General features: G+C 52.1%; 53 protein-coding genes, 17 tRNA genes and 1 other RNA gene (2 of these 71 cut by a window edge). 18 read left to right on the top strand and 53 right to left on the bottom strand.

Annotation, left to right across the window (positions count from 1 at the left end):
* A protein-coding gene (can, locus tag ACXAGQ_RS05290; RefSeq protein ID WP_475252325.1) for a carbonate dehydratase crosses the window boundary here: on the bottom strand, window positions 1-357 show its 5' portion. 297 nt of this gene lie to the left of the window's left edge; 357 of the gene's 654 nt are visible here — the first part of the coding sequence; its start codon is at window positions 355-357; its stop codon lies off the left edge, out of view.
* Between the two features lie 199 nt (window positions 358-556).
* Here can and ACXAGQ_RS05285 point away from each other — a divergent pair, with 199 nt between their 5' ends.
* Complete coding sequence (locus ACXAGQ_RS05285) at window positions 557-1,489, top strand: ABC transporter ATP-binding protein (protein ID WP_475238302.1); 933 nt, start codon at window positions 557-559, stop codon at window positions 1,487-1,489.
* Window positions 1,486-2,256, top strand: coding sequence for an ABC transporter permease (locus ACXAGQ_RS05280; RefSeq protein ID WP_107301160.1), 771 nt, complete (start codon window positions 1,486-1,488; stop codon window positions 2,254-2,256). Before ACXAGQ_RS05285 ends, ACXAGQ_RS05280 begins: the two co-directional genes overlap by 4 nt.
* An 83-nt stretch (window positions 2,257-2,339) precedes the next feature.
* Here ACXAGQ_RS05280 and panC read toward each other — a convergent pair whose 3' ends face one another.
* The 8 genes from panC to thpR all read right to left on the bottom strand — a co-directional run bounded on the left by panC (window position 2,340) and on the right by thpR (window position 8,959).
* Window positions 2,340-3,218, bottom strand: a complete 879-nt coding sequence (gene panC, locus ACXAGQ_RS05275) for a pantoate--beta-alanine ligase (protein WP_475252323.1) — start codon at window positions 3,216-3,218, stop codon at window positions 2,340-2,342.
* A gap of 9 nt (window positions 3,219-3,227) precedes the next feature.
* Window positions 3,228-4,022 carry a 3-methyl-2-oxobutanoate hydroxymethyltransferase gene (gene panB / locus ACXAGQ_RS05270; protein WP_475252321.1) on the bottom strand — a complete coding sequence of 265 codons (795 nt, stop codon included), beginning with the start codon at window positions 4,020-4,022 and terminating at the stop codon, window positions 3,228-3,230.
* Window positions 4,023-4,050: 28 nt separating this feature from the next.
* Window positions 4,051-4,536 (bottom strand): 2-amino-4-hydroxy-6-hydroxymethyldihydropteridine diphosphokinase, encoded by a 486-nt coding sequence (gene folK / locus ACXAGQ_RS05265; RefSeq protein WP_475252319.1) that lies wholly within the window; start codon window positions 4,534-4,536, stop codon window positions 4,051-4,053.
* A complete protein-coding gene (gene pcnB, locus ACXAGQ_RS05260; RefSeq protein ID WP_475254672.1) occupies window positions 4,533-5,906 on the bottom strand; it encodes a polynucleotide adenylyltransferase PcnB in 1,374 nt (457 codons plus the stop codon). The genes folK and pcnB overlap by 4 nt, the downstream gene beginning before the upstream one ends.
* A 213-nt stretch (window positions 5,907-6,119) precedes the next feature.
* A complete protein-coding gene (gene gluQRS / locus ACXAGQ_RS05255; RefSeq protein WP_475252317.1) occupies window positions 6,120-7,013 on the bottom strand; it encodes a tRNA glutamyl-Q(34) synthetase GluQRS in 894 nt (297 codons plus the stop codon).
* 71 nt (window positions 7,014-7,084) lie between these two features.
* A complete protein-coding gene (dksA, locus tag ACXAGQ_RS05250) occupies window positions 7,085-7,534 on the bottom strand; it encodes an RNA polymerase-binding protein DksA (RefSeq protein WP_107301166.1) in 450 nt (149 codons plus the stop codon).
* Between the two features lie 100 nt (window positions 7,535-7,634).
* A complete protein-coding gene (sfsA, locus tag ACXAGQ_RS05245) occupies window positions 7,635-8,384 on the bottom strand; it encodes a DNA/RNA nuclease SfsA (RefSeq protein ID WP_475252315.1) in 750 nt (249 codons plus the stop codon).
* A gap of 23 nt (window positions 8,385-8,407) precedes the next feature.
* A complete protein-coding gene (gene thpR, locus ACXAGQ_RS05240) occupies window positions 8,408-8,959 on the bottom strand; it encodes an RNA 2',3'-cyclic phosphodiesterase (protein WP_475252313.1) in 552 nt (183 codons plus the stop codon).
* Between the two features lie 96 nt (window positions 8,960-9,055).
* Here thpR and hrpB point away from each other — a divergent pair, with 96 nt between their 5' ends.
* Both hrpB and mrcB read left to right on the top strand, forming a co-directional pair.
* Window positions 9,056-11,536, top strand: coding sequence for an ATP-dependent helicase HrpB (gene hrpB, locus ACXAGQ_RS05235; protein ID WP_475252311.1), 2,481 nt, complete (start codon window positions 9,056-9,058; stop codon window positions 11,534-11,536).
* Window positions 11,537-11,551: 15 nt separating this feature from the next.
* On the top strand, window positions 11,552-14,017 hold the full coding sequence (gene mrcB / locus ACXAGQ_RS05230) for a penicillin-binding protein 1B (protein ID WP_475254671.1): 2,466 nt from the start codon (window positions 11,552-11,554) through the stop codon (window positions 14,015-14,017).
* Window positions 14,018-14,083: 66 nt separating this feature from the next.
* On the opposite strand, the gene ACXAGQ_RS05225 is transcribed toward mrcB, so the two are convergent.
* The 22 genes from ACXAGQ_RS05225 to mutY all read right to left on the bottom strand — a co-directional run bounded on the left by ACXAGQ_RS05225 (window position 14,084) and on the right by mutY (window position 21,549).
* Window positions 14,084-15,340 (bottom strand): HD-GYP domain-containing protein, encoded by a 1,257-nt coding sequence (locus ACXAGQ_RS05225; protein ID WP_475252309.1) that lies wholly within the window; start codon window positions 15,338-15,340, stop codon window positions 14,084-14,086.
* 147 nt (window positions 15,341-15,487) lie between these two features.
* Window positions 15,488-15,563 (bottom strand) — tRNA-Thr (locus tag ACXAGQ_RS05220).
* Between the two features lie 43 nt (window positions 15,564-15,606).
* Window positions 15,607-15,682 (bottom strand) — tRNA-Asn (locus tag ACXAGQ_RS05215).
* A 49-nt stretch (window positions 15,683-15,731) separates the two neighbouring features.
* Window positions 15,732-15,807 (bottom strand) — tRNA-Phe (locus tag ACXAGQ_RS05210).
* A 52-nt stretch (window positions 15,808-15,859) separates the two neighbouring features.
* A tRNA-Thr gene (locus ACXAGQ_RS05205) sits at window positions 15,860-15,935 on the bottom strand.
* Window positions 15,936-15,945: 10 nt separating this feature from the next.
* Window positions 15,946-16,021 (bottom strand) — tRNA-Asn (locus tag ACXAGQ_RS05200).
* Between the two features lie 151 nt (window positions 16,022-16,172).
* A tRNA-Phe gene (locus ACXAGQ_RS05195) sits at window positions 16,173-16,248 on the bottom strand.
* 53 nt (window positions 16,249-16,301) lie between these two features.
* Window positions 16,302-16,377: transfer RNA gene (locus tag ACXAGQ_RS05190), tRNA-Thr, on the bottom strand.
* A 10-nt stretch (window positions 16,378-16,387) separates the two neighbouring features.
* Window positions 16,388-16,463 (bottom strand) — tRNA-Asn (locus ACXAGQ_RS05185).
* Between the two features lie 45 nt (window positions 16,464-16,508).
* A tRNA-Phe gene (locus tag ACXAGQ_RS05180) sits at window positions 16,509-16,584 on the bottom strand.
* A 133-nt stretch (window positions 16,585-16,717) separates the two neighbouring features.
* The gene (locus ACXAGQ_RS05175) at window positions 16,718-17,347 is read right to left on the bottom strand and encodes a glutathione S-transferase family protein (RefSeq protein ID WP_475252307.1); all 630 of its coding nucleotides are present in this window, start codon (window positions 17,345-17,347) and stop codon (window positions 16,718-16,720) included.
* 360 nt (window positions 17,348-17,707) lie between these two features.
* Window positions 17,708-17,783: transfer RNA gene (locus tag ACXAGQ_RS05170), tRNA-Asn, on the bottom strand.
* A gap of 47 nt (window positions 17,784-17,830) precedes the next feature.
* Window positions 17,831-17,906 (bottom strand) — tRNA-Phe (locus tag ACXAGQ_RS05165).
* A 56-nt stretch (window positions 17,907-17,962) separates the two neighbouring features.
* Window positions 17,963-18,038 (bottom strand) — tRNA-Thr (locus tag ACXAGQ_RS05160).
* 9 nt (window positions 18,039-18,047) lie between these two features.
* Window positions 18,048-18,123 (bottom strand) — tRNA-Asn (locus tag ACXAGQ_RS05155).
* Window positions 18,124-18,273: 150 nt separating this feature from the next.
* A tRNA-Phe gene (locus ACXAGQ_RS05150) sits at window positions 18,274-18,349 on the bottom strand.
* Window positions 18,350-18,404: 55 nt separating this feature from the next.
* Window positions 18,405-18,480: transfer RNA gene (locus ACXAGQ_RS05145), tRNA-Thr, on the bottom strand.
* Between the two features lie 10 nt (window positions 18,481-18,490).
* Window positions 18,491-18,566 (bottom strand) — tRNA-Asn (locus tag ACXAGQ_RS05140).
* A gap of 45 nt (window positions 18,567-18,611) precedes the next feature.
* A tRNA-Phe gene (locus ACXAGQ_RS05135) sits at window positions 18,612-18,687 on the bottom strand.
* 121 nt (window positions 18,688-18,808) lie between these two features.
* Window positions 18,809-19,954, bottom strand: coding sequence for a membrane-bound lytic murein transglycosylase MltC (gene mltC / locus ACXAGQ_RS05130; RefSeq protein WP_475252305.1), 1,146 nt, complete (start codon window positions 19,952-19,954; stop codon window positions 18,809-18,811).
* Window positions 19,955-20,081: 127 nt separating this feature from the next.
* A complete protein-coding gene (locus ACXAGQ_RS05125) occupies window positions 20,082-20,354 on the bottom strand; it encodes an oxidative damage protection protein (protein ID WP_107300870.1) in 273 nt (90 codons plus the stop codon).
* Between the two features lie 136 nt (window positions 20,355-20,490).
* Entirely contained in the window at window positions 20,491-21,549 is a 1,059-nt protein-coding gene (gene mutY, locus ACXAGQ_RS05120) for an A/G-specific adenine glycosylase (protein WP_475252303.1), read from the bottom strand.
* Between the two features lie 155 nt (window positions 21,550-21,704).
* Here mutY and trmB point away from each other — a divergent pair, with 155 nt between their 5' ends.
* The 3 genes from trmB (at window position 21,705) to ACXAGQ_RS05105 (ending at window position 23,923) form a co-directional block, all read left to right on the top strand.
* Entirely contained in the window at window positions 21,705-22,442 is a 738-nt protein-coding gene (trmB, locus tag ACXAGQ_RS05115) for a tRNA (guanosine(46)-N7)-methyltransferase TrmB (RefSeq protein ID WP_475252301.1), read from the top strand.
* Between the two features lie 104 nt (window positions 22,443-22,546).
* Complete coding sequence (gene glsB, locus ACXAGQ_RS05110) at window positions 22,547-23,467, top strand: glutaminase B (protein WP_475252299.1); 921 nt, start codon at window positions 22,547-22,549, stop codon at window positions 23,465-23,467.
* 54 nt (window positions 23,468-23,521) lie between these two features.
* A complete protein-coding gene (locus ACXAGQ_RS05105; RefSeq protein WP_475252297.1) occupies window positions 23,522-23,923 on the top strand; it encodes a hypothetical protein in 402 nt (133 codons plus the stop codon).
* Between the two features lie 171 nt (window positions 23,924-24,094).
* On the opposite strand, the gene hemW is transcribed toward ACXAGQ_RS05105, so the two are convergent.
* The 7 genes from hemW to ACXAGQ_RS05070 form a co-directional block, all read right to left on the bottom strand.
* Complete coding sequence (gene hemW, locus ACXAGQ_RS05100) at window positions 24,095-25,258, bottom strand: radical SAM family heme chaperone HemW (RefSeq protein ID WP_475252295.1); 1,164 nt, start codon at window positions 25,256-25,258, stop codon at window positions 24,095-24,097.
* 3 nt (window positions 25,259-25,261) lie between these two features.
* Entirely contained in the window at window positions 25,262-25,855 is a 594-nt protein-coding gene (locus ACXAGQ_RS05095) for an XTP/dITP diphosphatase (protein WP_475252293.1), read from the bottom strand.
* A 112-nt stretch (window positions 25,856-25,967) separates the two neighbouring features.
* Window positions 25,968-26,399: a DUF4426 domain-containing protein gene (locus ACXAGQ_RS05090; RefSeq protein WP_475252291.1), complete on the bottom strand. Its 432-nt coding sequence runs from the start codon at window positions 26,397-26,399 to the stop codon at window positions 25,968-25,970.
* Window positions 26,400-26,573: 174 nt separating this feature from the next.
* A complete protein-coding gene (gene yggU, locus ACXAGQ_RS05085; protein WP_475252289.1) occupies window positions 26,574-26,867 on the bottom strand; it encodes a DUF167 family protein YggU in 294 nt (97 codons plus the stop codon).
* Window positions 26,864-27,418 carry a YggT family protein gene (locus ACXAGQ_RS05080; RefSeq protein ID WP_475252287.1) on the bottom strand — a complete coding sequence of 185 codons (555 nt, stop codon included), beginning with the start codon at window positions 27,416-27,418 and terminating at the stop codon, window positions 26,864-26,866. Before ACXAGQ_RS05080 ends, yggU begins: the two co-directional genes overlap by 4 nt.
* Before the next feature lie 9 nt (window positions 27,419-27,427).
* Entirely contained in the window at window positions 27,428-28,246 is an 819-nt protein-coding gene (gene proC, locus ACXAGQ_RS05075) for a pyrroline-5-carboxylate reductase (RefSeq protein WP_475252285.1), read from the bottom strand.
* Between the two features lie 90 nt (window positions 28,247-28,336).
* Complete coding sequence (locus tag ACXAGQ_RS05070) at window positions 28,337-29,047, bottom strand: YggS family pyridoxal phosphate-dependent enzyme (protein WP_475252283.1); 711 nt, start codon at window positions 29,045-29,047, stop codon at window positions 28,337-28,339.
* A gap of 23 nt (window positions 29,048-29,070) precedes the next feature.
* Between ACXAGQ_RS05070 and ACXAGQ_RS05065 the strand changes: the two genes are divergently transcribed.
* Both ACXAGQ_RS05065 and ACXAGQ_RS05060 read left to right on the top strand, forming a co-directional pair.
* Entirely contained in the window at window positions 29,071-30,108 is a 1,038-nt protein-coding gene (locus tag ACXAGQ_RS05065; protein ID WP_475252281.1) for a type IV pilus twitching motility protein PilT, read from the top strand.
* A gap of 14 nt (window positions 30,109-30,122) precedes the next feature.
* Window positions 30,123-31,229 (top strand): PilT/PilU family type 4a pilus ATPase, encoded by a 1,107-nt coding sequence (locus ACXAGQ_RS05060; RefSeq protein ID WP_475252279.1) that lies wholly within the window; start codon window positions 30,123-30,125, stop codon window positions 31,227-31,229.
* 355 nt (window positions 31,230-31,584) lie between these two features.
* On the opposite strand, the gene ruvX is transcribed toward ACXAGQ_RS05060, so the two are convergent.
* The 4 genes from ruvX to rsmE form a co-directional block, all read right to left on the bottom strand.
* A complete protein-coding gene (gene ruvX, locus ACXAGQ_RS05055) occupies window positions 31,585-32,013 on the bottom strand; it encodes a Holliday junction resolvase RuvX (RefSeq protein WP_475252277.1) in 429 nt (142 codons plus the stop codon).
* Window positions 32,010-32,573, bottom strand: a complete 564-nt coding sequence (locus ACXAGQ_RS05050) for a YqgE/AlgH family protein (RefSeq protein WP_475238358.1) — start codon at window positions 32,571-32,573, stop codon at window positions 32,010-32,012. The genes ruvX and ACXAGQ_RS05050 overlap by 4 nt, the downstream gene beginning before the upstream one ends.
* Before the next feature lie 148 nt (window positions 32,574-32,721).
* Entirely contained in the window at window positions 32,722-33,669 is a 948-nt protein-coding gene (gene gshB / locus ACXAGQ_RS05045) for a glutathione synthase (RefSeq protein WP_475252275.1), read from the bottom strand.
* A 36-nt stretch (window positions 33,670-33,705) separates the two neighbouring features.
* Complete coding sequence (gene rsmE, locus ACXAGQ_RS05040) at window positions 33,706-34,437, bottom strand: 16S rRNA (uracil(1498)-N(3))-methyltransferase (protein WP_475252273.1); 732 nt, start codon at window positions 34,435-34,437, stop codon at window positions 33,706-33,708.
* Window positions 34,438-34,695: 258 nt separating this feature from the next.
* Between rsmE and ACXAGQ_RS05035 the strand changes: the two genes are divergently transcribed.
* On the top strand, window positions 34,696-35,994 hold the full coding sequence (locus ACXAGQ_RS05035; RefSeq protein ID WP_475252271.1) for a hypothetical protein: 1,299 nt from the start codon (window positions 34,696-34,698) through the stop codon (window positions 35,992-35,994).
* 6 nt (window positions 35,995-36,000) lie between these two features.
* Here the strand turns inward: ACXAGQ_RS05035 and ACXAGQ_RS05030 are convergent, their stop codons facing one another.
* From ACXAGQ_RS05030 to metK, 3 genes are all read right to left on the bottom strand, one after another.
* Window positions 36,001-36,495: a SprT family zinc-dependent metalloprotease gene (locus tag ACXAGQ_RS05030; protein WP_475252270.1), complete on the bottom strand. Its 495-nt coding sequence runs from the start codon at window positions 36,493-36,495 to the stop codon at window positions 36,001-36,003.
* A 160-nt stretch (window positions 36,496-36,655) separates the two neighbouring features.
* On the bottom strand, window positions 36,656-38,035 hold the full coding sequence (locus ACXAGQ_RS05025; protein WP_475251517.1) for an IS4 family transposase: 1,380 nt from the start codon (window positions 38,033-38,035) through the stop codon (window positions 36,656-36,658).
* A gap of 140 nt (window positions 38,036-38,175) precedes the next feature.
* Window positions 38,176-39,330, bottom strand: a complete 1,155-nt coding sequence (gene metK, locus ACXAGQ_RS05020) for a methionine adenosyltransferase (protein ID WP_475252268.1) — start codon at window positions 39,328-39,330, stop codon at window positions 38,176-38,178.
* 408 nt (window positions 39,331-39,738) lie between these two features.
* On the opposite strand from metK, the gene tkt reads away from it, so the two are divergent.
* The 5 genes from tkt to mscS all read left to right on the top strand — a co-directional run bounded on the left by tkt (window position 39,739) and on the right by mscS (window position 46,988).
* A complete protein-coding gene (tkt, locus tag ACXAGQ_RS05015) occupies window positions 39,739-41,733 on the top strand; it encodes a transketolase (RefSeq protein WP_475238367.1) in 1,995 nt (664 codons plus the stop codon).
* 274 nt (window positions 41,734-42,007) lie between these two features.
* Window positions 42,008-43,048 carry an erythrose-4-phosphate dehydrogenase gene (epd, locus tag ACXAGQ_RS05010; protein ID WP_475252266.1) on the top strand — a complete coding sequence of 347 codons (1,041 nt, stop codon included), beginning with the start codon at window positions 42,008-42,010 and terminating at the stop codon, window positions 43,046-43,048.
* An 86-nt stretch (window positions 43,049-43,134) separates the two neighbouring features.
* A complete protein-coding gene (locus ACXAGQ_RS05005; protein WP_475238370.1) occupies window positions 43,135-44,298 on the top strand; it encodes a phosphoglycerate kinase in 1,164 nt (387 codons plus the stop codon).
* Window positions 44,299-44,449: 151 nt separating this feature from the next.
* Window positions 44,450-45,526: a class II fructose-bisphosphate aldolase gene (fbaA, locus tag ACXAGQ_RS05000; RefSeq protein ID WP_475252264.1), complete on the top strand. Its 1,077-nt coding sequence runs from the start codon at window positions 44,450-44,452 to the stop codon at window positions 45,524-45,526.
* Between the two features lie 538 nt (window positions 45,527-46,064).
* On the top strand, window positions 46,065-46,988 hold the full coding sequence (gene mscS, locus ACXAGQ_RS04995; protein ID WP_475252262.1) for a small-conductance mechanosensitive channel MscS: 924 nt from the start codon (window positions 46,065-46,067) through the stop codon (window positions 46,986-46,988).
* A gap of 60 nt (window positions 46,989-47,048) precedes the next feature.
* Here mscS and ACXAGQ_RS04990 read toward each other — a convergent pair whose 3' ends face one another.
* Complete coding sequence (locus ACXAGQ_RS04990; RefSeq protein ID WP_317524293.1) at window positions 47,049-47,555, bottom strand: YbaK/EbsC family protein; 507 nt, start codon at window positions 47,553-47,555, stop codon at window positions 47,049-47,051.
* Window positions 47,545-48,177: a LysE/ArgO family amino acid transporter gene (locus ACXAGQ_RS04985; protein ID WP_475252260.1), complete on the bottom strand. Its 633-nt coding sequence runs from the start codon at window positions 48,175-48,177 to the stop codon at window positions 47,545-47,547. The genes ACXAGQ_RS04990 and ACXAGQ_RS04985 overlap by 11 nt, the downstream gene beginning before the upstream one ends.
* 177 nt (window positions 48,178-48,354) lie before the next feature.
* On the opposite strand from ACXAGQ_RS04985, the gene ACXAGQ_RS04980 reads away from it, so the two are divergent.
* Both ACXAGQ_RS04980 and ACXAGQ_RS04975 read left to right on the top strand, forming a co-directional pair.
* Window positions 48,355-49,251 (top strand): LysR family transcriptional regulator ArgP, encoded by an 897-nt coding sequence (locus ACXAGQ_RS04980; RefSeq protein WP_475252258.1) that lies wholly within the window; start codon window positions 48,355-48,357, stop codon window positions 49,249-49,251.
* 104 nt (window positions 49,252-49,355) lie between these two features.
* Window positions 49,356-50,054, top strand: coding sequence for an oxidative stress defense protein (locus ACXAGQ_RS04975; RefSeq protein ID WP_475252256.1), 699 nt, complete (start codon window positions 49,356-49,358; stop codon window positions 50,052-50,054).
* Between the two features lie 243 nt (window positions 50,055-50,297).
* Here ACXAGQ_RS04975 and ACXAGQ_RS04970 read toward each other — a convergent pair whose 3' ends face one another.
* The 6 genes from ACXAGQ_RS04970 to zapA form a co-directional block, all read right to left on the bottom strand.
* Complete coding sequence (locus tag ACXAGQ_RS04970; RefSeq protein ID WP_475251581.1) at window positions 50,298-51,332, bottom strand: IS110 family RNA-guided transposase; 1,035 nt, start codon at window positions 51,330-51,332, stop codon at window positions 50,298-50,300.
* Window positions 51,333-51,479: 147 nt separating this feature from the next.
* A complete protein-coding gene (serA, locus tag ACXAGQ_RS04965) occupies window positions 51,480-52,709 on the bottom strand; it encodes a phosphoglycerate dehydrogenase (RefSeq protein ID WP_475252254.1) in 1,230 nt (409 codons plus the stop codon).
* A 276-nt stretch (window positions 52,710-52,985) separates the two neighbouring features.
* Complete coding sequence (rpiA, locus tag ACXAGQ_RS04960; protein WP_475252252.1) at window positions 52,986-53,645, bottom strand: ribose-5-phosphate isomerase RpiA; 660 nt, start codon at window positions 53,643-53,645, stop codon at window positions 52,986-52,988.
* 232 nt (window positions 53,646-53,877) lie between these two features.
* Complete coding sequence (locus ACXAGQ_RS04955) at window positions 53,878-54,480, bottom strand: 5-formyltetrahydrofolate cyclo-ligase (protein ID WP_475252250.1); 603 nt, start codon at window positions 54,478-54,480, stop codon at window positions 53,878-53,880.
* Window positions 54,481-54,564: 84 nt separating this feature from the next.
* Window positions 54,565-54,747: non-coding RNA, 6S RNA (gene ssrS / locus ACXAGQ_RS04950), on the bottom strand.
* A 7-nt stretch (window positions 54,748-54,754) separates the two neighbouring features.
* Window positions 54,755-55,057, bottom strand: a complete 303-nt coding sequence (gene zapA / locus ACXAGQ_RS04945; RefSeq protein WP_317524301.1) for a cell division protein ZapA — start codon at window positions 55,055-55,057, stop codon at window positions 54,755-54,757.
* Window positions 55,058-55,322: 265 nt separating this feature from the next.
* Here zapA and ACXAGQ_RS04940 point away from each other — a divergent pair, with 265 nt between their 5' ends.
* Window positions 55,323-55,587: the 5' end (the start) of a UPF0149 family protein gene (locus tag ACXAGQ_RS04940; RefSeq protein ID WP_475252248.1), read on the top strand. Its footprint extends 362 nt past the window's final position; the window shows 265 of its 627 coding nt (coding positions 1-265); the start codon lies at window positions 55,323-55,325; its stop codon lies beyond the right edge, outside the window.

The raw sequence follows: 55,587 nt of genomic DNA, 5'->3' as shown, positions 1-55,587 counted from the left end.
CCAGTTGTTAATAAGGCCAAGTTGTGGGTTTTCGATAGCGGCAGTCACACCGCCACAACCGTAGTGGCCGCAGACAATAATATGGCGAACTTTCAGCACGTCGACGGCGTACTGGACTACCGATAGGCAGTTTAGGTCGGTGTGGATGACCTGGTTGGCCACGTTACGGTGAACAAAGAGCTCGCCGGAGTCCAGTCCGGTCAGGCGTTCAGCGGGAACCCGGCTGTCGGCACAACCGATCCATAGGTATTCAGGGTGCTGGGCTTTCGCAAGGTGGCTGAAGAACTCCGGGTTTTCTTCCTTGATGTTCTCTGACCAAGCAACGTTATTTGCGAATAGCTGTTTAATATCTGCCATGATGATGCCTTTCTCTGATATTTTATACCCGCAGTTCAGGGAAGCTCCCTGAGGCTGGGGATAAACAAATTTACATAGGTATCAGTCCTACTTTCAGTTCTGAGACCTATGTAAACCGGATGTAACTATACACAAGCTGTCCCGATATCAAATCGGAGTAGTTGTCCGAAGAAAGTTTCTAACATTAAGATCGCATTTTATGAACGCTTTGGAAATACAAAACTTAAACAAAACCTATAAAGGTGGCGTTAATGCACTGAAAAACATGAGTCTATGTGTTAAGGAAGGTGACTTTTTTGCGCTTTTAGGCCCAAACGGTGCTGGTAAATCAACCACAATAGGCATTATTAGCTCGCTGGTTAACAAAAGCTCGGGCGGGGTGAAGGTGTTCGGCTATGACCTCGATACCCAGTTGGTCGAGGCCAAAAAACAGCTGGGGCTGGTGCCGCAGGAGTTCAACTTCAACCAGTTCGAGACCGTCGAGCAGATCGTGATCAACCAGGCCGGTTACTACGGGGTTGAGAAGGAGCTGGCCAAGGAAAGGGCGAAAAAATACCTGTCCCAGCTGGACTTGTGGGGCAAGCGTAAAGAGCGTGCCCGTAACCTATCAGGGGGGATGAAACGCCGCCTGATGATTGCCCGTGCCCTGATGCACGAGCCGCGCCTGCTGATCCTCGATGAGCCAACGGCAGGGGTGGATATCGAGCTGCGCCGTTCGATGTGGGATTTCCTGCGTGAAATCAACCGCCAAGGGGTGACGATTATCCTGACCACCCATTACCTGGAAGAAGCCGAGATGCTGTGCCGAAACATCGGTATTATCAACCACGGTGAGCTTATCGAGAACACCTCAATGAAAGCGCTTCTGGGCAAGCTAGAGGTTGAAACCTTCATCCTGGATGTCAAATTGAACGGCAACAAACCTGTGCTGGAAGGTATCAACTGGAAGCTGCCGGATAACCATACCCTTGAGGTTGATATCAATAAAGGGGATAGCCTCAACCATGTGTTTAGCTTGCTGACTGAGCAGGGAATTGATGTTATCTCGATGCGCAACAAGGCTAACCGCCTGGAAGAATTGTTTGTCACCTTGGTGGCGAACAGCAAGAGCAAGCAAGGAGCCCAATCATGAACCGGCAGTACTGGATTGCTTTCAAAAGCCTTATCACCAAAGAAGTAAACCGCTTTGCCCGGATCTGGGTGCAGACCATGGTGCCGCCAGCGATCACCATGACCTTGTACTTCGTGATCTTCGGTAGCCTGATCGGCAGCAGGATCGGCGAGATGGGCGGTTTCAGCTACATGGAATACATTGTACCCGGCCTGATTATGATGTCGGTGATCACCAACTCTTACTCCAATGTGGCATCTTCTTTCTTCAGTGCCAAGTTTCAGCACAACATTGAGGAGCTATTGGTGGCCCCGGTGCCTAACTACATCATCATTGCCGGCTTTGTCGGTGGCGGGGTACTGCGTGGCCTCGGTGTTGGTGTGATTGTCTCGGTGGTGTCCCTGCTGTTTGTCGATCTTCAGATCGCCCACTTCGGCGTTATTGTCGCTACTGTATTGATGACCTCGGTGGTGTTTTCGTTAGGCGGTTTGATCAATGCTGTCTTTGCCAAGACGTTTGATGATATCAGCATTATCCCGACCTTCGTGTTGACGCCGCTGACCTACCTTGGCGGGGTGTTCTACTCGCTGAGCTTGCTGCCGGAGTTCTGGCAGGGTGTGTCGAAACTGAACCCGATAGTTTACATGGTCAATGCGTTCCGCTACGGCTTCCTCGGTGTATCAGATGTCGGCATCGGTACGTCGTTTGCGGTATTGGGTGTGTTCACCGTTATCCTGTATAGCATCTGTTACTACTTGATTTCCCGTGGTATTGGCTTGCGATCTTAACGCTTATCCGGTAGAAGAAGCCAAGATATAGATATAAAAAATCCCGGCCAAGGCCGGGATTTTTTTTGTCTCTAAAGAGCTGCTTATTCTTCTGTCGCCGAGGCTGTTGCCGTGCTCAGCTCAACCACCTGGTTGTCGATTAGACGGGCTTTGCCGAGGAAGGCGGACATCAGGATCACTGCCTGCTGGGTTTCTTCGCTGACAGGTTGCAGGCTGACGGCATCGCGGATGTAGATTTCATCCGGCTGTAGGCCGGCGGCACGTAGCTGGTCGTTGGCATCGACCACGATCTCGGCGTAGTCAGCACGGCCGCCGCGCATCTGGCTGCTGATCCAGCGCATAGTGCGGGCCAGTACCGGTGCACGCTGGCGCTCGTCGACCGTGAGGTAACCATTGCGCGAGCTCATCGCCAGACCGTCCATCTCGCGGACAGTCGTCACACCGACAACTTCGATATCCATCGCCAGGTCGATCACCATCTGGCGGATCAGGGCTAGCTGCTGGTAGTCTTTTTCGCCAAAGCAGGCGATATCCGGCTGAACAATGTTGAACAGCTTGGTTACAATCGTCGAAACGCCACGGAAATGACTTGGACGCAGGGCACCTTCAAGCATGGTCGATAGACCCGGGACTTCAACGAAAGTCTGGCGATCCAGACCTTCCGGGTACATGATATCCGGGGTCGGGGTGAAGACCAGCTCTACGCCTTCATTGTTCAGCTTGGCCAGGTCTTCTTCCAGGGTGCGCGGGTAATTGTCGAGATCGTCTGCTTTGTCGAACTGCATCGGATTGACAAAAATGCTAACCACAACCACATCTGCCAATTCACGGGCCTTGCGGACCAGCGTCAGGTGGCCTTCATGCAGGTTTCCCATGGTCGGAACGAAAGCAATCCGACGGCCTTCACGGCGCCAGCTTCGGATCTGCTCGCGGATCTGGGCAATTTCGGCGAATGTTTGCATTTTTATTCCTTATTCAAAGGTATGTTCTGGGCCCGGGAACGTTCCGGCCTCGACATCTTCTAGGTATTTGGTGACGGCTGCGCGCATCTCGCCGGTTTCTGCCAGGTAGTTCTTGGAGAAACGAGGCATATAGTTGGCTGAGATCCCGAACATATCGTGCATGACCAGGATCTGGCCATCGGTGACATTACCGGCACCGATACCGATCACCGGTACTTCAACGGCTTTGGTGATGCGATCTGCCAGGCTGGCTGGTACGCACTCCAGCAAGATGATTTGTGCACCCGCGTTTTTCAGCAGGATAGCATCTTTTACCATCTGCTCAGCGTGGTCGGAGTCACGTCCTTGCACTTTATAGCCGCCAAAAATATTGACAGATTGAGGGGTTAGCCCCAAATGCGCACAGACAGGTACAGCACGTTCGGTCAATTTGGTTACGGTTTCTGCCAACCAGGCACCGCCCTCGAGCTTCACCATGTTGGCACCGGCACGCATTAGCGTCGCGGCATTCTCACAAGCCTGCTCAGGGGTGGCATAGCTCATAAACGGCATATCGGCCATCAGTAGCGAGTTCGGGCTACCGGCACGTACCGCGCGGGTATGGTACGCGATATCTTCCACCGTTACTGGTAGGGTATCAGGTTTGCCTTGCAGTACCATGCCCAGCGAATCACCAACCAGCATGACGGGTACGCCTTGCTGCTCGAACAGTTGTGAAAAGCTGGCATCGTATGCGGTAACCGAGGCAAACTTACGACCTTCCTGCTTCCATTTCATCAGGTCGTTGATAGTGATCTTTTTCATGTGTTCTCCCTTTAATCCTGAGAAACGGTTACTGAGACCAAATGCTCAGCCCGTTGCGGTCTACCTGCTCCAGCAGTGACTTAAGCGGAGTGTGGTCGGGCAGTACCAGCTCAGGGGCAATTTCCGCGAGTGGGTAAAGTACAAACTCACGGACTTTCATTCCGTAATGCGGCACGGTTAGGCGCTCGCAGTGGTGTTCAAAATCGCCGTACAGCACGATATCGAGATCCAGGGTACGTGGCCCCCAGCGCTCGGCTTTGCGGACCCGACCATGCTCTTGTTCGATGGACTGGGTGCAATCTAGCAAAGCCAGCGGACTAAGCTCAGTCTCAACAGCGACAACGGCATTGATGTAGTCAGGCTGATCCTGCGGCCCCATCGGGGTGCTGCTGTAGAGCGAGGACACGGCAACGACATTGAGATCGGGGTGCTGCTTGAGCACCTCGATTGCGCTTTTTGCCTGGGTGACAGGATCGGCAAGGTTACTGCCGACAGCAATATAGGCTAGCGTCATGACGATTTAGCCTGTGGCTTCTTGCGGCGTTGCTGTGGGCGACGGCGGCGACGGCGAGGAGAGCCTGACCCCCCTTCGTTGATCTGCTGTACCATCTTGCCGCGCTGGTTGCGGTCACCGTGCTGGAAGTTATCCCACCATTGGGCCAATTCAGCAATATCCTCGCTTTCGAAATTGCCACGCATCTCCAAGAAATCGAAGGCAGCACGGAATTTCGGGTGCTCCATCATCTTGAAGGCACGTTTGCCGCTGCGGCGGTTGAAGCGGGTCTGCTGTTGCCAGATATCACGGATAGTGGTGGTAAAGCGACGCGGAATGGCAATCGTCTTGACCTGCTCATCGAGGATATCATTGGCCGCGACCATGAAGGCATCGTAATAGGCCAGGCCGCTGGCGAAGGCCACTTCTTCAGCTCGGGTTACCAATGGGTACCACAGCATAGCGGCGAACATAAAGGCCGGGTTTACACGCTTGCCGTCGGCGATACGCTTGTCGGTGGCCGACAGGATATGCTCGATCATCAGTTCAGTCTGGCTGCTGTGATCTTCGGTGAAGTGCTCGGCCAGCAGCGGGAACAGCTGCTGGAACAAATTGTACTCACGCAGCAATTTGTAAGTCGCTACACCATCGCCTGATTGCAGTAGCTTGAGGCTTTCCTCAAACAGGCGGGCAGCAGGGATATCCTGCAGCAAGGTCGACAGCGGGTTGATCGGGTCAGCAGTGGCTGGCTCAATCGTCATGTCCAGCTTGGCGGCAAAACGGACTGCCCGCAGCATGCGCACCGGATCTTCGCGGTAGCGGGTTTCCGGGTCGCCGATCAGGCGGACAATGCGGTTGTCGAGATCTTCTACCCCGTTGACATAATCGGCAACGGTGAAATCCTTGATGCTGTAGTACAGCGCATTGATGGTAAAGTCACGGCGCTCGGCATCTTCTTCGATGGTGCCATAGACATTGTCACGCAACAGCATGCCTTCCTGGCTCTGGGCCGAGACATTCTTCTTGTCTTTGAGGCTCGGCTTGGCGTCCGAGTGGTGGCCGCGGAAGGTGGCTACCTCAATAACGTCCCTGCCGAACAGGATGTGGGCAAGGCGGAAACGACGACCGATCAGGCGGCAGTTGCGGAACAGCTGCTTGATTTCTTCCGGCGTGGCGTTTGTGGCAATGTCGAAGTCTTTGGGCTGTTTGTCCAACAGGAGATCGCGAACACCACCACCGACCAGATAAGCGTCATATCCGGCTTTGTTTAGGCGGTAAAGGACCTTCAGCGCATTCTCGCTGATATCTTTACGTGAAATACCGTGCTCTTGGCGCTGATAAATTTGCAAGGCGAGTTCCTCATGGTCGAGATCACTTGCGTCTCGATTCAGTACCTTACGGCAAAAGCTGGCGACTCGATTAAAGATAATACACCTCATTTATGTGGTTCGGATTCAACAAACAGCCGCATATCATATATCACGGCAGGCCATTTTAGAATCCTAGCGCTTGTTTCCCCCGCATTTTGGCGGCAAATTGCGGGCTTTTCGGGGGCAACAAGGCAGTTAACGTTTAGCTGGCGACAATGTTGCAGGCGCTTGGTTTCAACCGTGTGAAGGGTCGAAAGTAATGGCTGTGGCTGCCGGCAGGTTTGCTACCTGCCAGTGGGCAATACCCCAATGCAAAATGTCGCGGGTTGCCGAGCTTGCTAGATCTGCCGGTGGCTGCAGGCCCAAGAACCGCATCGCTTCGACCAGTGCTGGCCTTGGATTAGCCTTGTCGATGGCTGGAGCATGGTTCTGCTTGGAAAGCTTGTTGCCGTTTTCGGTCACCGCTAGCGGCAAGTGCAGGTAGCTGACTTCCGGCTGGCCGAGCAGGCGGTAGAGCCCAATTTGGCGGCCGGTCGGCTCAATCAAATCGGCGCCGCGGACAACCTCGGTGATCCCTTGCTCGATATCATCCAGCACTACAGCCAGATTATAGGCGAACAGGCCATCGCGGCGGCGGATAATGAAATCCTCTTCAGCCAGCGGGGCCGGGATACTGATACGGCCATGCAGCAGGTCATCGAAGGCCAGTACTGGGCTGTCCACCTTGAGGCGGATGGCATTGCCGGCTGCCTCTAGTTGTTTGTCGCGGCAGTGGCCAGGGTAGAAGCCCCCGGCTTGCTTGATTTGCTTACGGGTACATTGGCAGTAATAAGCCTGCTGGCTCTCCAGCCAGGCATCTATCTGGGCTTGGTAAGCACCGTGGCGCTGGCTTTGGTACATGATCCCGCCGTCCCACTCCAGGCCATAGGCTTCGAGGGTGCGCAGGATATCATCCGCAGCGCCGGGCATTTCCCGTGGCGGGTCTAAGTCTTCCATCCTGACGAGCCAAGTGCCTTGCTCGGCTTTGGCTTGCAGGTAACTGCCTAGGGCGGCGACCAGGGAGCCGAAGTGGAGCGGGCCTGACGGGGACGGGGCAAAACGGCCGATATAGTGCTTGTTTGTACTCATAAGAAAATCAATTAAAACGAAAAAGGGAGCTGGCGCTCCCTCTTGACTAACATGGTGCTGTACGGATCGTACTAGCCTGCCATCTGCTTTTCTTTGATTTCAGCCAGCGTCTTACAGTCGATACAAAGGTCGGCTGTTGGACGGGCTTCCAGACGGCGGATACCAATCTCGATACCGCAAGATTCACAGAAACCGAAGTCATCATCTTCAATACGCTGAAGGGTCTTCTCGATTTTCTTGATCAGTTTACGCTCGCGGTCGCGGTTGCGAAGCTCTAGGCTGAACTCTTCTTCCTGAGCGGCGCGGTCAACGGGATCTGGGAAGTTGGCTGCTTCGTCCTGCATGTGGTTTACAGTACGATCAACTTCTTCGCGTAGCTGGTTGCGCCAAGCACCAAGAATCTTACGGAAGTGCTCTAGCTGAGCTTCACCCATGTATTCTTCGCCAGCCTTTTCCTGATAAGGTTCAACCCCAGCAATAGCCAGGATGCCTAGCGATTTTTTAACGTTGCTCTCTGGCATATAGCATCTCCTAATATACCTAATAACCGTCACTGGTTAAATTTGGGCGGTATCTATAGCAGAAAGGGAGTGGTGTGGCAATTGCTGCATATATTCAATTTTATACCAATGTGAAGAAACCATCACTTTGCGGTACTTGCTGGTTGAATTTTATGCGATGCGCGAGATAGAGTTCCGTTGGGTTCAATACCGCCTTGTAACACAGGATCTCTACGCCAGCCCGCTCTGCTTGTTGTATTAATGAAAAGTAGTCCGGGTCTATATGGTGTGCCGCAGATACTTTTTCAATCCCAGAATGTAAAATTGCGAAAAAAAGTATGGCACGTTCACCGTTTTGTGCCACTTCGATTAATTCTCGCAGGTGCTTTTGCCCCCGGGTTGTCACCGCGTCTGGGAAAAAACCTTGCCCTTCGCTTCCTTGGCCCAGCAGGGTGACACTCTTTACTTCAATATAGCAATCAGGTTTTGATTCGTCTTGTAATAAAACATCTATCCTGCTGTTTTCACTACCATACTTAACTTCGGTGCGAAGTGATGAATAGCCTGCCAATTCTGTGATGGCATTCTTGTTAATGGCCTCTACCACCAGCCGGTTTGCCTGCGCCGTGTTAACGCAGATGGCGTGCCCTTCGTTGGTTTGCGAAAGCTCCCAGCTGTGTGGGTATTTTCGCTTCGGGTTATCAGAGGTGGAATACCACACCGTATTTCCCGGCTCGGCGCACCCTGTCATGGCGCCGGTATTGGCACAGTGTATGGTGCTGGTTGAGCCGTCGGGCAAAGTGATGTCAGCAAGGAAGCGCTTGTAGCGTTTGATGAGGGTGGCTGATTGCAGCGGCGGGTTGAACTTCATGCCTTGTCCTTTGATTGTTCTAACTATGTATTGCCGAGGGACCACTTGCCAAGCTGGTGGTATTGCACGCCCTGGCGGCCGTTATGGCTGACTGGCTTGGAAATATACAGGCCAAAGTGGCTGAAGTGAAAATCTATTTTGCCATGCAGCGGCAGTTGCCCGGGGCGTCTTGCGACTGACTTGGCCAGGGTGACATGGGGTTTGTAGGGGCGTGACTCTTGCTCCAGGCCGCATTCGGTAGCCAGTGTTTTGAGTTGCTGGGCGAGTGTCAGCAAAGCCTGCGGAGACTGCTCTGGCGCCAGCCAGATGACCTTGCTGCGCTTCCAGTACCCCAGGGTATCGAACCTCACTGAGAAAGCAGGAGGTGGCGTCAGTTGCCCGGTGGCTGCCACGATGTTTGCTGCCTGACCATCAGTGGCCATGCCGAGGAACGCCAGGGTGATATGGAGGTTGTCAGTAGCAACCGGGCGGCCGAACTGGCCGCATTGTGATGAAAGGCTGGCAAGGCGGTGGAAGCCTTCGCTGCTGCGGTCGGGCGATAACGCAAAGAACAGGCGCTGCTTTTTCTCTTTCATGGGTTAATACCAAAATGAGTAAGATTCTGACCTATAAGCATGAATGACAAGGTACAATGGCCAAGCCTAAATTGAATATGACACAAGGTGTTCCCATTGTCACAACTGCCAATTGATGACGTGCTTTCCGCACTGCTGACCCAACTTGATGCCCGCGCGCAACTGATCCTGAAAGCCCCTCCCGGGGCTGGTAAATCAACTCGCTTGCCTTTGGTACTGCTAGAGAAGGGGGCAATTGCCGGCAAAATAGTGATGCTGGAGCCGCGTCGCCTGGCGGCAAGGAATATTGCTCGGTACCTCGCTTCCCAGTTCGGCGAGCAAGTGGGGGATACCGTGGGCCTTCGGGTGCGGGGGGAAACTCGCGTCAGCAGCAAGACCAAGCTGGAAATTGTCACTGAGGGGGTGATGACCCGGATGCTACAGCAGGATCCGGAGCTGGCTGGTATCGACCTGCTGATCTTCGATGAATTCCATGAGCGCAGTATCCATGCCGATACCTCGCTGGCCCTGGCGCTGGAGGTACAGGAAGCGCTGCGTGACGATCTCAAGCTGCTGGTGATGTCGGCGACACTGGATGAAGATGCCCTGACGGGGCTATTGCCAGAGGCTGGCTATATCGAGTCGGAAGGCCGTAGTTTCCCAGTTGAGTTACGCTACAAGAAGCTGGCGGAAAATACCCACCTTATTGATGCCACAGCCAGGGAGGTATCAACCTTGCTGTCTGTGGAGCCCGGCTCGATGCTGGTCTTCTTGCCGGGAGCCGGTGAGATCCGTCGTCTGGCAGAGCAGCTTGAAGGCCATCTCGGTGATGATGTGCTGGTGTGCCCGCTCTATGGCCAGCTTACCGGCAGCCAGCAACAGCAAGCCATTACGCCAGCGCCCAAAGGCAAGCGCAAGGTGGTGCTGGCGACCAATATTGCCGAGACCAGTTTGACTATCGAGGGGATCCGGATGGTGGTGGACTGCGGCCTGGAGCGCATCGCCCAGTGGGATCCTAAAACCGGGATCAGCCGGCTGGAATCGGTGCGCATTGCCCGCTCTTCTGCCGAGCAGCGAGCCGGCCGTGCCGGCCGTTTGGAGCCAGGGATCTGCCTGCGCCTATACAGCGAGGAGATGCTGGCCCGCCAGCCCGCCACGCCTCAGCCGGAGATTTTGCGGGCAGACCTCACTTCGCTGGCGATGGAGCTAGCCCAGTGGGGCTGCCAGTCTGCCGCTGAGCTGCACTGGCTGGATTTACCGCCCGTCCCCGCCTTGAAACAAGCTCATGCATTATTGGTCAGTCTGGGAGCAATGGATGAGGGCGGCAGGATGACCGAAATGGGCAGCGCGATACAAAAACTCGGTGTCGAGCCCCGTCATGCCGCGATGCTGCTGCTGGCCAAGCAGCAAGGTGATAAGGCGATGGGTACCGCTGCACTGTTGGTTGCCTTGCTTGAAGAGCCGCCTCGAGGCAATAACAACCCTGACTTGCACTTCCAGCTCAATATGGTGGAAAGCGGCAGGCAGCCGCGCAGCAAGGCTTACCTGCAGCGGGCGTCGCAGCATTTGGCCAAATGGGGAAATAACAAGTCAGGTGCAAACAAGACCGCTATCAAAGTGGCGGGTGAGTGGGTTGCTCCTTTGCTGGCGGCAGGCTTTCCGGACCGTATCGCCTTGTCTCGTGGTATAGATAGCCGCTATCAGCTCGCTAATGGTCAGGGGGCAATGATGATGCCTGATGAGCCGTTGGCAGATGAAGAATTACTGGTGGTGGCCGATATCGTCAAGACCCGACAGGGGGATAGCCGGATCTTCTCCGCTGTAGCAGCCAGCCTAGCCGAACTTCAGCAAACCCTACCGCACCTGTTTACCTGGCGTGAATGGCTCGATTGGGATGACAAGAAAGGTCGCCTGACCGCAGAGAAGCATTTGTGCTGTGGTAAATTGATCATCGAACGTCAGTTGATGGGCGAGCCGGATCCGGCCAAGGCCAGCGAGGCCTTGCTCAATGCTGTCCAGCGTAAGGGACTGGGTGTTTTGCCATGGAGCAAGGCCGCTGAGGGGCTGCTGAACCGTGCCCGCTGTGCTGCCGAGTGGTTGCCTGAGCTGGATTTACCGACGATGGATGACGAGGCACTGCTGGCGGCTGCGGATGAATGGCTGCTGCCTTATATGAACGGGATGAAAACCCTCAAGGCCCTAGAACGGCTTGATCTGCTGGCGGCTCTGGAAGCACGCTTGGGGTGGGATAAAAAACAGCAGCTCGACAAGGCGCTGCCTACCCATTACAGCGTGCCGACTGGCTCGCGCTACGCTATTCGCTACCAGCCAGGGCAACATCCGGTGCTGGCTGTTAAGCTGCAGGAAATGTTTGGTGAGAAGGCGTCACCAATGATAGCCAACGGCAAGGTGGCAGTGGTGCTGGAGTTGTTGTCACCGGCGCAGCGGCCGTTGCAGATCACCCGTGATCTGGCTGCATTTTGGCAAGGATCGTATCGCGAGGTGCAAAAAGAGATGAAAGGGCGTTACCCTAAACATCCTTGGCCGGATGATCCTGCGAGCCACGAGCCGACCAAAAAAACAAAAAAATACATGTAGAAAAAGAAGATCATGATGATAGAGCAATCAAGGCGCTTGGTGGAACAGGCTTCCAAAAAGCTGGCACCTAAAAAGCCCGCCGCGGACAAGGACGGTACCAAGAAGCCGGTGCGCAAGCGCAAGCTTGCAGCTAGCAAAGCCAAGCCAGCCGCCAAGAAGCGCCCGGCCAAAACAACCCGGAGCAGAAAGAAAAGCACGAAAGGAAAACGTCAGGGACTGCCGGGGTGGTTTAAATGGCTGGTTGGTTTCGGGCTCAAGCTTTCCGTCGCTGTTCTTGCCGTACTGCTGGTGGTTGGGATCTATCTCGATAACATTGTTCGCGACCGTTTTGACGGTCAATTGTGGAACTTGCCCGCGGTGGTCTACGGCAGGGTGCTAGACTTGCAGCCCAGCCAGGCTATCACGCTGGATGAAGTGCGCCGCGAGCTGGATATCTTGCAATACCATAAGGTGCGGACGCCGCAGCGAAATGGTGAATACTCGTCCTCATCGACCCGTATTGAGCTGATCCGCCGCCCGTTTGAATTTGCTGATGGCCCAGAAGGGGCGCGGCATATCATGCTGACTTTCGATGGCAGTGAACTAAAGAGTATCCAGGAGGCTGGTTCTAAGCGCCAGTTGGGCTACCTACGCATCGAACCTAAGATGCTGGGAATGCTGGAAACCGGTGAGAGCGAGCAGCGTCTGTTCCTGCCCCGGGAGCAGTTCCCCGAGGTGCTGGTTGATGCCTTGCTGGTGACCGAAGACCGCGATTTCTATCATCACGATGGTGTATCTCCATTGGCTATTGCCCGTGCCATGGTGGTCAATCTCAAGGCGGGAAGAACGGTGCAGGGGGGCAGTACCCTGACCCAGCAGCTTGCCAAGAACATGTTCCTGTCCCGCGAGCGTTCGCTGTGGCGGAAGATCCGAGAAGCCTATATCGCTATCATTATTGATTACCGCTACAGCAAAGATCAGATCCTCGAAGCCTATCTCAATGAGATTTACCTTGGTCAAAATGGTGGCAAGGAGATCCATGGCTTTGGCCTGGGAGCAAGGCTGTACTTTGGCCGTCCGCTACAGGAACTTCGGATAGATCAGCAGGCGTTGCTGGTGGCAATGGCCAAAGGCCCTTCCTATTACAACCCATGGCGTAATCCTGAGCGTGCCAAGCAACGCCGAGACTTGGTGCTTAGGTTAATGATGGATAGCGGGACCCTATCCGGCGCTGACTATGAACTGGCTGCTTCTAGGCCGCTGGATGTCCAGTCTCGGCCAATGATCGCCCGTCGCCAGCCTGCCTATTTCCAGCAGTTGCGCCGCGAGTTGCAACAGCGGGTTGGCAACAATTACACCCCGGGGGTAGGACTACGTATCTTCAGCACCTTAGATCCTTTGTCGCAGAAGGAAGCGGAAGATGCGGTGGTCAACATGGTGCCTAAACTGAAGCAGAAAGCAGGCGTCGGGCTTGAAACCGCTCTGGTTGCAGCTGATCGCAGAACTGGTGAGATCCGGGCGATGATCGGCGGTAGCAATCCGGGCTATGCCGGCTTCAACCGTGCTTTGGATGCCAGCCGGCAGATAGGCTCCTTGGTGAAACCCGCTGTTTATCTTGCTGCGTTGCGCCACCCTGAACAGTTCACCCTTGCCAGCACGGTGGAAGACAAGCCGATTATGCTCAGCGGAAGTAAAGGGAAGAACTGGCAGCCTCGAAACTATGATCGTAAGTTCCGTGGTGAAGTACCGCTCTACTATGCGCTGGCAAAATCGCTCAATGTCCCGACGGTCAACCTAGGGATGCAAGTTGGGCTCAACGAGGTGATAGATACCATGGTTGACCTGGGGGTTGACCGTGGCGAGGTGCCTAAATTGCCTTCTATCTTGCTTGGGGCTTTTACCCTTACGCCGCTTGAAGTGACCCAGATGTACCAGTCGGTTGCCAGTGGCGGGCTCAAGGCCGAGCTAACGGCCTTGAGGGCGGTCGTTGATCAGAAGGGTAACCAACTCTACCAGTGGATGCCGAAGGCCAGCCAGGCAGTGCCTGAGCAAGCTGCATGGCTTACCACCTACGGTATGAAAAATGTCGTCTCGCAAGGAACGGCGCGCTTCCTCCAGCCGCAGTTCGGTTGGGCTGCATTAGCCGGCAAAACAGGCACGACCGATAAAAATCGCGACAGCTGGTATGTTGGTGCCGATGGCCGGGAAGTCGTCACTGTCTGGGTTGGTCGGGATGATAATAAACCGGTTAACCTGACAGGCTCTGCCGGGGCACTGCGCTTGTATGGCGATTACCTCAAGCGACGCCAACCGGAGCGCTTGGCGTTGCCGTGGCCGCAGAAGCTGACGACCGCCAAGTTCAGCCAGATGCCCAACGGCACCCTGGTAAGGGATTGCGCTGGTCAGCACTCGCTACCGATGTGGGATCAGGACGGTTCGGTCAAAGGTTATTGTGACGGCAACAAGCCTGCGGGCTGGATCAAAGAGATGTTCAGCTGGTAATGCCGAGAGCATTTGCCTTAAAACACAACGCCCCGCAAGGGGCGTTGTTGTATGTGGGGCACGCCTTTAGTCATCCGGGTCGAAGTAGAAGGAGATTCGGCTGCGGGGGTTGAGGTAAGCATGGATCTTGTCTGGCAGCTTACTTGGGTGGATAACCTGCTCGATGCGCAGGTGACTCTCTTCCAGGTCGATAATGGGCGCCTCGTTGGAAGGGACGGTCGGATCGTAGAGCAGGATATTGGGCGCTAGCAGGCTGTCTGAATTGACCGATATCACCAGCCCGAGCTGCTGGTTTGAGAGCTGAACTACGCTGCCTGGCGGGTAGACGCCGAGCAGGCGGATCAAAAGTGCCAGGAAATCATTGTTGTATTGCTCTTTCTTGTGTTTGAACAAGTAGGAGAGGGCGCTGTAGGGGATCTTGGTCTTGGCTGGATCCTGAGGGTGGCAGAGGTTGTCGTAAGCATTGACGACTGCAACCAGCTGAGCTTTGGGATCGATTTGCTCAGCCGTGAGCTGCTTGGGGTAGCCGCTACCGTCAAGCAGCTCATGATGCTGGCTAAGGATCGGTTTAGCTTGCTTGGGAAAGCTGTCTGATAAGTCTGCCAAATCGACACTGTATTTTGGGTGGAGTTTTAAATAGTTCTCTTCCGGCTCGGTGAGCTTTGTGGTCTTGCGGGTAATTGCCGACGGAACCTTGAGTTTGCCCATGTCATGGAACAGAGCACCGATAGCGATAGTCTTGATGTCCTGCCCATCCATACCACTGGAGCGGGCCAGCATCATCGACATGATGGCGACATTGAGCGAATGGCTGTAGATATCTTCATTGTCGCTGCCCTCATTCATTAGGTGAAGGGCGACATTGTCAGACTCAAGCAGGGCGTCGACCATCTCCTCGACCAGCAGTTCAGCTTCTTTTACGGCGGTTACCGGGCGGCTCTTTATTTTTCCAACAATCGAGCGCAGTTGTGCCATTGAGCGAGAGAAGTTCTTTTCACAACGTTGCAGTTTGCGTTTGTAGTTCTTCAGCTTCTCGATACGGCCTTGCTTCTCCAGCCATAGCTTCTCCGCCTGCTGGTCGAGAAAGCGGCTCTCATGCTCGCTGATGGCTTCTAGGACATTGTCTGGGTCAAGGGGCTGGGTATCGCTTTTTTCCGGGATCAGAAAGACATGCTTGATCCCGAGGTTTTTGATCAGCCTAATCTGTTGGCTGTCTTTGATTTTAAAGTGGTTCAGCAGAAACGGGTGATCGGTCCATTGCACTGGCAACTTGATATACAAGCCTTCGGTTAAGCGCTCGACTGAAAGTTTGATACTGGCCATGACGTCCGTGCAACATGTTGATAATGGAGTCAATTCTACCTAACCGAGAATATTTCCCCAATATGACCAATGTTGCTTATAGTGCTTAAGGATAGAAATAAACGACAGGCGAAAAAAAACCTCATCAAAAGATGAGGTTTCAAAGGATGGTGCCGACTACCGGAATCGAACTGGTGACCTACTGATTACAAGTCAGTTGCTCTACCTACTGAGCTAAGTCGGCAATTTATTCTTATTATTCAAGCTAATAAAGCTTAAATTGAAAGTGGCTCCCCCTGCGGGACTCGAACCTGCGACATACGGATTAACAGTCCGCCGTTCTACCAACTGAACTAAGGGGGAATTACCTTTTTACATTGCGCTACTAACTTTGAGCACCACAATCGAAATATGGTGCCTCGAGGCGGAATCGAACCACCGACACGAGGATTTTCAATCCTCTGCTCTACCGACTGAGCTATCGAGGCAAAGCAAGAGCGGTTAAGACTCTGCTTGCACTTACCGAAGTAAGTTAATAAATGGTGCCGACTACCGGAATCGAACTGGTGACCTACTGATTACAAGTCAGTTGCTCTACCTACTGAGCTAAGTCGGCACACTAAAAGTGGCTCCCCCTGCGGGACTCGAACCTGCGACATACGGATTAACAGTCCGCCGTTCTACCAACTGAACTAAGGGGGAATTATCTTTTTACATTATGTTGCTATTTTCAAGCACCATAACTGAATATGGTGCCTCGGGGACGGAATCGACCGCGCCCGGCTAGGGACCGACACATTATCGCAACGTGATAACTTTTGGAACCTAATTGTAAGCATCATATTTTAAAATATGGTGCCTCGAGGCGGAATCGAACCACCGACACGAGGATTTTCAATCCTCTGCTCTACCGACTGAGCTATCGAGGCAAAAGCCAGAGCCGTTAAGCTCAACGCTTCTTCTTACCGAAGTAAGGAATAAATGGTGCCGACTACCGGAATCGAACTGGTGACCTACTGATTACAAGTCAGTTGCTCTACCTACTGAGCTAAGTCGGCACACTAAAAGTGGCTCCCCCTGCGGGACTCGAACCTGCGACATACGGATTAACAGTCCGCCGTTCTACCAACTGAACTAAGGGGGAATTATCTTTTAAATCATGTTGCTATCTAGCACCACAATATGAATATGGTGCCTCGAGGCGGAATCGAACCACCGACACGAGGATTTTCAATCCTCTGCTCTACCGACTGAGCTATCGAGGCAACGGGGCGCATTAAAAAGGTTTTCGGCCTTTGCGTCAACGGTTTTTTGAGAAAAATATGCTGACTTCGCCTTTTTTGCTCTGATCGCTCGGTTTTTGAACTTATTGCCAACGTTAAACGGCTTGCAGCAATGTTATTCGCTGTCCAAAAGGGTACGGTTTTCCCGGTCGAGGGCACGTGAAAGTGCCGGGCGGCGGCTGACAAACTGGCGGTATTTTTCAAGTTTCAGGGGCAATTTCTGATCAAACTTCACTGCCCAGTTCAAAGTATGGGCCAGTAGAATGTCGGCAACGGTTGGAAAGTGGCCAAGCAAGTATTCCTCGCCTTGCAGGCGGGATTCAGCAACTTTCAGTGCTTTTTTGAATTCCCAAGCAGCAACGGCAAGCATTTCCGGTAGGCGGATGGACTCAGGCAGGGCGAAGCGGTGTTTGCCCATGCTCCACAAGGGTTGCTCCAGTTCGGTAATGACATAGCTTACCCACTCGTGGTGGTTGGCCGACTCGGCGGTGCCGGGTTCGGGAAGCCAATGGTGGCCATATTTTTCAGCAAGGTATAGGCAAATGGCCGAGGATTCACAGATTGTGACACCATCATCGGCCAAGCAAGGTACTTTGCCCTGCGGGTTGAGTGCAAGGAACTGGGGGGAACGATGATCGTTCTTGGCAAAATTTACCAGTCGGTACTGCCAGTCAAGGCCGAGTTCTTCTAGCAGCCAGGAGACGCGGAGTGAGCGGGTACGCGGATAGCCGTAAAGGGTGATCATCTTATCTTCCTTGGTTTTTTTATTTTGTTGTAATTAAAGTTAGCAAAAAACAGACGGCCTGCATGTCACAGGCCGTGGAAGCATGACGAGATATTGCGTATTTCCTTTATCAGAGGCACTTCTGAGAAGTTTCTGCTTTGAGCCAAGATTGGGTGGTCTTCTCCTTGCAAGAGACATTACGGAGCTACCCGCGCTATAAGCGGTATGTCAACTCCATATCGTTTAGCTGGCGGTAATATAGCCTTGTGGGGCATCTAACACGGCAGAGGAGAGCTGTAGCTGAATTTGCTAAGGGGAAATATTCAAAAGGTGGGGGCAGATACGAAAAAGCCGCGTCAAATGACACGGCTTTCTCTAAAGTGGCTCCCCCTGCGGGACTCGAACCTGCGACATACGGATTAACAGTCCGCCGTTCTACCAACTGAACTAAGGGGGAATTATCTCTTTTCCATCATGTTGCTATCTAGCACCACGATATCAATATGGTGCCTCGAGGCGGAATCGAACCACCGACACGAGGATTTTCAATCCTCTGCTCTACCGACTGAGCTATCGAGGCAAAAGCAAGAGCGGTTAAGACTCTGCTTTGCATTCTTGCTAATACAAGAAAATAAATGGTGCCGACTACCGGAGTCGAACTGGTGACCTACTGATTACAAGTCAGTTGCTCTACCTACTGAGCTAAGTCGGCACACTAATTTGGCTCCCCCTGCGGGACTCGAACCTGCGACATACGGATTAACAGTCCGCCGTTCTACCAACTGAACTAAGGGGGAATTATCTCTTTTTCATCATGTTGCTATCTAGCACCACGATATCAATATGGTGCCTCGAGGACGGAATCGATCGCGCCCGGCTAGGGACCGACACATTATCGCAACGCGATAACCTTTGGAACCTAATTGTAAGCATCATATTTTAAAATATGGTGCCTCGAGGCGGAATCGAACCACCGACACGAGGATTTTCAATCCTCTGCTCTACCGACTGAGCTATCGAGGCAAAAGTAGCGATGGTAATTCTCTACTTTGCATTCTTGCTAATACAAGAAAATAAATGGTGCCGACTACCGGAGTCGAACTGGTGACCTACTGATTACAAGTCAGTTGCTCTACCTACTGAGCTAAGTCGGCACACTAAAAGTGGCTCCCCCTGCGGGACTCGAACCTGCGACATACGGATTAACAGTCCGCCGTTCTACCAACTGAACTAAGGGGGAATTATCTTTTAAATCATGTTGCTATCTAGCACCACAATATGAATATGGTGCCTCGAGGCGGAATCGAACCACCGACACGAGGATTTTCAATCCTCTGCTCTACCGACTGAGCTATCGAGGCAACGGAGCGCTATTAAACGGTTTTTCGTTCTTTTCGTCAACCATTTTTTTGAGAAAAATTTCAATCTCGCACTCGTCTGCCTGCTTTTTACCCAGAAATGCAGGTTATGGCTATTTCATTGTCACTGCGTGAGATTTTTTCCTTGGTTAAACTCTTTCTGGAATGCTGTCACCTTCTCCAGGTAACGCCGCGCTTCGGCATTTCTGTGCTTGTTGGTCAACGCCCAATAGACCTGGTTTGGTTGCAAACTGTTCAAATCATTCATTGCCCGCTTACGGTCGGTGCTGTGGAAGGTGTTGAGTACCCCTCCTGTCCCGCCGTTGTATGCAGAGATCATACTGTAGTGCAGAGACAATGGATCACGGACATCTTTCAGGTAACGGGTGCGCAATATGTAGAAATAGGCTGTGCCAGTGTCAATATTCCTAGCCGGGTCAAACAGGTACTCAGGGGTCGGTATACCGGGTTTGTTTTTGACCAGCTTAAACACATCGGCACCTGCGGTTTTCGGCACGACCTGCATCAGGCCGTAGGCATTGGCATGGCTGACGGCATAGGGGTTGAAACTGCTTTCGGTCTTGATGATGGCGTAGATCAGATCTTCGGCAATCCCGTAGCGGCGGGAGGCATCTTGGACAATGCTGGCATATTTGTAACTGCGCTGGTTGGCGTGGTCGGCCACCATTGGGATCTCGACGTAGTAGACCTGGTGGAAACGCTCCGAGCGCTTCTTCAGCTTGCCGTTGATCAGGTAGTCGGCGAAGCGGTTGGCACGCCATGACCACTCGATTGGCTTGCCTTCGTTGTCTAGCACCTGGCCATACAGGAACGGCTTGCCGCTCAGTTCGATGGCTGAATCGGAATAGAGATCGACGCCACCGGGGTTATCCGGGGTCAGCAGGGTGGTGGTGATCGCTTCCTTGAGGTGCTTGGTCGGCTCGGTTTTCGCGACGGTTTCGACAATGACTAGGCCACGCTCGAAATCGACATGGGCCCGGCTCCGGTAGCCATCGGTGTATTTTACATACTGGCGCTTGCTGGCCACCAGTGAGTCGTTGTCCCCCCAATAGCGTTTAACCTGGCCGTTGAACGAGTTCATCAGCCTGTCGAGCGCGGCAGTATCTTGGGTGAACTGGCCGGGCAGCGGGGCGAGGTTATTGGCAAAACGGTTGGTGGTGGTGTAGTCGACATCGTAGAGTTGTTCGATAAACTCCCGGCTACAGCCGCTCAAAAGGAGCAGGGACAAAAACAGCGCGTGTAATTTCATAGTTCCCGAAATATGAAAAAGGCACCGTTTGCCTAGTTTTCTAACCAGTTACAAAAGATGCCTGAATGAATGACTAAGGTGCTTCCCTTGGGTAAAACGACCAAGCAAAGGGGAAGCATTAGCGGAATTATTCGCTCGGCGGTGTGTAACCGTCGATGATTACGTCCTGGCCTTCGAACAAGAAGTTCACCATTTCAGTCTCCAGCAGCTTGCGGTGCTCAGGATCCATCATGTTCAGCTTCTTCTCGTTGATCAGCATTGTCTGCTTGCCTTGCCACTCTGCCCACGCTTCCTTCGAGATGTTGTCGAAAATACGCTTGCCCAGTTCACCCGGGTATAGTTGGAAATCAAGACCTTCTGCGTCTTTCTTAAGACGGGCACAAAATACTGTACGGCTCATCGGGGAGCTCCTTCGTTATAACGTTGATTCGGTAGCTTGGGTATAGTTATACCATGCTTAAAAACCCAAGTAACTTCCTGTTGCGGTTAACTTGAAGTCACAGGGTGATACACCCAGTTGACCTGGGGGGATGTTGCTATTTGTTCAGCTCGTAGCGCAGGCTCTCGAGGATCTGCTGTACAGGTGCTGCCAGGCCGATTTCTGCGGGCTGGTTGAGGTTATACCATTGGCCGCTGCCGGCTTCGCCGATGCAGTCAGGTTGTTGCGACAGGCTTAGTTTGACCGGGACAATATCCAGGTGGTAGTGGCTGAAGGTATGGCGAAAGCCGATCAGTTGCTCTTGCTCGCTGATGATTTCCTGCTGGCCGAGCCGTTGTTCGATCACCGGGGTAAGATCAGATTGATCCTGTTGCGGGAAGCACCATAGGCCGCCCCAGATCCCCGCTGGCGGGCGTTTTTCCAGCCAGACATATTCACCATACTGGAAGATCGCGAACCAGGCCTGCTTCTCCGGCAGGGTTTTCTTGGGCTTCTTGCCCGGGAAGTCGGTTTGGCGGCCCTGGGCCCTGGCCACGCACTGGCCGGCCACCGGGCACAGTTCGCACTTGGGCTTACTGCGGGTGCAGATCATCGCCCCCATGTCCATCATTGCCTGGTTGTAGCGCTCCACACCTGCGGCTGGGGTATTGGCCTCGGCAATTTCCCACAGTTTGTTTTCGACCGGTTTCTTGCCCGGCCAGCCTTCTACCGCGTAGCAACGGGCCAGGGTTCGTTTTACGTTGCCATCAAGTATAGGGTGGTGCTGCTTGAGAGATAGCGACAGGACGGCACCCGCGGTCGAACGGCCGACACCCGGCAGGGCGATGACCTGCTCGATATCCGTCGGGAACTCGCCGCCATGCTGGTCGATAATATGCTGGGCGGCCTTGTGCAGGTTGCGGGCACGGGCGTAGTAGCCAAGGCCGGTCCACAGGTGAAGCACCTCGTCCTGCTCGGCGGCGGCAAGGTCGGCCACGGTAGGGAAGCGCTCGATAAAGCGCTCGAAGTAAGGGATCACCGTAGCGACTTGGGTTTGTTGCAGCATGATTTCTGACAGCCAGACCTTGTAGGGGGTCTTTTGCTGCTGCCATGGCAGGGTTTTCCGGCCAAATTTGTCATACCACGCTAAAATGGCATCAGAGAAGGTATTGGTCACAGTTTCAAGCTCACTTTACTGACAGCCGTCTTCGCCTGTCTTATTTTTGGCCCTGATTGCACCACAAAGTTAGGGGCGTCGCAATCGATAGACTTGCACTTGCGCTGTAACTTTGGATAATGCCGTTCCGTTTCTTTTTTGTTTGGATAGTAAGCATGAGCGAAGTTTCAAAGAAGTCAGGTGAGGTTACCCTGAACGAATTTACCGAAGACGGCAAACTGGTACGTAAGGTACGTAGCTTTGTTCGTCGCGAAGGTCGTTTGACCAAGGGCCAAGAAGCGGCCATGGAAAATAACTGGCCGGCAATGGGTATCGACTTCGCTCAGCAGATGCTGGACTGGAAAGAAGTGTTCAACAACGAAGGCCCTGTAACGCTGGAAATCGGCTTTGGTATGGGTGCCTCTCTGGTTGAGATGGCAAAGAACGCACCAGAGAAGAACTTCATCGGTATCGAAGTGCACAGCCCGGGCGTGGGGGCTTGTTTGATGGGTGCAGAAGAAGCGGGTCTGACTAACCTACGCGTTATGTGCCACGACGGTGTGGAAGTTTTCGAGCACATGATCCCGGACGGCAGCCTTGACTGTGTTCAGCTGTTCTTCCCTGACCCATGGCACAAGGCCCGCCACCACAAGCGCCGTATCGTTCAGCCAGCATTTGCAGAGATGCTACGCAAGAAGCTGAAAATCGGTGGTATCTTCCACATGGCGACAGACTGGGAAAACTATGCTGAGCACATGGTTGAAGTAATGGACGCAGCACCGGGTTACCGCAACACGGCAACTGAAGGCCCTTACATCCCTCGTCCAGAAGATCGTCCATTGACCAAATTCGAAGCTCGCGGCCACCGTTTGGGCCACGGCGTATGGGACATGAAATACGCACGCACTGAGTAAGTTATCAGGCGTATTGAGGCAAGGTATTGCCAAGCACCAATGGGTGCACCAGTTGTTCGAAAAAGCCAACCTAGTGTTGGCTTTTTTATCCTTGGAGATAAGTAATGAAACCAACAGAGCAGTTGCTAAACGATATTTTAGATGAAGTCAGACCGCTGATCGGCAAAGGAAAGGTGGCTGATTATATCCCGGCATTGGCGGAGGTTCCGTCCAACAAGCTGGGGATTGCTGTGTGTTATAACGATGGTGAAATTATCCAGGCTGGCGATAGCGAGGAAGGCTTCTCGATCCAGTCGATCTCCAAGGCGCTGAGCCTGACGCTGGCGATGACCCTGTACCAGCCGGAAGAGATCTGGCAGCGGGTTGGCAAGGAGCCATCAGGCCATGCGTTTAACTCGATGATCCAGCTCGAGCTGGAAAATGGCATTCCGCGCAATCCGTTTATCAATGCCGGTGCCCTGGTGGTGTCGGATTTGCTGCACAGCCGGCTGTCGGCACCGCAATACCGGATGCTGGAGCTGGTGCGTAAGCTCGCCCATAACCCGCATATCTGCTACGACAAAGTCGTTGCCTCTTCTGAGATGCAGCACAGCGATCGCAACGCTTCGATAGCGTACCTGATGCGCTCATTCGGCAACTTCGAGAACGAAGTGATGCCGGTTCTGACCAATTACTTCAGCTATTGCGCGCTTAAAATGAGTTGTGTTGATTTGGCCAAAACTTTCAGTTACTTGGCAAATAAAGGGCTTCCTTTGGGCGCAAAAAAAACAATTATCACCCAAACTCAGTGTAAGCAAATGAATGCACTGCTGGCGACCTGCGGGTTGTATGACGGTGCTGGAGAATTTGCATATCGGGTTGGTATGCCGGGCAAATCCGGGGTCGGCGGCGGGATCATCGCTATCGTTCCGGGTGAGATGGCCATTGCTGTATGGTCACCAGAGCTGGATCCCTCGGGGAACTCTTTGGCTGGCACCGCTGCCCTTGAACTGCTGGCCGAGCGGATCGGCCGTTCAATCTTTTAATGGGGTAACTAAGGCGCTTTAACCTTGGCCTGCCCCGATGATGGGGAGAGGCTTATGCTGTTGCGTGTTTGTGGATTCAATTTAGCTGCTGTTGGGTTTGCCTTGTCGCTTGGTGTGCAGGCCAATGAAGCGCCGGTGTGCCAGATGGAGTGGCACAATAGCCTGAGTATGCAGGACGGGGCGCTGAATTTGGAGTTTGGGGGGGAGTGCTTCCAGATTGAACCCAGCGGCCAGCTTTATTTTGGTGTCCACAAAGTCAAACTCAGTGATGACCAGTCGGCATTGCTGGCTGACTACCACCGCCTTATGCTCGATGACTTACCCTACACCTTATCCCACTCACAGCTAATCGATCAGGAGCTGTGTGACCGGGTGGCGATGCGCCAAGCCAAGGAAAGCGAAATCCAATCACAGATCCCCGCCCTCAAGCGCTGGCAGAGCGTAACGCTCGATTGAGTTGCGTTATATACAATTCAACAGGACAAGATTTCAAAGACGCAGTGAAGACATCCTTGTCGCTCTAACCCGCCATCCATGGCGGGTAAGCTTTGAAATATTATCCTATTAAATTGTCGCAGCTTTATCGTCAAACGTAACTAAGACATAACCTAAAACCGGTAGTTAACCCTATTCGTCCTCTTCGTCGACAAATGCAGCTAGCAGGTCGTTGAGGAACAGTTTGCCGTGCTCGGTGATCTGCCATTGATCGCCTTTGTCTTCGAGGTAATTCTGACCAAGCGCCCAGTTGATTGGCCCTTCAATGCTTGTTAGTGGCAAGCCGGTACGCTCGACATAATCTTGTTTCGGGCAAGCCTCAAGCAGGCGAAAGCGGTTCATGAAGAACTCGAATGGGAGCTCAGCGGCCTCTACCTGAATTTCCTGATCCAGGTATGGCTTGGCTGGGTTGAGGTAGCCGCGCGGATGTTTGACCTTGACGGTACGGGTAATGGTACCGTCGGCAAAACTCAGCTTGCCGTGGGCACCACAACCGATGCCGAGGTAATCTCCGAAGCGCCAGTAGTTGAGGTTATGGCGGCACTGGCGTCCCGGTTTGCTGTAACCGGAGATCTCGTATTGGACGTAGCCCGCTTCGGCCAGCATTTTGTGGCCTTGTTCGAAGATTTCCCACAGATCGTCGTCATCCGGCAGCACTGGCGGCTTGGAATAAAACAGGGTGTTTGGCTCGATAGTGAGCTGGTACCAAGACAGGTGCGGCGGATCTAGGGAAATTGCCTGTTTGAGATCCGACAGGGCATCGTCGATGCTTTGATCCGGCAGGCCGTGCATAAGGTCGATGTTGAAGCTATCAAGCCCTGCTTCTTTGGCCAGACCCGCTGCGGTGATCGCCTCGCGGCTGCCGTGGATGCGGCCAAGGCGCTTGAGTTTTTCGTCCTGGAAGCTTTGGATGCCGATTGATATACGGTTGACACCAACTTCGCGGTAGGCGTTGAAGCGTCCCGCCTCGACCGTACCCGGGTTGGCTTCCATGGTGATTTCTATCTCGTCGCTAAACGGGATTCGCTGTTTGACTGCCTCGAGCAAACGGCCGATCTCCGGTGCGGAGATCAGGCTCGGGGTACCACCACCGATGAAGATGGAATGCAGCTCCCGATCCTGGCTTGCCAAATCGTATTTTGCCAAGTCGGTATCGAGATCTTCGATAAGCGCATCAATGTAGTCGAGCTCGGGAATATCAGCTTTCAGCGCATGGGAGTTGAAGTCGCAGTATGGGCACTTCTGGACACACCATGGAATGTGGATATACAGGCTCAGTGGCGGTGGTACTAGCATAGTTTATGCTTCCTTCAGGGCAGCAAACAGCTTGGCGAGGGCCTTGCCGCGGTGTGACAGTTGTTTCTTGCGTGCAGGCTCCAGCTCGGCAGAAGAGCACTGGTCTTCCGGTACCCAGAAAACCGGGTCGTAGCCAAAGCCATTTTCGCCGTGGGCTTCGGCCAAAATCTTGCCTTCCCAGCTGCCGTGGCAGACAAGCGGGGTAGGATCGTTCTCGTGGCGCATCATGACCAATACGCAATGGAAGCGCGCAGTACGCAGCTCATCCGCAACGCCTTCCATTTCTTTGAGCAGCTTCTGCAGGTTTTCTTGGTCAGAGGCATCTTCGCCGGCAAAGCGGGCAGAGTAGATCCCCGGTGCACCTTTGAGGTAATCCACTTCTAGGCCAGAGTCATCAGCAATGGCTGGCAGGCCGGTTTCCTTGGCAGCGTGACGGGCTTTGATAATGGCATTTTCGATAAAGGTGGTGCCGGTCTCGGCAACCGAAGAAACGTTGTAATCGCTCTGGGCAACAACATCGAAACCAAAATCGGCCAGTAGGCTAGCCATTTCTTTTACTTTGCCCTGGTTACCAGTGGCCAGTACTAATTTGCTCATCACAGTTCCTCGCAATAAAGAGGGCGCTATCTTATCTCACTGCCCGGAAAATAAAAGGGGAGCGCGTGGCTCCCCTAGTTATACAGTCTGTGGCCATGGTGCAAGGTTGGCTTCAATCGACGTAGAAGGTCTGGTCAAATGTTATGTTGCCTCGGGTGCCATTGTGGGAGACGTCAATGGAAAAGCTGAAGCGCTCTTCGTTGGCATGCTTGATTTCGGCGATGTAATAAATGGCTTCTCCCTCCCGGATCTCACGGAAAGAGAGGTTCTTCACCGTGCCGATGAGGTTCTTGGCCTGGCCGTTGAGCACGGCTGTTACTGCAGGTTTCCCTTGCTGGCCTTTATCCAGCACGGTGACATTGATAACGGCAGAATACCGGCTGCGCTGGATTTTATAAGTGCTAGCCACTTCCGGGGTCAGGAAGGTCGACGGGAAGCTGGAGTAATGCACTTCAAGGTTATCGATATCCTTGAACTGCCCGGCATGGGCAGGAAGGCTGAGGCTGGCAATGAATAGGGCAAATAGGCTGAAAAGACGAGTCATATTATTATCCTTTTATACGCACTGGGCAGGGCATTGCCCCTGCACCCCAAGTGGGTATTGCATAGTTCCATTATAGTTGTGGCCAAAATAGTTGTGGCCAATGAGTCATGGCGAAAGACTCTGGTGAAAAACGGCCCGGTGTCTGGAAGGACGCCGGGCCGGAGTATGCTGTGGTTACAGCAGAGCCTTGATCGGCTCGGGTATTGCTTTGGGAGCGGTGATGCGCACTTGCTTGTGGCGCCCCAGCTCTCCTTTTTCGATATCAATTTGCCCCTTGGCGACCTTGAACTGCTTGGACAGGTACTTCGTCAAGTGGGCGTTGGCCTTGCCATCTACCGGCGGGGCGGTGATCGCGATTTTGACTTCATCGCCATGCAGGCCAACCACTTGGTCGCGGCTGGCCTTGGGCTGGATATAGAGCCGTAGGATCAGGTCGTCACCGTCATGGTAGGCGGCCTGTTGGCTCATAGCTGGAACCAGATAGGGCCGACAAAATCACCGATCAGGAAGTTGGCAAACTGTAGGCCGATGAATAGTACCAGCACACTTAAATCCAAGCCGCCCATTGCCGGGATAATGCGACGGATAGGGGCTGTCATTGGCTCGGTTAGCTGGTGCATGACGTACTCAACCGGGCTGCGGCCTTGGCTAACCCAGCTCAGGATTGCGCGCAGCAGCAATACCCAGAACAGCAGACCACCGGCAGCTTTCAGCAGCGATAGGGCACCAATCCAGAAGTATTCAGGGGTGAACATGAAGCCTCCGCCCAATACTGCCTGTAGCAGGACGAACTTACCCATACTTAGGATATAGGCGAACAGCAGCGTTGCGACATCCAGGGAGCCGATAGATGGGATCAAGCGGCGTAGCGGGCCAACGACTGGCTGGGTTGCCTTGACAATAAACTGGGAAAACGGATTGTAGAAATCGGCACGCGCCCACTGGAGCCAGATGCGCAGCAGCACGACCATAATGTAGAGATCAAATAGGGTACTGACTAGAAAACCAATTGAGTTCATATACTAACCTTAAAATAATTTTTCCATTTCTTCAGCGCGGGAAACGGCAGCACGCATTGCTTTTGCTACGGTATCACTAAGTTGGCACTCGTTGAAAGTGCGGATTGCCTCGGCGGTGGTACCGCCTTTTGATGTAACCTGCTCACGAAGTGTTGCCAGATCGGTACCCGGGTTAGCGACCACCATTTCCGCGGCACCTAGTGCCGATTGCTGTACCAGCATACGGGCCTGCTCGGCGCTAAAGCCTTGTTTGATCGCTTCTTGCTGCATCGCTTCCATGAACAGGAAGAAATAGGCTGGGGCACTGCCAGCTGCGGCAATAATATTGTTGATACCAGACTCTTGCTCAACCCAACACACTTCACCGACAGCCTGCATTAAGCTTTCGGCAAATTGGCGATCGTTGGGGTTAAGGGTGCTAGATGCATAAAGGCCACTCATGCCCTTGCCGAGCAGCGACGGAGTATTTGGCATTACACGCACCAAGTTCAAGTGGGTGGCCAGCATTTCATTGAGGCGCTCGGCACCGATGCCCGCTGCAATGGAGATCACCAGTTTGCCGGAAAAGTCGAGGATTTGCAGCGGACGGCAGACTTCTTCCATAAGCTGGGGCTTCACCGCCAGGACAATAACATCAGCGTCTGATGCCGCGCTCAGATTGTCGTCTGTGGTGTGGATTCCGTAATCACGGGCGAGCGGCTCTCGACGGGCTGAGCTTGGTGCTGTAGCGGTGATTTTGTCGGGCGCATAACCGCTGGCCACAAGGCCGGCGATGATGGAGCGGGCCATGTTACCGGCACCAATGAAGGCAATCGAGCGTTGTTCCATGTTACATCCTCTGTGTATTCAAGGCCGGGAGGGACGCTGACGTCCTTCCTAGACGTGATAATTGTGTGGCTATTATAGCCAGCGCTTAGCTTACTGTTTAGCTGAATAATCGCGGGCACCAAAAATTGCGGTACCGATCCTGACTATTGTGCTGCCAGCGGCAACGGCGGCATCGAGATCACCGCTCATCCCCATTGACAGGGTATCAAGCTGCGGATGCTTTGCCTTTAGTTTGTCCATCGCCTCGGCAAGGCTGGAGAAGGCCGCAAGCTGGCTGTCATAATCGTCGGCTTTTTGCGGAATAGACATCAAGCCACGCAATACCAGATTCGGCATTGCCGCGACTTCATCGGCCAAGGCGGCGACGTCGTCGAAGGCCAGCCCTGATTTTGAGTCCTCGCCGCTGGTGTTGACCTGAAGCAGAACATTGAGCGGTGCCATATCGTCCGGGCGCTGTTCGCTCAGGCGGCGGGCAACCTTGGCACGGTCTACCGAGTGCACCCAGTCGAAATGCTCGGCAATCGGGCGGGTCTTGTTGGACTGGATTGGGCCGATAAAGTGCCAGCTCAGTGAAGCTCCGGCATGTTGCTGGGCAAAGTACTGGACTTTCTCGACGCCTTCCTGGACATAGTTTTCACCGAATGCCGTGTGGCCAGCAGCGATGGCCTCCTCGATGGCGGCAATAGGTTTGGTTTTGCTAACTGCAAGCAGTTGCACTGATTCGGCATCTCTACCGCATTTTTCTGCTGCCAGGCCAATCTGGGTGATGACCTGTTCAATATTTTGCTTGATACTATTCATAATTGATTCTGTGGGGAAAATTTATGGATATCACCGAACTACTGGACTTTAGTGTAAAGCATAACGCCTCTGATCTGCACCTTTCTGCTGGCGTTCCGCCGATGATCCGGGTCGATGGTGATGTGCGCAAGCTGAGTTTGCCGGCGCTAGAGCATGGGGAAGTCCACCGCTTGGTCTTCGATATAATGAATGATGCCCAGCGGCGGGAGTTCGAGGAGCGGCTGGAAGTCGACTTTTCGTTCGAGTTACCCGATGTTGGCCGTTTCCGTGTCAATGCCTTCAGGCAGGCAAGGGGGAGCGCGGCAGTATTTCGTACCATCCCGGTCAAGATCCCGACTTTGGAGTCGCTGGGCGTACCGGAAATCTTCTATCAAATTGCCCAACTCCAGCGCGGCTTGGTGCTGGTCACTGGTGCGACAGGTTCGGGTAAGTCTACGACGATTGCCGCGCTGGTGGACTACATCAACGAGAATTCCAACCGCCATATCCTGACGATTGAAGACCCGGTGGAATTTATCCATACCGGCAAACGCTGCCTGATCAACCAGCGTGAGGTCCATCGCGATACCCATAGTTTCCACAATGCCCTGCGCTCGTCGCTGCGTGAAGACCCGGACGTCATAGTGGTCGGTGAGCTGCGTGATCGGGAAACGATCAGCTTGGCGCTGACGGCGGCTGAAACCGGGCACCTGGTGCTAGGTACCCTGCACACTAGCTCGGCAGCCAAGACGGTCGACAGGATCATCGACGTATTCCCGGGCAATGACAAGGCGATGGTGCGCTCGATGCTGTCTGAATCGCTCCGTGCGGTGGTCTCGCAGAATCTGCTCAAATGTACCAGTGGCGGCCGTATTGCAGCCCACGAAGTGATGATGGCAACGCCAGCTATCCGTAACCTGATCCGTGAGGACAAGGTCGCCCAGATGTTCTCGATGATCCAGACTGGCTCCGCGATGGGGATGCAGACCATGGATCAGAGCGTCAAGATGCTGGTGGCCCAGGGCCTGGTCGAGGCAGAGGAAGGCCGCCGGGTGGTTGACTCGGGCTTTTCGCAGTTTTGATGGGGGAGACACCAATGACTTTGCAAGATGCACTTAATGAGATGGTCAGCCGCAAGGCATCGGATCTTTATATAACCGTGGACTCGCCCTGCCTGCTCCGCATCGATGGCAACCTGTTCCCACTTGGCGATACGCTCGACCTTAAAGCGGTCGAGCTTATGTTTACCGAGGCAATGGACAGCGAATTAGAGGCGGAATACCGTGCCAGCAAGGAAGCGAACTTTGCCCTGGTGAGGGGAGAGTACCGCTTCCGGGTCAGTGCTTTTTGGCAGCGTGAGCTACCCGGGATGGTGATCCGCCGTATTGAAACGGATATCCCGGATTTTCATTCACTCAACCTGCCGATGGATATGCAGAAGATGGCGCTGGCCAAGCGCGGGCTGGTATTGGTGGTTGGTGCAACGGGCTCGGGCAAGTCGACATCGATGGCTGCGATGACGGGCTACCGCAATGCCAACCGCAGCGGCCACATCCTAACGGTGGAAGACCCGATTGAGTTTGTCCATAAGCACAACAAGTGTATCGTCACCCAGCGCGAGGTCGGGCTGGATACCGAAAGCTATGAAGTCGCGCTGAAAAACTCTCTGCGCCAGGCGCCGGATATGATCCTTATCGGTGAGATCCGTACGCCTGAGACCATGGAGTATGCGATGAACTTTGCCGAGACTGGCCACCTGTGCATGGCCACCCTACACGCCAACAATGCTAACCAGGCCCTCGAGCGGATTCTGCACTTGGTACCTAAGGAGCGGCGCGAGCAGTTCTTGTTTGATCTGTCGCTGAACCTCAAGTGTATCTTGGCCCAGCAGTTGATCCCCGATGCCCATGGTGTCGGCCGTCACGGTGCCTTTGAGCTTTTGATCAACACGCCTCGGGTCGCAGACTTGATCCGCCGGGGTGAGCTTCATGAGATCAAAGAAGCCATGGCCAAGTCAAACGAGTCGGGCATGATGACGTTTGACCAGTCGCTTTATGAGCTTTACAGCGCGGGTAAGATCACTGAGCAAGATGCCTTGCACCATGCCGACTCTGCCAACGATCTGCGTCTGATGATCAAAGTGGGCAACAAGCAGCTGCGGAGCAATAACTCCCTGTCCGGGGTCACTGTCGATATGGGCTAGGTCAAGCGTTCGGCCAGCGGTAAACCAAAAGCATTGGGGTTGCTATGATCCTAATGCTTTTTTTGTTGATCACTTTTTATAAGGCATTGAAATTAAAAGCCATAGGATAAGGCTATGATCTAAGTGTACAGCGATATGAGCTTTTGGGTTTATATAGTCCAAAAGCTGTACAAGCTGATCGTGCCTTGAGCTTCGCGGGCTGGGTAGCGTCAATGATTCAAGATCTCGGTAGGCGATCGCTTTTGGCTGAAAAGATCGAAAAAAGCTGTACGCTGGAGCTGGAAGGTAGTGAGGAGTATGGAGTGAGGGGGAAAGAGTACCTAGGTTCCAGGATCTAGAACCCAGGCTCTGCTTTTTATCCGTATTGCTGCTCGAACCAGCTCTCAAGGATCACAACAGCAGACTGTGAGTCGATGTTGCCTTTGCTGAGGTTGCGGTAGCCGCCACGTTCAAACAGGTCTGAGCGGGCTTCGGCAGTGCTCAGGCGTTCGTCATGCAATTCTACTGGGCAGCCAAAGCGGCCATGCAGGCGGTTGGCGAATTTCTTGGCCCGGGGCGTGATCGCTTCCAGCTCGCCGCCTTGCATATCCAGCGGCAGGCCGACAACCACCAAGTCCGGCTGCCATTCTTTGAGGATTTTTTCAATGTCATCCCAGTTAGGGACTCCATCCCGCGCCTTCAGGGCGGCAAGTGGGCTGGCGGTGCCGGTCAGCTCTTGGCCGATAGCGACACCAATACTTTTCGTACCGTAATCAAAAGCGAGTACGCTGCGAGATTGACTCATGCGTGTCCTTGTTCTGTGGAAAGGTGAGTAGCACTGATACCTAGCTGGGCGATAGCCTTGTTCCAGCGTTCATTAATCGGGGTGTTGAACACTACATCGGTGTTGGCTTCTGTTGTCAGCCAGACATTTTCGATGAGCTCTTGCTCAAGTTGCCCGGCATCCCAGCCGGCATAGCCAAGGGCAACCAAGAAGTTGTCCGGCGATTCGCTGGTACCGAGTAGCGAGAGAATATCTTTTGAGGTGGTGATCGAGACCTCTTCGGTGACATCGATGCTAGAGCTCAAACGGCCGACTCGGTTGTGCAGGACAAAACCGCGGTCAGCAGATACCGGGCCACCATTGAATACCGGTTGCTCAAGGCAAGAGTGATCCCTGACGGGTAACTCGCGCTCAATTTCAATTTGGTCGAGCATATTGCCTACTGAAATTTCAATCGGCAGGTTGATGACGATGCCCATTGCACCTTCGTCGTTATGCTCACAAATGTAGACAACACTTCCTTTGAAATTAGGATCTTGCATGCTGGGCATGGCTACCAGAAAGTGGTTCGTCAAGTTCATGGGAAGATACCTACAACCGATCGACTTACTTACAGTATGCCGACTAATTAACAGAATTGGTATTAAAGGGAGAGGATTTTAACTATTCACGCAGCCTAACCATTTTCACCTAGGGAGTGAAATGATTAGGCCACATTGAATTAGCGCATTATGCGTTGATGCGTCGCTCGATGGCATCCATCAGCTTGCCGGTGATCGAGATATCAAAGGCGGCTTCGATTTCACGGATACAAGTTGGGCTAGTGACGTTGATTTCAGTCAGCTTGTCGCCAATCACATCAAGGCCGACGAAGATCAGGCCTTTTTCCTTCAGCACCGGTGCAACCGTCTCGGCAATCTTGCGATCGGTTTCGCTGATTGGGCGGGCTTCGCCGCGGCCGCCAGCGGCTAGGTTGCCACGGGTTTCCCCTTTGGCAGGGATGCGGGCCAGGCAGTATGGCATCGGTTCGCCATCGACCACCAGAATACGCTTGTCGCCGTTGCTGATATCCGGCACGAAGGTCTGGGCCATGCAGTAATTCTCGCCATGGTTGGTCAGGGTTTCGATGATCACCGAAACGTTCGGGTCGCCTTTCATCACGCGGAAGATAGACGAGCCGCCCATGCCGTCAAGCGGCTTGAGGATCACATCGCCGTGTTCCTGGTGGAAAGCTTTGATCTTATCGGCACGACGGGTAACCACTGTCGTCGGTGTCAGTTCCGGGAACCAAGCGGTGAATAGCTTTTCGTTACAGTCACGCAGGCTCTGAGGTTTGTTGACGATAAGGGCGCCTTCACCTTCGGCACGCTCAAGGATATAAGTCGCATAGATGTATTCGGTGTCGAATGGGGGATCCTTACGCATCAACACGGCGTCTAGGTCTGACAGGGCGATTTCCTGCTCGCTATGGAATTCGAACCAGCCATTCGGATCTTCTTTCAGGCTGACGACGCGGGTGCGGGCCATAGCCTTGCCCTGCTCCAGTGACAGGTCATTCATTTCCATGTAATGGATTTCCCAACCACGGCGCTGGGCTTCCAACATCATGGCAAAGCTTGAATCTTTCTTGATGTTGATAGACTCGATAGGGTCCATCACGATACCCAGTTTGATCATTGCTTTCTCCTAAATTTCTTTCCCTTGGGGTGAGCGTTAGCCAAGATCGCCGAAGCGGACTTGCAGGGCTGTGATTGCTGTCATCGCGGCAGTCTCGGTACGGAGCACGCGCGGGCCAAGCAGGATTTCGTCAAATTTGTATTCTTCCGTCATGCCGATTTCTTCGGCAGACAGGCCGCCTTCCGGACCGATTAGCAAACGGACTTTGCTGACAGGCTCTGGCAGGGTGTTGATCGAGTAATGGGCTCGAGGGTGCAGGTTGAGCTTGAGGCCGTCATACTGCTCGGCGCACCAGTCTTCCAGTTTCATGATCGGGCGGATCTCCGGCACCGTGTTACGCCCGCATTGTTCACAGGCGCTGATAGCGATTTTCTGCCATTGCTGGAGCTTTTTCTCGAAACGGTCGGCATTGAGTTTTACACCACAGCGTTCAGAAATGAGTGGGGTAATGGTATTGACGCCGAGCTCAACCGACTTTTGGATAGTGAATTCCATTTTCTCGCCACGTGAAACCACTTGGCCTAGGTGGATATCCAGCGGTGACTCGACACTGTTCTCATTACGGGCCTTGATCTCCACTTCCACACTTTTCTTGCTGGCATTGGTGATCACGGCCGGGAACTCGGCATTGCTGCCGTCAAAAAGCAGGACTTCCTGGCCGGCCCCCATGCGCATGACGCGGCCGACATGGTTGGCTGCATCATCGCTGAGCATAATGGTTCCAGAGTTTGGCAATAACTCTGGGTGGTAAATTCGTGGGATTCTCATGGCTATCTCGTAACCCGTTGGTTGTCATCTGGCTGCATTATATCAACTCTCCCGCTGATTGCAGGTTGTTGGTCATACCATGCAGGTACATGGGTAAATAAATGGACGCCGGAAAGGAGAAAAACAAGGGGAAACGGGAAATAAACCGTACTTGATGCATCTAGCGGTCTCGCAGTTTTGCGCTTTGCTAGTTGCGGCGCTGTGCTTTTTTTGTAGCATATGCGAGTAATTACATCTGTAAAAACAAGGAATGTTTAGATGGATAAGACGTGGATAGCTGCTGCGCTCACCAGTTTTCTGTTGCTAGGAGGGTGTGGTGGCGGAGGTGACAAAGCACAGGAGCGTTCTAACGTTAATGGTGATCCCGCTCTCGACAGTTTGCATGCATACAAGCCGGATAGCCTAATTGCGACAGCGGGCCTTGATTGCGTGACTTTGTATAAACAAAAGCAATCTTGTCTGGTAAGTGATATCGCCCCACTAGGGTACGGAAATAGCGAGAACATCACTGTTGATGACATTGCAGCTCGAGTCTTGGTTTCGCACCAATGGATGGGTGATAACTTCATTGCGGCTTTGCGTGAGATGCCTCAGGATCTGCTGAATCTGTTTCGCTCGGTCAATGCCATCGTCCTGAGCTATGAAGTGCGTCCTTCGTTTTACCATTCAGGTACCGCCAGTATCTATATTGACCCGCGCTACCTCTGGCAAACACATTCCCATTGGCAGGATATTTATCAGCAAGATGATTATCGTGATGCTTATCAGTCCCAGCTTAAATTTGTCGCCGCCAACCGGTATCTCGATCGCTATGGGGATTATGTACTGACCAGCAATAGCTACAACGCGGATCACAATGCCCGCCGGGATCTAGACCAGATCACCCGAGGGCTATACCGCTTGCTGGCCCATGAACTGGCCCATGCCAATGACTATCTGCCACAGGATACACTGGTGGATTTGGATACTAGCCAGACGATTTGGTGGAATATACAGAGACGGATCCCAGTCAACAGTGAGCTTAACCGTGATCAACCACTAAGCTCGACAATGCTGCACCAAATGGCGCAAGTCTCTTTCCGTGGAGAGAAGCCAACCCAAGAACAACTTCAGTTTGATGCTGCGACTATGGGGAACGAGTTCGAGTTTGATGGTGCGGCTGATTTTTACGCCTATTCCAGTCAGGCTGAAGATGTCGCCATGCTATTCGAGGCTTTTATGATGCATAAGGAATATCAAGCGACTTCTGATGTTGCATTCCTTGTGGAGCCAACTGTTTCCGATCCTAAGTGTGATGATTACAAGATAGGCTGGGGGCAGCGTGACCGTTTGGCGGATAGCTTTGTGAAGGCGAGGGCAAAGCAGGTCGCTGAGCGAATTTTATTACGTGATCTGAGCGCCGACTTTAACCGTGTCAATGACACAACGGATTCATTACCTTTTGGTGCCGGTTGGTGTGAGACGCAATCGTATTTTGTTTCGGGTAAGCCAATAGTAAAAAGCGTGCAGCAGGCTCAGAGTCGGGTTTTCTTCCGCGATGATTTCAGTCGCGAGTAACCAAGCTTAAAGTGTTCTTTGCTGCTGGAAGGCCAGTGTGTGGCCGCACTGGCGGCAGCGGTAGTGGGCTTGCCCGCGCTGGACTTTGTTGTGGCGGCGGACCGTCATCTGATGCTCGCTGCACTGGCAGCGGTAGAGAAATGTCTGGCCTTGGACCGAGCTGACATCGAAGCTGTGCGTGGTACGTGGTGCCACCCCGAAAACTTCCTGCATGATGACCTGCCACTCCCGACCATGTGGCCGAACTTTGCCAAACAACTTGAATACCACTAAGTGGGCCACTTCATGCGGTACTACCTCATTAAGGAAAGCGTCCGGATTCTCTTTCAGCAATACCGGATTGAAGCGTACCTCCCAACCTTGCAACCGAGCACTGCCGGCAATCTTCCCGCGTTGGGTAAAGCGCACGTCAGGCATCACCAAACGCTTGTTGAGGCGTTGGTTGGCCTGGGCAATACACTGTTTAACGCGGTCAATTACTTGGTGTTGCAGGGTGGTCATGTTCATTCCAAGGCTGGCTGGTGGAGCAGGGGAGTATAGGAGGTTTAGGTTCGAGATCCTAGTTCCTGGTTTCTTGAGGATTATTGCTATCGACTCTAGGAACTCGCTTCTAGGATCTAGGAACTTAAATCAAAAAAGGAAGCCGAAGCCTGTCTCTTGATCACATCTCATCAGAGGTAAAGGATTGGGCTATAAGGTATCCTTCTTGAATTGCTGCTAATTTATACCAGCCTCGCCATAGGGCGGCCCAACCGGGCCGCCCTGTTCGCTTACTGTCATACCATCCGCCTAGCCTTGCTAATGTAACTCGAGCCCATTTCAGATCTGGAGCTGTTGTTGGTAAGGGCTTATTTTCTTGTTTGACCCATAATAATTTCCAGCATATTCCGGGTAGAACAGACTCACAGCTACTGGTTTCTTGTCCGCGGCTTTCTGCTCTAAGTTGTAACAAGCGGATAGCGATAAACGCTTGAATGACGGCAACTCTCTCCAGGTTGTCCTTTGATTGAAGTTGCAGTGCTTCGACATCGGTTCCATCACTTTTCCACGCCTTGTGGAACTCTTCAACCAACCAGCGCTGTTCGTAGTAACTGATTATCTCCTGGGCTTTCGCTAACGTTGTCACTGGCTCTGAAGTCAGTAAGTGCCACTCCAATTTTTCGTTGTTGTCACCTCGCTCTTTACAACCAACATAATACAGAGAAAGTGACTTGCCACACTTATTGGCTGGAACCTTAATCGTAATAGGAGCAAAGCATACATCTAATGTTGCTTTACGCGCTTTGCGACCACCCCGTTGAGCAATATGGACAGTTCGTTGTCCCGATGGGGATAACTCCTTTGCATAATCATGGAGCTTATAACCACTTTCCTCAATGCAGCGACTATAGGTCGAGCGCACAACAAAACGCTGCTGGTTGGTCAGCTTGTAATGTAAGTATTCGTAGATGTCTGACTCCCTATCACACACTGAAATGACTCGGGCTTGGAGTTGACCTAAACGTTCAGACATTGCGGTTGATGCCTGTTGCCACTTGAAGGTCTCCTTCTCTTCATACGGTCGCTTGGCGAACTTATGTCCCCGGCCTCGAGTCGCAATATCCCTCGTCCACCGCTGTTGTTCGATTAGCCCCACAACCTTTTGCTCGCGTGGTGCAAACAACAGAACAGAGTGAGCTAGCATCCCCCGGGTTCGATTTCCCGAGTTCACGTGACCAAGTTCATCGGAGAGGCTTTTATGCGTGTAGGTTAGAGCGGTGGAGTCTTCAAGGGCAAGTAATAAGTCATGCGCTTCAGCCTCGTTAGTTGTTGCCACAAAACCGGCTTCAGCTATCGCATTGGCTTCAACATCAGGGTTACGGATGAGGCGATATGCCCCTTCAATAGAGGCGGGATTAGGGCAGGCTTGCACAATAGACACTCCAACATTAGATGCCATATCACTGGCTAATTGGACTAGTCGTTGTGTACGTCTAGAGTCGCCAAGCTTGGCATGCGAAAAGGTTTGTTGAGCCCATTCTAAAGTAGAATTCCCTATCATGATGATGACCTTTACTCATATTGTGTAAGATCGGATCGCAATAAAGAAAAAGAGTTCAAAAAAAGCCCCCGCCATGAGGCGGGGGACTTGTGTATAAGAGACAGGCCGAAGCTTCCTTTTTTATTACCGGGCCTAAGCGCTTACTTGATGTTAGCGAAGTCGCGTAGGATGTCGGCTTTGTCAGTTTTTTCCCATGGGAATTCTTCACGACCGAAGTGACCGTATGCCGCTGTTTTCTTGTACATTGGCTTAAGTAGGTCAAGCATTTCGATCAGGCCGTATGGGCGTAGGTCGAAGTGCTGGCGTACTGCTTCTACGATGATGTCGTGAGAAACTTTTTCAGTACCGAATGTTTCGATCATGATAGATGTTGGATCAGCAACACCGATTGCGTAAGAAAGCTGGATTTCACAACGGTCAGCCATGCCAGCCGCGATGATGTTCTTCGCTACGTAGCGTGCTGCGTAGGCTGCAGAACGGTCAACTTTCGATGGATCTTTACCAGAGAATGCACCGCCACCGTGACGGGCTGCACCGCCGTAGGTATCAACGATGATCTTACGACCAGTCAGACCACAGTCACCCATTGGGCCACCGATAACGAAACGGCCGGTTGGGTTGATGAAGTACTTGGTGTCTTTGTTCAGCCACTCTGAAGGTAGAACTGGCTTGATGATTTCTTCCATTACTGCTTCTTGCAGTACTGGTAGTTCAATGCTGTCGCAGTGCTGGGTAGATAGTACTACTGCATCGATACCAACGATTTTGCCTTGGTCGTAGGCAAACGTCACCTGGCTTTTCGCATCTGGACGAAGCCAAGGTAGGGCGCCGTTCTTACGTACTTTTGCCTGGCGCTCTACTAGGCGGTGAGCGTAAGTCACAGGAGCTGGCATTAGTACGTCAGTTTCGTTGGTCGCGTAACCGAACATGATACCCTGGTCACCAGCACCTAGCTCGCGTGGGTCTTCACGGTCAACACCCTGGTTGATGTCTGGAGACTGCTTACCGATTGCGCTTAGTACCGCACAAGAGTTAGCGTCGAAGCCCATATCAGAGTGGGTGTAGCCGATTTCGCGAACAGTTTCGCGAGTTAGCTCTTCGATATCAACCCAAGCAGAGGTAGTGATTTCACCACCAACCATTACCATACCGGTTTTTACGTAAGTCTCACACGCAACACGTGCTTTCGGATCTTGCTCTAAGATCGCATCCAATACTGCATCTGAAATCTGGTCTGCAATTTTATCTGGATGACCTTCTGATACTGACTCAGAAGTAAACAGGTGCTTCGCCATGAGCGCTCCCATAAAGTAATGTGTTAGTTGATGTTATTGGGCTCTTAAACCATGTTCAATGGTCACATACTTGCATACGGATATACGTTTGTATGTATAGAGCTACCTCCGTCTAGACGGCTATAATACTCTTTGCTGCTCGAAAATCAACTTGCAATGAGTAGGGTTACTAAACTTAAGCTTTAAGCAAACGTTTCCCCTGTAACGCTTTTATTACAGTTAGTTGCCTCATTACCCTAGGGGTTAATATCATCATTACCTTGATATAGAACTCATTTTTCTCAGGAAATCGTTTGCAGTCATAGCCCAGTCTTTGCGACAATACCCGCCCGCCGAACTGCGGCTTGCCTGAACCAATGACGGTGAAGGGAGCCGAATATTCAACGTCTACGAATTTCTGGAGCAGACATGTCTTCTCGTAAAGATCTTGCTAATGCAATCCGTGCCCTGAGCATGGACGGTGTTCAACAAGCTAACTCTGGCCACCCGGGTGCACCTATGGGTATGGCTGATATCGCTGAAGTACTGTGGCGTGGCCACATGAACCACAACCCACAAAACCCTGAGTGGGCTGACCGCGACCGTTTCATCCTGTCGAACGGCCATGGTTCAATGCTGATTTACTCTCTGCTTCACCTGACTGGCTACGATCTGTCTATCGATGATCTGAAAAACTTCCGCCAGCTACACTCAAAAACACCGGGTCACCCAGAATACGGTTACGCACCGGGTGTTGAAACAACCACTGGCCCACTAGGCCAGGGCATCACTAACGGTGTGGGTATGGCGATGGCTGAAAAAGCCCTTGCAGCCCAGTTCAACCGCGAAGGCCACGATATCGTTGACCACCACACTTACGTGTTCATGGGCGACGGCTGTCTGATGGAAGGTATCTCTCACGAAGCGTGTTCTCTAGCCGGTACTCTAGGCCTAGGCAAACTAATCGCATTCTGGGATGACAACGGCATCTCTATCGACGGTGAAGTTGAAGGCTGGTTCTCTGACGATACGCCTAAGCGTTTCGAGTCATACGGCTGGCACGTAATTCCAGCAGTAGACGGTCACGATGCAGACGCGATCAACGCGGCTATCGAAGCAGCTAAAGCGGATCCGCGTCCAACGTTGATCTGTACTAAGACTATCATCGGTTTTGGTTCGCCAAACAAAGCGGGCTCGCACGACTGTCACGGTGCGCCACTAGGCCACGATGAAATCGCTGCGGCACGCGAGTTCCTAGGCTGGAACCACGGCCCATTCGAAATCCCTGCAGACATCGCAGCTGAGTGGGATGCGAAAGAAGCAGGCGCAGCTAAAGAAGCGGCTTGGAACGAGAAGTTCGAAGCATACGCAGCGGCTTACCCTGAGCTAGCGGCTGAGTACAAGCGTCGTGTAAACGGTGAGCTACCAGCGCAGTGGGAAGAGAAAGCAAACGCAATCATTGCTGATCTGCAAGCTAACCCAGCGAACATCGCTTCTCGTAAAGCTTCTCAGAACGCACTAGAAGCGTTCGGCCAGATGCTACCAGAGTTCATGGGCGGCTCGGCTGACCTAGCACCTTCAAACCTGACTATGTGGTCTGGTTCTAAGTCGCTAGAAGCCAACGACTTCTCTGGTAACTACATCCATTACGGTGTACGTGAGTTCGGCATGACTGCAATCATGAACGGTATCGCGCTACACGGTGGTTTCGTACCATACGGTGCAACCTTCCTAATGTTCATGGAATACGCGCGTAACGCAATGCGTATGGCAGCACTGATGAAAGTGCAGAACATCCAGGTTTACACCCACGACTCTATCGGTCTGGGTGAAGATGGCCCAACTCACCAGCCGGTTGAGCAGATGGCATCGCTACGCCTGACGCCGAACATGAGCACATGGCGCCCATGTGACCAGGTTGAGTCTGCAGTAGCATGGAAACTGGCTATCGAGCGCAAAGACGGCCCAACGTCTCTGATCTTCTCGCGCCAGAACCTAGCTCAGCAGGAGCGCAGCGAAGCACAGGTTGCTGACATCGCTAAGGGTGCTTATATCCTGAAAGATTGCGAAGGCAAGCCTGAGCTTATCCTTATAGCAACGGGCTCTGAAGTGGAGCTAGCGGTAGAAGCGGCTGCACAGCTAACTGCAGAAGGCAAGAAAGTACGCGTTGTTTCAATGCCATCTACTGATGCATTCGACAAGCAAGATGCTGCTTACCGTGAAGCGGTTCTACCATCAGATGTAACGGCTCGTGTTGCTATCGAAGCGGGTATTGCTGACTTCTGGTACAAGTACGTAGGTTTCAACGGCCGTATCATCGGTATGACGACCTTCGGCGAATCAGCACCTGCTGGCGAGCTATTTAAGATGTTCGGTTTCACCACTGAAAACGTGGTAAACACAGCGAAAGAATTGCTGGCATAAGCTTAGTCTGAACTAAACCGCTTAGCGCGTTGCGCAAGGCGATTTATTTCGAAGGATGAAAAAAAGACCCCTTGATGGGGTCTTTTTTTATATGAAGTGAGATCTCTGTCACGCCATAATTTGCTGCCAAAGACCAGCATAAATACAAGGTTTTAACTCTAAGGTCATGAAATATTAGCTTTTTGTTCTGTTGGGTGATTCTGCTCACATTTATGGTGATTATCAGCAAGGCTTGTTATACACTATCGCGGCTTATTAATTTTGTAGCACGGATATGACACTAAAAGTCGCAATTAATGGATTTGGCCGTATTGGTCGCAGTGTGCTTCGCGCACTGTACGAGAGCGGTAAAGATCATCACATCGACGTCGTGGCGGTCAACGAACTGGCTGAGCCGGAAGCAATGGCTCATCTGCTGCAGTATGACACCAGCCATGGACGCTTTTTCAAGCCTGTCAGCCATGATCAGGAGCATTTGTTTATTGCTCATGAAAACGGCGACAAGGACAGTATCCGTATTCTCCACCAAAGCGACATTCACCTATTGCCCTGGAAAGACCTCGACATCGATATTGTCTTGGACTGTACCGGCATCTTCGGTAGCCGTGCTGACGGCGAAGCCCACATCAAAGCGGGCGCCAACAAAGTGTTGTTTTCCCACCCTGCTGCAAATGATATCGACAATACCATTATCTATGGTGTGAACCATGACTCGCTCAAAGCCGAGCATCACATTGTCTCCAACGGCTCTTGCACCACCAACTGTATTGTCCCTGTTATCAAGGTACTGGATGAAGCCTTCGGGATTGAATCCGGCACCATTACCACTATCCACTCGGCGATGAATGACCAGCAGGTCATCGATGCTTACCACAGCGACTTGCGCCGAACCCGAGCTGCTAGCCAGTCAATTATTCCCGTTGATACTAAACTTCATTTGGGCATTGGTCGTATCTTTCCGAAATTTTCCGACAAATTCGAAGCCATCTCTGTGCGCGTACCGACAATTAACGTTACCGCGATGGATTTAAGTGTCACTGTAAAAACAAATGTGAAAGTTAATGACATAAATCAATCACTGGCCGAGGCGTCTCGTTGTACATTAGATGGCATAGTGGATTACACAGAAGCGCCACTTGTCTCAATAGACTTCAATCACGATCCCCATAGCGCGATTGTCGACGGCACTCAGACCCGTGTAAGTAACCAGCACCTTATCAAGCTGTTGGTCTGGTGTGATAACGAATGGGGATTCGCCAACCGGATGCTAGACACCGCCTTGGCAATGCAGGCAGTCGATAAGGCCGCCGAGTAATAGATGTAAGAATTATTGGGCTTGGCAGTGACGCCGGGCCGACAAAAACTTTGATTTTAAATTAATTAATGTTGAGAGGACAAACCATGTCTGTAATCAAGATGACTGATCTGGAACTTGCGGGTAAACGCGTATTCATCCGTGCTGACCTAAACGTTCCTGTGAAAGACGGTAAAGTAACTTCTGATGCGCGTATCCTTGCGTCTCTACCAACTATCAAGCAGTGCCTAGAAGCTGGCGCTAAAGTAATGGTTACTTCTCACCTAGGTCGTCCAACTGAAGGCGAGTACGCGGAAGAGTTCTCTCTACAGCCTGTTGTTAACTACCTAAACGACGCGCTAGATTGCGAAGTTAAGCTAGCAAAAGACTACCTAGACGGTCTTGAGCTGAACGCTGGCGAGCTAGTTGTTCTTGAAAACGTTCGCTTCAACAAAGGCGAGAAGAAGAACGAAGAAGCACTTTCTAAGCAGTACGCTGCACTATGTGACGTATTCGTAATGGACGCATTCGGTACGGCTCACCGTGCACAAGCGTCTACTCACGGTGTAGGTACTTACGCACCAGTAGCATGTGCTGGTCCTCTTCTTGCTGCTGAGCTAGAAGCACTAGGCAAAGCAATGGACAACCCAGAGCGTCCACTAGTTGCTATCGTTGGTGGTTCAAAAGTTTCTACTAAGCTAACTGTACTTGAGTCGCTATCTAAAGTTGCTGACCAGCTAGTTGTTGGCGGTGGTATCGCGAACACATTCATCGCAGCTGAAGGCCACAACGTAGGTAAGTCTCTATACGAAGCTGACCTAGTTGAAACTGCTCAGAAACTCATGAAAGAGTGTGCAATCCCAGTTGCTACTGACGTTGCTTGTGCAAAAGCATTCGACGAGAACGCTGAAGCGGAAATCAAGAGCGTGACTGAAGTTGCTGACGACGACATGATCTTCGACCTAGGTCCTGAGTCAACTGCTGCTCTTGCTGAGATCATCGGCAACGCGAAAACTATCCTTTGGAATGGCCCTGTAGGCGTATTCGAGTTCAAGAACTTCGAAGCGGGTACTGCTGGTATCTCTAAAGCAATCGCTGAATCTGCAGGCTTCTCTGTAGCAGGCGGTGGTGACACTCTAGCAGCTATCGACAAGTTCGGTATCAAGGCTGACGTTTCTTACATCTCTACAGGTGGCGGTGCGTTCCTTGAGTTCGTTGAAGGCAAAGTACTTCCAGCGGTTGCAATGCTTGAAGAGCGTGCTAAAGCTTAAGTAATTTGAGTGCGGGAGTTCCGTCCAATAAAGAGCTTCCGCCTTTTATCTGATTGTGAATAAGGTCATGTTTTTGTAGAATATGGCCGATCGCAATCGATTGCACAGATTTATATTTATATAAGACAACAAGGCAAATAGGACTATTGTTATGTCTAAGATCTTCGATTTTGTAAAACCTGGTGTTATTTCTGGCGACGACGTACAGAAAGTATTTGAAGTAGCGAAAGAAAACAAATTCGCTCTTCCAGCGGTTAACGTTGTTAACACTGACTCTGTAAACTCTGTACTAGAAGCTGCTGCTAAAGTTAAAGCACCAGTTGTTGTTCAGTTCTCTAACGGCGGTGCTGCATTCTTCGCTGGTAAAGGTCTGAAACTAGAAGGTCAGGAAGCACAGATCATGGGTGCTGTAGCTGGTGCGAAATACGTACACGCTGTTGCTGAGTCTTACGGTGTGCCAGTTATCCTTCACACTGACCACGCTGCTAAGAAGCTTCTTCCATGGATCGACGGTCTACTAGACGCGGGTGAAGAGTTCTTCGCGCAAACTGGTAAGCCTCTATTCTCTTCTCACATGATTGACCTTTCTGAAGAGTCTCTAGAAGAGAACATCGAAATCTCTGGTAAGTACCTAGAGCGCATGGCTAAGATGGGCATGACTCTTGAGATCGAACTAGGTTGTACTGGTGGTGAAGAAGACGGCGTAGACAACACTGATATGGATCAGTCTGAGCTATACACTTCTCCAGAAGACGTAGCTTACGCTTACGAGAAACTAAACGCTATCAGCCCACGTTTCACTATCGCTGCTTCTTTCGGTAACGTACACGGTGTATACAAGCCAGGTAACGTTGTTCTAACTCCAACTATCCTACGTGACTCTCAAGCATACTGTGCTGAGAAATTCGGTATCGCTGGTAACGCTCTGAACTTCGTATTCCACGGTGGTTCTGGTTCTTCTCAGGAAGAAATCGAAGAGTCAATCGACTACGGTGTTATCAAAATGAACATCGATACTGATACTCAGTGGGCTACATGGGATGGCGTTCGTGCGTACGAAGCTGAAAACCGTGACTTCCTACAGGGTCAGATCGGTAACCCAACTGGCGAAGACGCGCCTAACAAGAAATACTACGATCCACGCGTATGGCTACGTGCTGGTCAGGTTGGTATGGTTAACCGTCTTGAGCAAGCTTTCAAAGACCTTAACGCTATCGACGTACTATAAGTTACGTTTAGCTTAAAGCTTTGTAAAAAACCCGCTTCGGCGGGTTTTTTTATGCCTGTCATTTGTTTGTGAACTTGCTCATATTTTTGTTGGCGTTTTTTGAGCCGAGGAGTATTATCCGGCGCGAAAAAGAGCTTTCAAGGCTCAACAAAATCAATAAATCACTGTTATAGTGGTGATTGCATAATACCAAACTTACTAATAATCTGAGCATATCAGAGCCTTCTCTGCCGTTTGAGAGCAATCCAAATTGATGCTGATATAGTCGCTTTACATCAAGGCAATTTGGGGCAGATATCGAGCGGCAGAATGGCTCCCGAAGGGCGAGTTTAAAAGGAACCGTTACTGTGTTGCTTGATTTTGATGGATATGAATACACCGGCAATCAAGCGCCTTGTATCTGTCCCTTTTTATTCTCGCTGATAAGCCAGAATATTAGTAAGTTTGGTATAAATTCACATAAATAAGCCTATGATTATTTGTGCTCCCGCGGGGTTTTTTGCGGGAAAGGAAATAACATTTGCAGGATGAGAAAGGTATGAGTGAGAGTAGTGTTACAGATACCGTAACGGATACCGTCACTGGTGTTGCGGATACGGTAGTGGATACCATCAAGGATAATGAACTAACAACAGGTGTGCTGAATGCAGGGACCTGGGTCGCGGACAACCAGGAGTTGTTGATCCAGTACGGGGTGAATATTCTCTCTGCGCTAGTCATCCTGTTTATTGGTAATATCATTACCAAGAGCATCGCAAACGGTGTGGCCAAGGTGCTGCGTCGCAAAGACATGGATGAAGCGGTCGTTGAGTTCTTGCACTCGCTTGTTCGCTACCTTCTGTTTGTTATTGTGCTGATCGCCGCACTTGGTCGTGTTGGTGTGCAGACAGCCTCTGTGGTTGCTGTGATCGGTGCCGCCGGTTTGGCTGTTGGTCTGGCATTGCAGGGCTCGCTGTCAAACTTCGCAGCTGGTGTGTTGATTGTTGCCTTCCGCCCGTTCAAGTCCGGTGACTTTGTCGAGATTGGCGGTGTGTCTGGCTCGGTCGAATCTATTCAGGTGTTCTCGACTATCTTGAATACCCCGGATAACAAGATGGTGGTAGTACCGAATGCGGGCGTCATTGGTGGCCCGATCACCAACTACTCACGCCATAAAACCCGCCGTATCGACTTGGTCATTGGTGTGTCTTACGATGCCGATCTGAAGCACACCAAGGCGGTCTTGAACCGGGTGATCGAAGCTGACGATCGTATTCTGAAAGATCCTGAGCCAACAGTAGGTGTACTGGCATTGGCCGATTCATCGGTGAACTTCGCCGTGCGTCCGTGGGTGAATACCGTAGACTACTGGGCGGTATACTTCGACTTGCTGCAGGCCATCAAGGAAGAGCTGGACAAAGAGAACATCGGAATTCCGTATCCGCAGATGGATGTTCATCTCAACAAGGTCCTCGAGAAGTAAAATTCGTATCAATAAAAATGGAGCCGCAAGGCTCCATTTTTTTATCCTGCTCTAACGGGCTTATACTTCTGATTCAGCAGGTAAGGGCAAAACCTGGTTGGGTAAGGCAGTCAGCAACTTATCAAGATCTGAGGCGGCAAATGCAAAGGTCATATCGGGCTTGCCTGGTGTGAACATCAAGTCCTGGTAGCTGTATACGATAGGGTCAACCAGCAGGGTGATATCGGCAGGTAGACCGAAAGGACACACTGCCCCCGGCGCGCAGCCAATGGCATCAATCATCTCTTCATGGCTACAGACTGATACCCGCTTGCCCAGTACCTGCTTGACCAACTTGCTGTTGAGCCGGCTGTCACGGTGGGTCAGCAGCAGGCAATGGCCGCCCCCTTTGACCTTCATGAACAGGCTTTTGGTCGGGGCGGCTGTCCAGCCGAGCTCCTTACCGATCCGCTCATCAGCTTCGAAATCGAGGATCGGCTCGTGCTGCCATTGCTGGTAGCTGACATTGGCTTGGCTGAATAGCGCCAGATTAGACTGGTAGATGTGCTCTATTTTCTCAGGCTGCATATTGACTCCATAATCCTTGCGCCAGGTGAATCGCGATGAAGAACATCATAGCGGCAACGGCCAGATCAATTCCGCGCTTTACCTTAGGTTTTGATAATGTCGGGCCCAATTTCGCGGCACCCATCGACAGGGTATAGAACCAGGCAAACGAGGCTAGGATAGTCCCGATGGCAAAAGCGACACGGTCGTTTCCTTCAAACTGGCCGCCGATAGAGCCGAGGATCACCACGGTATCGAGGTACATATGTGGGTTCAATACGGTTACCGCTAATGCCCCTAGAATTACGGCTCGACGACCACGGGCCAGTACCTCTTTGTTTTTCTCTTGCTCGGATGGCTGGCGCAGGGCACTGCTCATGGACAGGCAGCCGTAAAAGGTCAGGAACAGGATACCGCCGATTGTTACGCTGGCCAGCAGGGTTTCATTGCTTGAGAGCAACGTACCGCCGCCGAAGATCCCCAGGCTGATAAACAGGGTATCGAGGATACTGCAGACCGTTGCGGTCGTGAGATGGTGGTTACGCTTGATCCCCTGGTTGAGTACAAAGGCGTTCTGTGCCCCGATTGGAATAATCATCGATGCCCCGAGTCCAAATCCTTGTAATAACGCCCAAATGCTCATTTTACTGCTTACCTTATCGTTTGTTTTTTACCGCAACTCCCGTCTTTGGGGGGCTGTAGTGAATGTGATGGCGCAAGCATACTCCTGCCGCTAATGTTAAGTACAACTAATAAAATTTATGTAATATTAGAGTTTCTAATGAGGTGGTTTTGTGGTCATAAAACGGGGTGAAAAAGGATGCGGGGACTGGATTACCGGTGGATTGAAGCGCTCGATGCGGTGATATCGCAAAGGGGCTTTGAGCGGGCGGCAGAGTATCTGTGCATTACCCAGTCGGCGGTATCGCAACGGATCAAGCAGCTGGAAAAATTGATGGCCCAGCCAATGCTGGTAAGGGCACAACCGCCGCGGCCTACGGCGGCAGGGCAAAAAATGCTGGGGCTATACCGCAGGGTAAGGCTACTCGAGCAAGAGCTTTTACCTGAGCTGACGCCGGATGACAGCAGTCAGCCCTTATCCGTGTCTATCGCCACTAATGCTGACAGCCTGGCAACCTGGTTGCTGCCGGCGCTGAGCCCTTTGCTGCGCTCGCGGCGGATAGAGCTCAACTTAATGATTGAAGACGAAGCCCGTACCCTGGATAAGCTGCGTAGTGGTGAAGTGGTCGGGGCGATCAGTATGGAGTCCACCCCGATGCCCGGCTGTGTCGCAGATTACCTCGGTAGGGTAGACTTCCTTTGTGTTGCCAGCCCATCTTTTGCCGATAAGTATTTTGCTGAGGGGGTAAACCGCGACACCTTGCTGGCTGCACCCGGGGTGGCGTTTGATCATCATGATGATATGCATGAGCGTTTTATTCATCAGCATTTCAATTTGCCGTTCGGCAGCGTGATGAAGCATACGGTACGCTCATCTGAGGCATTTGTCCGGATGGCTGTCGAAGGGATTGCCTATTGTCTGATACCGCGGATCCAAATTCAGCAGGAGCTGGACTCGGGCACGCTGGTCAATCTGACCCCCGATATTTTTCTGACCCGCCGAATGTACTGGCACCACTGGGCACTGGAAAGCGGGGTATTGTCAGATCTATCTGAACAACTGACCCAATATGCAGGGAAGGTACTACCCCAATAAAACAATGTACAAAAAATTTCTCTTTCAAGGGAATTATTTGTCTTAGCCTGTTGTCATATGGACAAAGCATCAAAAAACAGACTCGGATAACAGGAATAAGACAGATGAAAAAACAATTTATCGCAGTGATGTTAGGGTTGGGTTTAATGGGCACCAGTGGTATCGCTGCGGCCTCGGTCAGTGTTCCACATTTGCAGACAACCGGTAACGGTGAAGTGACGGCCCAGCCGGATATGGCAGTATTTGCCGTGGCAGTAGAAGAAATCCGTCCGACAGCCAAAGAAGCCAAGCAAGCGGTGGATAAAGCGGTGGAAGCTTTCGTTGCACGTTTGCTTGATGAAGGCATCGAGCGTAACCAGATCCAAAGCGCGAATATCAGCCTCCAGCCTCAGTACCATTACCCGAAAGACAAAGAGCCTGAGCTCAAGGGCTACCGTGCCAGCCGCCATGTGACGGTGACGGTCAATGAACTAGACAACCTCAACACCTACCTAGATAGCGCGTTGGGCGATGGTATCAACCGTATCAATAACATCGAGCTGAAAGTAAGCAATGAAGACGAGTACCTTGAGCAAGCACGTCAGGCTGCGATCAAAGATGCTATCGCCAAAGCTGAATCATTGGCCAAAGGGTTTGGCGAGTCATTGGATGGTGTATGGCAAATTTCATATCAGGCCAGCCAGCCACGCCCGATGATGATGCGTATGGCGATGGACGCTGCGCCGGAAAATGCAGTGAGCTACCAAGATACTGAAATCACCATCCGCGACAGGGTCGAGGTGGTGTTTAAGCTTGAGGAGTAATAGATCCTAGAACCTGGGTTCTTATATGGACTCCCTTGGGAAATCAACAAAGAAAAAAACCAAAACAAGGTATAGATGCGCACTTATATACGGGCTTCTTTGGGGAGCTACCCCGCCCTAAAATGTAGTCGCACCAGTAAGCTAACTCTAGGAAGCGGTATTTAGGTACCTCAGAACCCATCTAGCTTTTACTGGTCGGTCTTACCTGTTTTACATCGCTCTTTGCAGATTATGAGCAGTGTACTAAGTCAACTCAACTGGCTGGTACACTGAGTCATTCTTTAATATCGCATACGCTGTACGCACTGTCTTATTGGCAAGGGCTACCGCGGCTATCTTCTGTCCCCTTCTCATGACTAATGCTTGGAGCCATTGTTCTTTATGCGTTCTCGCTGGACGTTTCATTACCTGAGTAATGACTGAAAGCGCTCCTTGAAAAAGTGTTGAACGAAGTCGCTTGTCTGCACTGTACTTTGAGATATTGATTATCCGTTCTTGGCCACCAGAACTATGCTGCCTTGGGGTGAGACCTATATTGGCTGAAGCCTGCCTGCCATTGGCAAAGCTCTCTCCTCGTCCTAGTTTGACGGCTAAACCTATTGCACATATCGGCCCAACGCCTTCAAGCTTCATCAACTTTTGGCAAACATTGTTCGACTTTACCGTGGCTTCAAGCTGCTTTTCTAAGGCTTCGGTATGTTCAATCTGGGCAAGGAGGTGTTCCCATAATCGGTGTAACATTTCCCTAAAACTACCAGGTAACCGGTTATCCCCATCTTCGAGAATATAGGGTATTTTCTCTCTCAAGCTTTTGAGGCCTTTTGGAGCGACGATACCAAACTCGGCTAATAGCCCTCTAATTTGATTACTTTGTGCAATTTGATGGGACGTTGCTAATTGGCGGGCTCGCTCTAAGGATTGCAGTGCCTGTTCATCGGCCGATTGGACACGGACACTAGGGATATGGGCTTGAGCAGCAGCAACAGCTATTGCCAATGCATCATTCCTATCCGTTTTCTGCTTGATTTGGAAAGCCTTAACAGCTCGGGCATTGATGACTTTTACTTCATGCCCGAGCTCAGCAGCATACCTTGCCCAATAATGGGAACTACTGCAGGCTTCCATTGCGACTAAAGCCACTTTCTCGTTAGCAAGCAGCTCCTTGAGCTTTGCCCGGGTCATTTCCCGATTGAAGAATACTTTGCCTTGCGGGCTTCGCTTGCAAACTTGGAAAACATTCTTTGCTAAGTCGATGGCCAATGTATTAAGGTCGTTCATGTATGGACTCCTTTTGGCTAATCTTTCGTCGGATTAAGACCGTAACTCCTCAGGGAGAGGGAGTCCATACATCTAGGAACTCGTATCTAGGATCTAACAAAAAGGAGAGCATCAGCTCTCCTTTGTCGTTTAGGTCGTCGCTCTTGCTTAGTGCAGGATACGGGCGCGGATTGTACCGTCGATCGCTTTTAGCTTGGTAAGGGCATGCTCAGAGCGCTCGGTTTCGACATCGATAACCACGTAGCCGATTTCAGGACCTGTTTGCAGGTACTGGGCGGCGATGTTGATCCCTTCCTCGGCAAAGATGGTGGTGATCTGGTTAAGGATCCCTGGGCGGTTTTCGTGAATGTGCAGCAAGCGCGAGCAGTCTTTGTGCTCTGGTAGCGATACTTCAGGGAAACCAACCGCAGACAAGGTTGAGCCGTTGTCTGAGTATTTCGCCATCTTGCCTGCGACTTCTATACCGATATTGGCCTGGGCTTCCTGGGTCGATCCGCCGATATGCGGGGTCAGCAGTACGTTGTCGAATTTAGCCAGCGGGCTCTCGAACGGATCGTTGTTGGTTTTCGGCTCAACCGGGAACACATCGATTGCGGCGCCGGCAATATGATTGCTTTCCAGCGCACTGCACAGCGAATCAATCTCGACCACGGTACCTCGGGCGGCGTTGATGAAGATAGCTCCCGGTTTCATGCGGGCAAATTCCTCGGCACCCATCATGTCTTGGGTTTCTGGAGTTTCCGGTACGTGCAGGCTGATCACGTCACATTTGTTCAGCAGCTCGGTCATTGATGGTACCTGGGTGGCATTACCCAGTGACAGCTTGTTTTCGATGTCGTAGAAGTACACCTTCATCCCGAGGTTTTCTGCCAGGATACCTAGCTGGGTACCGATATGGCCGTAACCGATAATACCCAGGCGCTTGCCGCGGGCTTCGAAGGAGTGGTCGGCAGACTTGAACCATTCGCCGCGGTGGGCCTTGGCATTTTTCTCCGGGATCCCGCGTAACAGCAACAGGATTTCCCCCAGTACCAGCTCGGCTACACTTCGGGTATTGGAGAACGGTGCGTTGAACACCGGAATACCGCGCTTGGCCGCTGCACTCAGATCAACTTGGTTGGTCCCGATGCAGAAACATCCCACCGCAATTAGTTTTTTCGCGGCAGAGAAGACTTCTTCAGTTAGCTGGGTTCGGGAGCGGATGCCGACAAAATGGGCGTCCTCAATGGCGGAAAGCAGCTCGTCACCGGAAAGGGAGCCTTTGTGGTATTCGATATTGCTGTAGCCTGCCTGCTGTAGCACCTCAATTGCAGAAGGGTGAACACCTTCTAACAGCAGGATCTTTATTTTGTCTTTTTCCAGTGAAACTCTAGCCATTGATACTCATCCTTAACGCTGGGGGCTGAGGGGCTCATGGGAGCCAGATAGAGGCAGGAAAAGGAAGGAATAGATTTCCTGTATACGGGCTGTCCATGAGCACCACATTCGTTTGCTTACATGCTCTGCCAGTTAAGTTACCAAAAAATGACCAGAATGGGTAAGAATATTACAGGATTGATAATAAAAAACGGCATATATTATGCCGTTTTGAAAGTGGGTAACGCATAAAGCGCCTTTTAGCCAGTAAACTAAGGCAAAAAAGGGGCTAGGCGATTACTTTTCGAATTTTTTCACGCCTTCAGGGCAGCCGACTAGCAATACGTCAGCACCGCGGTGGGCAAATAGGCCAACTGTGACTACGCCTGGAAGGGCATTGATCTTGTCTTCCATGTCTTTTGCATCGGTGATTGCCATGTTGTGGACATCCAGGATCACGTTGCCGTTGTCGGTTACGCAGCCTTCGCGGTATTCAGGATCGCCACCTAGTTTAACCAGCTCACGGCCGATGTAAGAGCGAGCCATTGGGATCACTTCAACAGGAAGCGGGAATGTACCCAGCACATCAACTTGCTTAGTGTCATCGACGATACAGATGAACTGCTTGGCAATAGCAGCAACGATTTTCTCGCGGGTCAGGGCTGCGCCGCCGCCTTTGATCATGTCGTATTCGCCGTTGATTTCGTCAGCGCCATCAACGTACACATCCAGGCTAGAGACTTCGTTGGCATCAAAAACAGGAATGCCGATTTGCTCAAGGCGCTCGGTAGAAGCCACTGAGCTTGATACTGCACCTTTGATTTCTTCTTTGCGGGTAGCCAAAGCATCGATGAAGTGATTAACCGTCGAGCCAGTACCGACACCGACAATGCTGCCTTTCTTAACGTATTCTAGAGCAGCCCAGCCAGCAGCTTTTTTCATTTCATCTTGTGTCATGCTTATCTCCTAGTGATGACAAACGTTGCGCGGAGCGCTGATTATAGCCAAATCACGGTCTGGCGTCAGTCCCTATCTGGCTTGATAACTGCAACCTAAGTTGGAGCAAAAAGACAATTCTATTAATAACATAGGGTTAAGCGGTGGGATGTGGCACAGAAAAAACAAACGTTTGCGTCGGGTGCTGGATAATCAACCTGGAAATTGACTGGATTGTGTCATGAACGGGGGCTTACCAACGAAAATGGTATGACGGGGTAATGATTTCCGGCAGCGGCACGTCCCAGGCTTCAAAGGGCAGGCTGTCGACCTGCTGGCAATCATGGGCCAAACCTACCGGACGTGGACCACGCTGCTCACTGTGCCACAGGCTAAGGGTACGGTCGTAATAGCCGCCGCCCATGCCAAGCCGCTGGCCGGTATTGTCAAAAGCCACCAAGGGGGTGCAAATGATATCCAGTTCGGGGATTGGCTTGACCAGCCGGATATCCAACGCGGGCTCTTGGATCCCATAGCGGTTGGTGGACATACGCGTTGCCGGTGTGTAGTGGAGGAAAAGCAGGTGCCCTTTGCTGAAAGGGTGGAGGACCGGTAAATAGACGTCTTTTCCCTGTTGCCACAGCCATTCGATCACCGGCATCGTGTCCAGTTCGCCGTCATTGGCAAGGTATAGGGCTACGTGCTGGGCATTGAGAATACTGGTGGCCTGCTTGCAGTGTTCGAGTAAGTCCCATGCGGCGGCGTCTTGCTGAACAGGTGTTAGCTGGCGTCTGCGCTCTCGGGTTTGCTGGCGAAGGTGTTGCCGGGTGGCTGATGCAGGTACCGCAGATCTCATAGGTCGTCCAGTGACAAAAGGTTCTGTGGGAAAGAGGGTCGATGGCAGCCAACACGGGTTGTGCTTCTGGCTTCATCTGAAAAGGTATGCCCCAAGGTGCCGTTGCGAATTGTGGCCCTTGAACCAGATGTTCAAGGTGGATCAGCAACATTAACCGTAGGCTTCTCGGTACGGGCCGAGCATGCTCAATAGCTAATCAAAGCTGATCCTGGGTTTTTGCTTATCGGCTCGGGGACGTTAATCCGCTGACGCACACCCCAGGGTCAATTCATTATCAACGCTTTGGCTGATATTGCAATGCTTTCTCCAATAAATCTTCCATCTCATTGATTCTATTGGATAGTTTTTCAGCATTGCGCTGTTGTTCATTGCGCTCGCTATGCAACTCGTTACAAATATTCAAACCGGTAAACATCAGCAGCTGTTCGGCGTTGGTGATTTTGGTGCGCTCTGAAAGATCTTTCAAGCGTTGGTCAAAATCGGCGGCTGCTGCGCGCAGGGCATCTTCCTGGCCTGCTGGGCAATTCACCTTGAAGGTGCGGCCATATACCTGAATTTCTACTGCCTGGTTACTCATAAATGTTTAATCTGCTCCGTGCCAGATCGTCCAGTTTGGCATTCTGCTGCGATATGCGCTAGGAGGCCAATATAGAAAAAGCCCTATCAACATGCAAGCGGGCCCGTCATGCTTTAGACCTAAATCTGTCTAATTAATCAGATATTAACCAGATTGAGGCAAACATCAGCCTCAGACTATATAAATGGCGAGTGACTGATCTTTTGTATAAGTGGTAGCATACCACAAAGACGATTTACACCCACGACAATAAGGTGAACAGCCCATGAGCGACGTAAAACTTCCTGCCTACGAAACCCTGGAGCCAATGCTGAAAGAGCAAGGTTTGGCCGTGACTCCGTCGGAGCTGCATGGCCTTCTCTGCGGGATGATCTGCGGTGGTATGGCTGTTGACGGAGAGCAGTGGCTGGCCCCGGTTAGCGATTATGCCAACCAGGGCGATACGCTGACCGATGGCGCAAAAATGGTGGTCCGCTCGGTATTTGATGCCGCCTCGGCTGAGCTGGGCGGTTTGACCCAGACCCTGTTCA

The organism is Photobacterium sp. ABD4_091 (assembly GCF_056160145.1).
The sequence above is the reverse complement of the archived record's forward strand: the minus strand, read 5'-3'. Positions and strand labels throughout refer to the sequence as shown.

Bases quoted from the DNA above. Each gene is read 5' to 3' on its own strand.
- ACXAGQ_RS04985 (WP_475252260.1), bottom strand. From the start codon at position 48,177: ATGAGCATTTGGGCGTTATTACAAGGATTTGGACTCGGGGCATCGATG.
- ACXAGQ_RS05125 (WP_107300870.1), bottom strand. From the start codon at position 20,354: ATGAGCCGTACAGTATTTTGTGCCCGTCTTAAGAAAGACGCAGAAGGT.
- tkt (WP_475238367.1), top strand. From the start codon at position 39,739: ATGTCTTCTCGTAAAGATCTTGCTAATGCAATCCGTGCCCTGAGCATG.
- yggU (WP_475252289.1), bottom strand. From the start codon at position 26,867: ATGAGCCAACAGGCCGCCTACCATGACGGTGACGACCTGATCCTACGG.
- gluQRS (WP_475252317.1), bottom strand. From the start codon at position 7,013: ATGAGTACAAACAAGCACTATATCGGCCGTTTTGCCCCGTCCCCGTCA.
- ACXAGQ_RS05090 (WP_475252291.1), bottom strand. From the start codon at position 26,399: ATGACTCGTCTTTTCAGCCTATTTGCCCTATTCATTGCCAGCCTCAGC.
- metK (WP_475252268.1), bottom strand. From the start codon at position 39,330: ATGGCGAAGCACCTGTTTACTTCTGAGTCAGTATCAGAAGGTCATCCA.
- ACXAGQ_RS05025 (WP_475251517.1), bottom strand. From the start codon at position 38,035: ATGATAGGGAATTCTACTTTAGAATGGGCTCAACAAACCTTTTCGCAT.
- fbaA (WP_475252264.1), top strand. From the start codon at position 44,450: ATGTCTAAGATCTTCGATTTTGTAAAACCTGGTGTTATTTCTGGCGAC.
- ruvX (WP_475252277.1), bottom strand. From the start codon at position 32,013: ATGAGTCAATCTCGCAGCGTACTCGCTTTTGATTACGGTACGAAAAGT.
- ACXAGQ_RS05225 (WP_475252309.1), bottom strand. From the start codon at position 15,340: ATGGCCAGTATCAAACTTTCAGTCGAGCGCTTAACCGAAGGCTTGTAT.
- ACXAGQ_RS04990 (WP_317524293.1), bottom strand. From the start codon at position 47,555: ATGCAGCCTGAGAAAATAGAGCACATCTACCAGTCTAATCTGGCGCTA.
- gshB (WP_475252275.1), bottom strand. From the start codon at position 33,669: ATGATCAAACTGGGTATCGTGATGGACCCTATCGAGTCTATCAACATC.
- panB (WP_475252321.1), bottom strand. From the start codon at position 4,022: ATGAAAAAGATCACTATCAACGACCTGATGAAATGGAAGCAGGAAGGT.
- ACXAGQ_RS04970 (WP_475251581.1), bottom strand. From the start codon at position 51,332: ATGAACGACCTTAATACATTGGCCATCGACTTAGCAAAGAATGTTTTC.
- rpiA (WP_475252252.1), bottom strand. From the start codon at position 53,645: ATGACACAAGATGAAATGAAAAAAGCTGCTGGCTGGGCTGCTCTAGAA.
- dksA (WP_107301166.1), bottom strand. From the start codon at position 7,534: ATGCCAGAGAGCAACGTTAAAAAATCGCTAGGCATCCTGGCTATTGCT.
- ACXAGQ_RS05095 (WP_475252293.1), bottom strand. From the start codon at position 25,855: ATGAGCAAATTAGTACTGGCCACTGGTAACCAGGGCAAAGTAAAAGAA.
- mltC (WP_475252305.1), bottom strand. From the start codon at position 19,954: ATGAAATTACACGCGCTGTTTTTGTCCCTGCTCCTTTTGAGCGGCTGT.
- ACXAGQ_RS05280 (WP_107301160.1), top strand. From the start codon at position 1,486: ATGAACCGGCAGTACTGGATTGCTTTCAAAAGCCTTATCACCAAAGAA.
- ACXAGQ_RS05080 (WP_475252287.1), bottom strand. From the start codon at position 27,418: ATGAACTCAATTGGTTTTCTAGTCAGTACCCTATTTGATCTCTACATT.
- ACXAGQ_RS05105 (WP_475252297.1), top strand. From the start codon at position 23,522: ATGCTGTTGCGTGTTTGTGGATTCAATTTAGCTGCTGTTGGGTTTGCC.
- proC (WP_475252285.1), bottom strand. From the start codon at position 28,246: ATGGAACAACGCTCGATTGCCTTCATTGGTGCCGGTAACATGGCCCGC.
- trmB (WP_475252301.1), top strand. From the start codon at position 21,705: ATGAGCGAAGTTTCAAAGAAGTCAGGTGAGGTTACCCTGAACGAATTT.
- hemW (WP_475252295.1), bottom strand. From the start codon at position 25,258: ATGCTAGTACCACCGCCACTGAGCCTGTATATCCACATTCCATGGTGT.
- glsB (WP_475252299.1), top strand. From the start codon at position 22,547: ATGAAACCAACAGAGCAGTTGCTAAACGATATTTTAGATGAAGTCAGA.
- panC (WP_475252323.1), bottom strand. From the start codon at position 3,218: ATGCAAACATTCGCCGAAATTGCCCAGATCCGCGAGCAGATCCGAAGC.
- serA (WP_475252254.1), bottom strand. From the start codon at position 52,709: ATGGCTAGAGTTTCACTGGAAAAAGACAAAATAAAGATCCTGCTGTTA.
- ACXAGQ_RS04975 (WP_475252256.1), top strand. From the start codon at position 49,356: ATGAAAAAACAATTTATCGCAGTGATGTTAGGGTTGGGTTTAATGGGC.
- ACXAGQ_RS05050 (WP_475238358.1), bottom strand. From the start codon at position 32,573: ATGAACTTGACGAACCACTTTCTGGTAGCCATGCCCAGCATGCAAGAT.
- mrcB (WP_475254671.1), top strand. From the start codon at position 11,552: ATGATAGAGCAATCAAGGCGCTTGGTGGAACAGGCTTCCAAAAAGCTG.
- ACXAGQ_RS05060 (WP_475252279.1), top strand. From the start codon at position 30,123: ATGACTTTGCAAGATGCACTTAATGAGATGGTCAGCCGCAAGGCATCG.
- ACXAGQ_RS05030 (WP_475252270.1), bottom strand. From the start codon at position 36,495: ATGACCACCCTGCAACACCAAGTAATTGACCGCGTTAAACAGTGTATT.
- zapA (WP_317524301.1), bottom strand. From the start codon at position 55,057: ATGAGTAACCAGGCAGTAGAAATTCAGGTATATGGCCGCACCTTCAAG.
- ACXAGQ_RS04955 (WP_475252250.1), bottom strand. From the start codon at position 54,480: ATGAGATCTGCGGTACCTGCATCAGCCACCCGGCAACACCTTCGCCAG.
- rsmE (WP_475252273.1), bottom strand. From the start codon at position 34,437: ATGAGAATCCCACGAATTTACCACCCAGAGTTATTGCCAAACTCTGGA.
- ACXAGQ_RS05005 (WP_475238370.1), top strand. From the start codon at position 43,135: ATGTCTGTAATCAAGATGACTGATCTGGAACTTGCGGGTAAACGCGTA.
- ACXAGQ_RS05065 (WP_475252281.1), top strand. From the start codon at position 29,071: ATGGATATCACCGAACTACTGGACTTTAGTGTAAAGCATAACGCCTCT.
- ACXAGQ_RS05285 (WP_475238302.1), top strand. From the start codon at position 557: ATGAACGCTTTGGAAATACAAAACTTAAACAAAACCTATAAAGGTGGC.
- ACXAGQ_RS04980 (WP_475252258.1), top strand. From the start codon at position 48,355: ATGCGGGGACTGGATTACCGGTGGATTGAAGCGCTCGATGCGGTGATA.
- thpR (WP_475252313.1), bottom strand. From the start codon at position 8,959: ATGAAAGAGAAAAAGCAGCGCCTGTTCTTTGCGTTATCGCCCGACCGC.
- mscS (WP_475252262.1), top strand. From the start codon at position 46,065: ATGAGTGAGAGTAGTGTTACAGATACCGTAACGGATACCGTCACTGGT.
- ACXAGQ_RS05035 (WP_475252271.1), top strand. From the start codon at position 34,696: ATGGATAAGACGTGGATAGCTGCTGCGCTCACCAGTTTTCTGTTGCTA.
- folK (WP_475252319.1), bottom strand. From the start codon at position 4,536: ATGACGCTAGCCTATATTGCTGTCGGCAGTAACCTTGCCGATCCTGTC.
- ACXAGQ_RS05070 (WP_475252283.1), bottom strand. From the start codon at position 29,047: ATGAATAGTATCAAGCAAAATATTGAACAGGTCATCACCCAGATTGGC.
- ACXAGQ_RS05175 (WP_475252307.1), bottom strand. From the start codon at position 17,347: ATGATCACCCTTTACGGCTATCCGCGTACCCGCTCACTCCGCGTCTCC.
- sfsA (WP_475252315.1), bottom strand. From the start codon at position 8,384: ATGAAGTTCAACCCGCCGCTGCAATCAGCCACCCTCATCAAACGCTAC.
- epd (WP_475252266.1), top strand. From the start codon at position 42,008: ATGACACTAAAAGTCGCAATTAATGGATTTGGCCGTATTGGTCGCAGT.